At 41.7% G+C, this 57071-nt stretch carries 59 protein-coding genes and 4 pseudogenes (2 of these 63 only partly in view); 30 read left to right on the top strand and 33 right to left on the bottom strand.

Annotation, left to right across the window (positions count from 1 at the left end):
• Positions 1-1775, bottom strand: partial view of a TIGR03960 family B12-binding radical SAM protein gene (locus HUN01_RS14765; protein WP_181931910.1) — the 5' portion only. It extends 940 nt beyond the left edge of the window; 1775 of the gene's 2715 nt are visible here — the first part of the coding sequence; its start codon is at positions 1773-1775; the stop codon falls past the left edge of the window.
• A gap of 148 nt (positions 1776-1923) precedes the next feature.
• Positions 1924-2253 (bottom strand): STAS domain-containing protein, encoded by a 330-nt coding sequence (locus HUN01_RS14760; RefSeq protein WP_181931909.1) that lies wholly within the window; start codon positions 2251-2253, stop codon positions 1924-1926.
• 471 nt (positions 2254-2724) lie between these two features.
• Here HUN01_RS14760 and HUN01_RS14755 point away from each other — a divergent pair, with 471 nt between their 5' ends.
• Both HUN01_RS14755 and HUN01_RS35385 read left to right on the top strand, forming a co-directional pair.
• A complete protein-coding gene (locus HUN01_RS14755) occupies positions 2725-2925 on the top strand; it encodes a hypothetical protein (protein ID WP_181931908.1) in 201 nt (66 codons plus the stop codon).
• A gap of 216 nt (positions 2926-3141) precedes the next feature.
• A pseudogene (locus HUN01_RS35385) lies at positions 3142-3297 on the top strand (LL-diaminopimelate aminotransferase); the annotation flags it as partial.
• Between the two features lie 93 nt (positions 3298-3390).
• On the opposite strand, the gene HUN01_RS14750 reads toward HUN01_RS35385, so the two are convergent.
• Positions 3391-3756: a hypothetical protein gene (locus HUN01_RS14750; RefSeq protein WP_181932688.1), complete on the bottom strand. Its 366-nt coding sequence runs from the start codon at positions 3754-3756 to the stop codon at positions 3391-3393.
• Between the two features lie 300 nt (positions 3757-4056).
• Between HUN01_RS14750 and clpS the strand changes: the two genes are divergently transcribed.
• The 3 genes from clpS (at position 4057) to HUN01_RS14735 (ending at position 5845) form a co-directional block, all read left to right on the top strand.
• Positions 4057-4338 (top strand): ATP-dependent Clp protease adapter ClpS, encoded by a 282-nt coding sequence (gene clpS / locus HUN01_RS14745; protein ID WP_069070124.1) that lies wholly within the window; start codon positions 4057-4059, stop codon positions 4336-4338.
• Positions 4339-4409: 71 nt separating this feature from the next.
• Entirely contained in the window at positions 4410-5234 is an 825-nt protein-coding gene (locus HUN01_RS14740; RefSeq protein ID WP_181931907.1) for a CPBP family intramembrane glutamic endopeptidase, read from the top strand.
• A 140-nt stretch (positions 5235-5374) separates the two neighbouring features.
• Entirely contained in the window at positions 5375-5845 is a 471-nt protein-coding gene (locus HUN01_RS14735; RefSeq protein ID WP_181931906.1) for a hypothetical protein, read from the top strand.
• 32 nt (positions 5846-5877) lie between these two features.
• Here the strand turns inward: HUN01_RS14735 and HUN01_RS14730 are convergent, their stop codons facing one another.
• The 4 genes from HUN01_RS14730 to HUN01_RS14715 form a co-directional block, all read right to left on the bottom strand.
• Entirely contained in the window at positions 5878-6120 is a 243-nt protein-coding gene (locus tag HUN01_RS14730; RefSeq protein ID WP_181931905.1) for a hypothetical protein, read from the bottom strand.
• 57 nt (positions 6121-6177) lie between these two features.
• Positions 6178-6816: a pentapeptide repeat-containing protein gene (locus HUN01_RS14725; protein WP_181931904.1), complete on the bottom strand. Its 639-nt coding sequence runs from the start codon at positions 6814-6816 to the stop codon at positions 6178-6180.
• The gene (locus HUN01_RS14720; RefSeq protein ID WP_181931903.1) at positions 6813-8210 is read right to left on the bottom strand and encodes a DICT sensory domain-containing protein; all 1398 of its coding nucleotides are present in this window, start codon (positions 8208-8210) and stop codon (positions 6813-6815) included. The genes HUN01_RS14725 and HUN01_RS14720 overlap by 4 nt, the downstream gene beginning before the upstream one ends.
• Positions 8211-8299: 89 nt before the next feature.
• Positions 8300-9892, bottom strand: a complete 1593-nt coding sequence (locus tag HUN01_RS14715) for a photosystem II high light acclimation radical SAM protein (RefSeq protein WP_181931902.1) — start codon at positions 9890-9892, stop codon at positions 8300-8302.
• Between the two features lie 589 nt (positions 9893-10481).
• Here HUN01_RS14715 and HUN01_RS14710 point away from each other — a divergent pair.
• From HUN01_RS14710 to HUN01_RS14695, 4 genes are all read left to right on the top strand, one after another.
• Positions 10482-10877, top strand: coding sequence for a DUF1830 domain-containing protein (locus tag HUN01_RS14710; protein WP_181931901.1), 396 nt, complete (start codon positions 10482-10484; stop codon positions 10875-10877).
• A gap of 202 nt (positions 10878-11079) precedes the next feature.
• Positions 11080-11541: a DUF4079 domain-containing protein gene (locus tag HUN01_RS14705; RefSeq protein WP_181931900.1), complete on the top strand. Its 462-nt coding sequence runs from the start codon at positions 11080-11082 to the stop codon at positions 11539-11541.
• Between the two features lie 68 nt (positions 11542-11609).
• Positions 11610-12176: a hypothetical protein gene (locus tag HUN01_RS14700; RefSeq protein WP_181931899.1), complete on the top strand. Its 567-nt coding sequence runs from the start codon at positions 11610-11612 to the stop codon at positions 12174-12176.
• Positions 12177-12236: 60 nt separating this feature from the next.
• Positions 12237-13034 carry an ABC transporter ATP-binding protein gene (locus HUN01_RS14695; RefSeq protein ID WP_181931898.1) on the top strand — a complete coding sequence of 266 codons (798 nt, stop codon included), beginning with the start codon at positions 12237-12239 and terminating at the stop codon, positions 13032-13034.
• 79 nt (positions 13035-13113) lie between these two features.
• Here the strand turns inward: HUN01_RS14695 and HUN01_RS14690 are convergent, their stop codons facing one another.
• Complete coding sequence (locus tag HUN01_RS14690; protein WP_069070133.1) at positions 13114-13887, bottom strand: response regulator transcription factor; 774 nt, start codon at positions 13885-13887, stop codon at positions 13114-13116.
• 587 nt (positions 13888-14474) lie between these two features.
• Between HUN01_RS14690 and HUN01_RS14685 the strand changes: the two genes are divergently transcribed.
• Positions 14475-14723: a DUF6761 family protein gene (locus HUN01_RS14685; RefSeq protein ID WP_069070134.1), complete on the top strand. Its 249-nt coding sequence runs from the start codon at positions 14475-14477 to the stop codon at positions 14721-14723.
• 681 nt (positions 14724-15404) lie between these two features.
• Here HUN01_RS14685 and grxD read toward each other — a convergent pair.
• The 7 genes from grxD to HUN01_RS14650 form a co-directional block, all read right to left on the bottom strand.
• On the bottom strand, positions 15405-15728 hold the full coding sequence (grxD, locus tag HUN01_RS14680; protein WP_181931897.1) for a Grx4 family monothiol glutaredoxin: 324 nt from the start codon (positions 15726-15728) through the stop codon (positions 15405-15407).
• A 73-nt stretch (positions 15729-15801) separates the two neighbouring features.
• Positions 15802-16059, bottom strand: a complete 258-nt coding sequence (locus tag HUN01_RS14675) for a BolA family protein (RefSeq protein ID WP_162396946.1) — start codon at positions 16057-16059, stop codon at positions 15802-15804.
• A 220-nt stretch (positions 16060-16279) separates the two neighbouring features.
• Complete coding sequence (locus HUN01_RS14670) at positions 16280-16888, bottom strand: hypothetical protein (RefSeq protein WP_181931896.1); 609 nt, start codon at positions 16886-16888, stop codon at positions 16280-16282.
• Positions 16889-17383: 495 nt separating this feature from the next.
• Positions 17384-18139 carry a lysophospholipid acyltransferase family protein gene (locus HUN01_RS14665; protein WP_181931895.1) on the bottom strand — a complete coding sequence of 252 codons (756 nt, stop codon included), beginning with the start codon at positions 18137-18139 and terminating at the stop codon, positions 17384-17386.
• 113 nt (positions 18140-18252) lie between these two features.
• On the bottom strand, positions 18253-18738 hold the full coding sequence (gene tadA / locus HUN01_RS14660) for a tRNA adenosine(34) deaminase TadA (RefSeq protein ID WP_181931894.1): 486 nt from the start codon (positions 18736-18738) through the stop codon (positions 18253-18255).
• A gap of 181 nt (positions 18739-18919) precedes the next feature.
• Positions 18920-19234 carry a glutaredoxin 3 gene (gene grxC, locus HUN01_RS14655; RefSeq protein ID WP_181931893.1) on the bottom strand — a complete coding sequence of 105 codons (315 nt, stop codon included), beginning with the start codon at positions 19232-19234 and terminating at the stop codon, positions 18920-18922.
• A 48-nt stretch (positions 19235-19282) separates the two neighbouring features.
• Complete coding sequence (locus tag HUN01_RS14650; RefSeq protein WP_181931892.1) at positions 19283-19855, bottom strand: DUF981 family protein; 573 nt, start codon at positions 19853-19855, stop codon at positions 19283-19285.
• Between the two features lie 353 nt (positions 19856-20208).
• Here HUN01_RS14650 and glpX point away from each other — a divergent pair, with 353 nt between their 5' ends.
• The 4 genes and pseudogenes from glpX to HUN01_RS14630 all read left to right on the top strand — a co-directional run bounded on the left by glpX (position 20209) and on the right by HUN01_RS14630 (position 23990).
• Positions 20209-21246, top strand: a complete 1038-nt coding sequence (glpX, locus tag HUN01_RS14645) for a class II fructose-bisphosphatase (protein ID WP_069070142.1) — start codon at positions 20209-20211, stop codon at positions 21244-21246.
• A 232-nt stretch (positions 21247-21478) separates the two neighbouring features.
• The gene (locus tag HUN01_RS14640; RefSeq protein WP_181931891.1) at positions 21479-22765 is read left to right on the top strand and encodes a glutamyl-tRNA reductase; all 1287 of its coding nucleotides are present in this window, start codon (positions 21479-21481) and stop codon (positions 22763-22765) included.
• Between the two features lie 117 nt (positions 22766-22882).
• Positions 22883-23089: pseudogene (locus HUN01_RS14635) on the top strand (DUF2087 domain-containing protein); the annotation flags it as partial.
• A gap of 310 nt (positions 23090-23399) precedes the next feature.
• The gene (locus tag HUN01_RS14630) at positions 23400-23990 is read left to right on the top strand and encodes a Uma2 family endonuclease (RefSeq protein WP_181931890.1); all 591 of its coding nucleotides are present in this window, start codon (positions 23400-23402) and stop codon (positions 23988-23990) included.
• Positions 23991-24343: 353 nt separating this feature from the next.
• On the opposite strand, the gene HUN01_RS14625 is transcribed toward HUN01_RS14630, so the two are convergent.
• The 4 genes from HUN01_RS14625 to HUN01_RS14610 form a co-directional block, all read right to left on the bottom strand.
• Positions 24344-26329 carry a sensor histidine kinase gene (locus tag HUN01_RS14625; protein ID WP_181931889.1) on the bottom strand — a complete coding sequence of 662 codons (1986 nt, stop codon included), beginning with the start codon at positions 26327-26329 and terminating at the stop codon, positions 24344-24346.
• 60 nt (positions 26330-26389) lie between these two features.
• Positions 26390-27259: a substrate-binding domain-containing protein gene (locus HUN01_RS14620; protein WP_181931888.1), complete on the bottom strand. Its 870-nt coding sequence runs from the start codon at positions 27257-27259 to the stop codon at positions 26390-26392.
• A 309-nt stretch (positions 27260-27568) separates the two neighbouring features.
• On the bottom strand, positions 27569-28351 hold the full coding sequence (locus HUN01_RS14615; protein WP_181931887.1) for an ABC transporter ATP-binding protein: 783 nt from the start codon (positions 28349-28351) through the stop codon (positions 27569-27571).
• Positions 28341-29474 (bottom strand): branched-chain amino acid ABC transporter permease, encoded by a 1134-nt coding sequence (locus tag HUN01_RS14610; protein WP_181931886.1) that lies wholly within the window; start codon positions 29472-29474, stop codon positions 28341-28343. The genes HUN01_RS14615 and HUN01_RS14610 overlap by 11 nt, the downstream gene beginning before the upstream one ends.
• 326 nt (positions 29475-29800) lie before the next feature.
• Here HUN01_RS14610 and HUN01_RS14605 point away from each other — a divergent pair, with 326 nt between their 5' ends.
• From HUN01_RS14605 to HUN01_RS14595, 3 genes are all read left to right on the top strand, one after another.
• The gene (locus tag HUN01_RS14605; RefSeq protein ID WP_069073153.1) at positions 29801-29998 is read left to right on the top strand and encodes a hypothetical protein; all 198 of its coding nucleotides are present in this window, start codon (positions 29801-29803) and stop codon (positions 29996-29998) included.
• A 51-nt stretch (positions 29999-30049) separates the two neighbouring features.
• Positions 30050-30307, top strand: a complete 258-nt coding sequence (locus tag HUN01_RS14600) for a cytotoxic translational repressor of toxin-antitoxin stability system (RefSeq protein ID WP_069073154.1) — start codon at positions 30050-30052, stop codon at positions 30305-30307.
• Between the two features lie 113 nt (positions 30308-30420).
• Positions 30421-32007, top strand: coding sequence for a glucose-6-phosphate isomerase (locus HUN01_RS14595; protein WP_181931885.1), 1587 nt, complete (start codon positions 30421-30423; stop codon positions 32005-32007).
• Between the two features lie 256 nt (positions 32008-32263).
• On the opposite strand, the gene HUN01_RS14590 is transcribed toward HUN01_RS14595, so the two are convergent.
• Entirely contained in the window at positions 32264-32926 is a 663-nt protein-coding gene (locus HUN01_RS14590) for a Nif11-like leader peptide family natural product precursor (protein ID WP_181931884.1), read from the bottom strand.
• Positions 32927-33198: 272 nt separating this feature from the next.
• Here HUN01_RS14590 and HUN01_RS14585 point away from each other — a divergent pair, with 272 nt between their 5' ends.
• The 4 genes from HUN01_RS14585 to HUN01_RS14570 all read left to right on the top strand — a co-directional run bounded on the left by HUN01_RS14585 (position 33199) and on the right by HUN01_RS14570 (position 36887).
• Positions 33199-33516, top strand: coding sequence for a hypothetical protein (locus HUN01_RS14585; protein ID WP_181931883.1), 318 nt, complete (start codon positions 33199-33201; stop codon positions 33514-33516).
• Positions 33513-33875 (top strand): aspartyl protease, encoded by a 363-nt coding sequence (locus HUN01_RS14580; RefSeq protein ID WP_181931882.1) that lies wholly within the window; start codon positions 33513-33515, stop codon positions 33873-33875. Before HUN01_RS14585 ends, HUN01_RS14580 begins: the two co-directional genes overlap by 4 nt.
• A gap of 80 nt (positions 33876-33955) precedes the next feature.
• Positions 33956-34222, top strand: coding sequence for a ribbon-helix-helix domain-containing protein (locus tag HUN01_RS14575; RefSeq protein ID WP_181931881.1), 267 nt, complete (start codon positions 33956-33958; stop codon positions 34220-34222).
• Between the two features lie 148 nt (positions 34223-34370).
• On the top strand, positions 34371-36887 hold the full coding sequence (locus HUN01_RS14570; RefSeq protein WP_181931880.1) for a DEAD/DEAH box helicase family protein: 2517 nt from the start codon (positions 34371-34373) through the stop codon (positions 36885-36887).
• Positions 36888-37040: 153 nt separating this feature from the next.
• Here HUN01_RS14570 and HUN01_RS14565 read toward each other — a convergent pair.
• A pseudogene (locus HUN01_RS14565) lies at positions 37041-37451 on the bottom strand (hypothetical protein); the annotation flags it as partial.
• A gap of 339 nt (positions 37452-37790) precedes the next feature.
• On the opposite strand from HUN01_RS14565, the gene HUN01_RS14560 reads away from it, so the two are divergent.
• Both HUN01_RS14560 and HUN01_RS14555 read left to right on the top strand, forming a co-directional pair.
• Positions 37791-38282 carry a hypothetical protein gene (locus HUN01_RS14560; protein ID WP_181931879.1) on the top strand — a complete coding sequence of 164 codons (492 nt, stop codon included), beginning with the start codon at positions 37791-37793 and terminating at the stop codon, positions 38280-38282.
• Between the two features lie 93 nt (positions 38283-38375).
• Positions 38376-38705: a translation initiation factor gene (locus HUN01_RS14555; RefSeq protein ID WP_181931878.1), complete on the top strand. Its 330-nt coding sequence runs from the start codon at positions 38376-38378 to the stop codon at positions 38703-38705.
• A 433-nt stretch (positions 38706-39138) separates the two neighbouring features.
• Here the strand turns inward: HUN01_RS14555 and mdh are convergent, their stop codons facing one another.
• The 5 genes from mdh to HUN01_RS14530 form a co-directional block, all read right to left on the bottom strand.
• Positions 39139-40116, bottom strand: coding sequence for a malate dehydrogenase (mdh, locus tag HUN01_RS14550; protein ID WP_181931877.1), 978 nt, complete (start codon positions 40114-40116; stop codon positions 39139-39141).
• Positions 40117-40209: 93 nt separating this feature from the next.
• Complete coding sequence (ndhO, locus tag HUN01_RS14545) at positions 40210-40425, bottom strand: NAD(P)H-quinone oxidoreductase subunit O (RefSeq protein ID WP_069073167.1); 216 nt, start codon at positions 40423-40425, stop codon at positions 40210-40212.
• Between the two features lie 568 nt (positions 40426-40993).
• Positions 40994-41860, bottom strand: coding sequence for a DNA-formamidopyrimidine glycosylase (locus tag HUN01_RS14540; protein WP_181931876.1), 867 nt, complete (start codon positions 41858-41860; stop codon positions 40994-40996).
• 251 nt (positions 41861-42111) lie between these two features.
• Complete coding sequence (locus tag HUN01_RS14535; RefSeq protein ID WP_094349537.1) at positions 42112-42327, bottom strand: photosystem I reaction center subunit IV; 216 nt, start codon at positions 42325-42327, stop codon at positions 42112-42114.
• 308 nt (positions 42328-42635) lie between these two features.
• Positions 42636-43220 (bottom strand): PAP/fibrillin family protein, encoded by a 585-nt coding sequence (locus HUN01_RS14530; RefSeq protein WP_181931875.1) that lies wholly within the window; start codon positions 43218-43220, stop codon positions 42636-42638.
• A 244-nt stretch (positions 43221-43464) separates the two neighbouring features.
• Between HUN01_RS14530 and HUN01_RS14525 the strand changes: the two genes are divergently transcribed.
• Both HUN01_RS14525 and mraY read left to right on the top strand, forming a co-directional pair.
• A complete protein-coding gene (locus tag HUN01_RS14525) occupies positions 43465-43698 on the top strand; it encodes a DUF3134 domain-containing protein (RefSeq protein ID WP_181931874.1) in 234 nt (77 codons plus the stop codon).
• A gap of 80 nt (positions 43699-43778) precedes the next feature.
• Positions 43779-44870: a phospho-N-acetylmuramoyl-pentapeptide-transferase gene (gene mraY / locus HUN01_RS14520; protein WP_181931873.1), complete on the top strand. Its 1092-nt coding sequence runs from the start codon at positions 43779-43781 to the stop codon at positions 44868-44870.
• Positions 44871-45118: 248 nt separating this feature from the next.
• Here the strand turns inward: mraY and HUN01_RS14515 are convergent, their stop codons facing one another.
• From HUN01_RS14515 to dtd, 4 genes are all read right to left on the bottom strand, one after another.
• Positions 45119-46870, bottom strand: a complete 1752-nt coding sequence (locus tag HUN01_RS14515) for a sensor domain-containing diguanylate cyclase (RefSeq protein ID WP_181931872.1) — start codon at positions 46868-46870, stop codon at positions 45119-45121.
• A 125-nt stretch (positions 46871-46995) separates the two neighbouring features.
• The gene (locus HUN01_RS14510) at positions 46996-47520 is read right to left on the bottom strand and encodes a MogA/MoaB family molybdenum cofactor biosynthesis protein (protein ID WP_420832799.1); all 525 of its coding nucleotides are present in this window, start codon (positions 47518-47520) and stop codon (positions 46996-46998) included.
• Positions 47521-47609: 89 nt separating this feature from the next.
• Positions 47610-47951: a photosystem II reaction center protein Psb28 gene (psb28, locus tag HUN01_RS14505; RefSeq protein WP_181931871.1), complete on the bottom strand. Its 342-nt coding sequence runs from the start codon at positions 47949-47951 to the stop codon at positions 47610-47612.
• A gap of 103 nt (positions 47952-48054) precedes the next feature.
• On the bottom strand, positions 48055-48507 hold the full coding sequence (dtd, locus tag HUN01_RS14500) for a D-aminoacyl-tRNA deacylase (protein ID WP_181931870.1): 453 nt from the start codon (positions 48505-48507) through the stop codon (positions 48055-48057).
• A gap of 106 nt (positions 48508-48613) precedes the next feature.
• Between dtd and HUN01_RS14495 the strand changes: the two are divergent.
• A pseudogene (locus HUN01_RS14495) lies at positions 48614-49424 on the top strand (Rpn family recombination-promoting nuclease/putative transposase).
• 170 nt (positions 49425-49594) lie between these two features.
• Here HUN01_RS14495 and HUN01_RS14490 read toward each other — a convergent pair.
• Positions 49595-50701 carry a CobW family GTP-binding protein gene (locus HUN01_RS14490; protein WP_181931869.1) on the bottom strand — a complete coding sequence of 369 codons (1107 nt, stop codon included), beginning with the start codon at positions 50699-50701 and terminating at the stop codon, positions 49595-49597.
• Between the two features lie 137 nt (positions 50702-50838).
• Between HUN01_RS14490 and cysS the strand changes: the two genes are divergently transcribed.
• The 3 genes from cysS (at position 50839) to HUN01_RS14475 (ending at position 55316) form a co-directional block, all read left to right on the top strand.
• On the top strand, positions 50839-52311 hold the full coding sequence (gene cysS, locus HUN01_RS14485) for a cysteine--tRNA ligase (RefSeq protein ID WP_181931868.1): 1473 nt from the start codon (positions 50839-50841) through the stop codon (positions 52309-52311).
• Positions 52312-52399: 88 nt separating this feature from the next.
• Positions 52400-53839 carry a TldD/PmbA family protein gene (locus tag HUN01_RS14480; protein WP_181931867.1) on the top strand — a complete coding sequence of 480 codons (1440 nt, stop codon included), beginning with the start codon at positions 52400-52402 and terminating at the stop codon, positions 53837-53839.
• A gap of 130 nt (positions 53840-53969) precedes the next feature.
• Positions 53970-55316 carry a TldD/PmbA family protein gene (locus HUN01_RS14475; RefSeq protein WP_181931866.1) on the top strand — a complete coding sequence of 449 codons (1347 nt, stop codon included), beginning with the start codon at positions 53970-53972 and terminating at the stop codon, positions 55314-55316.
• A 107-nt stretch (positions 55317-55423) separates the two neighbouring features.
• On the opposite strand, the gene HUN01_RS14470 is transcribed toward HUN01_RS14475, so the two are convergent.
• Positions 55424-56092: a DivIVA domain-containing protein gene (locus HUN01_RS14470; protein ID WP_181931865.1), complete on the bottom strand. Its 669-nt coding sequence runs from the start codon at positions 56090-56092 to the stop codon at positions 55424-55426.
• Entirely contained in the window at positions 56002-56553 is a 552-nt protein-coding gene (gene coaD / locus HUN01_RS14465; protein ID WP_181931864.1) for a pantetheine-phosphate adenylyltransferase, read from the bottom strand. Before coaD ends, HUN01_RS14470 begins: the two co-directional genes overlap by 91 nt.
• Before the next feature lie 294 nt (positions 56554-56847).
• Here coaD and lgt point away from each other — a divergent pair, with 294 nt between their 5' ends.
• Positions 56848-57071, top strand: the 5' portion of a protein-coding gene (lgt, locus tag HUN01_RS14460) for a prolipoprotein diacylglyceryl transferase (protein WP_181931863.1). 652 nt of this gene lie beyond the right edge of the window; only the first 224 of its 876 coding nucleotides appear in the window; its start codon is at positions 56848-56850; its stop codon lies beyond the right edge, outside the window.

Here is a 57071-nt window from a genome sequence, read left to right as displayed (position 1 = left end):
CTAGGGAGTGAGGAGTTAGGAGTTAAGAATTGGTCATTTTCCGCATCTTTGGATCTTTTCTGCTCTTGGACATAAAACAAATTCCATTCGCCATTCTCTACTTGACGGTATTTCCAATCTAGATCGGCTTGGGCGATCGCAGACCCCCAAGCACTAAAAGCTTGATCTAAATTTTCATACCAGGAATCCATACCTGCTCCCAATTCCCAGGCACGGCGGACTACTTTGCTCAAATTGCGATCGCCTCGTCCCACAAAATCTTCCATTGCCGAAATGCGGACATCGGTAAAATTTACCTTCACTGCCTTGATTCGGCGGAATTCTTGCCGCAACAAGTTTTGTTTACGCTTAAATTCAGCGGTAGAAACTGAGTGCCACTGGAATGGTGTATGGGGCTTGGGCGTAAAGTTAGAAATTGTCAGGTTAAAGTTTAGGGGTTTTCTACCCTTACCTCGACATTCTCGCTGTAACCAGCTTACTGTTTCGGCAATGCCCACAACGTCAGCATCCGTCTCACCCGGCAAGCCAATCATAAAATACAACTTTATTTTATCCCAGCCTTGCTCCCAAGCGGTTTTTACTCCCCGCAACAATTCTTCATTCGTCAAACCCTTATTTACGATGTCTCGCATCCGCTGAGTACCAGCTTCTGGAGCAAAAGTTAGTCCACCTTGGCGCGTACCTCCAAGGATGTTGGCAATATTCTCATCAAATCTGTCTACCCGTTGGCTTGGTAGAGTCAGAGAAATGTTTTCATTTTTTAAGCGATTTTTGATTTCCATCCCCACTGCTGGTAGGGACAAATAATCAGAACAACTCAGAGATAGTAGAGAAAACTCGTTGTAACCAGTCGCCCGCATACCCTGTTCAATTGCTTCTACAACTTTATCGGGTTCTACATCCCGTGCTGGCCGAGTCAGCATTCCTGGTTGACAGAAGCGACAGCCACGAGTGCAACCACGTCGAATCTCAATGGTTAAACGGTCATGCACCGTTTCTACATAAGGAACTAAACCAATGGAATATGCTGGTATGGGAGTTGCCACCCTTCGCAGAATTCGCTTCGGCACATCTAGGCGATGAGGATGAACTGAACCATCTTCTGCCATGTCATAAAACTGAGGCACATATACGCCTGGTATCTGTGCCAAATCCAGTAACAGATGTTCTCGACTTAATCCTGCTTGTTTGCCTTCTTCCAATACCAAACCAATTTCTGGCAGTAGTTCCTCTCCATCTCCAAGGGCGATAAAGTCGAAAAAGTCAGCGTAAGGCTCAGGATTCGATGTCGCTGTTTGCCCACCAGCGAAAATCAACGGGAATTGGGATTGGAGATTCGTCAATTCTCCCCCTGCTTCCCCTGCTTTCTGGCGTTCTCGCCAAGTCAAGGGAATTCCAGCCAAATTTAACATTTCGAGGATATTAGTTGCACCCAGTTCGTAACTGAGGCTAAAGCCTAAAATGTCAAACTCTGTGAGCGATCGCTTTGACTCTACCGCAAACAATGGCGTATTAGTTTCGCGTAGTTTGTCTGCCAGGTCTTTTCCTGGGAGGTAGGCGCGATCGCACGATTGACGTGGTTGGGCGTTCAAAATGTTATAAAGGATGATGTGCCCTAAATTAGATGCACCGACTTCATACACTTCTGGGTATGTTAAAACCCAATGTATTGCTGCCGTATCCCAAGGTTTATGTACTGCTAACAGCTCGTTACCCAAGTAACGAGCTGGTTTTGAAATACCCGACGTTATTAATCTTTCAACTGCAACAACCACTGTGCTATCTTCTAGCTACCTTAATTACAGCTACTCGATCCCAACCTTAGCATTGAATTAGGTCTTCTAACAGAGTTTATCGTTGCAACTTACAACTCCTTTACATAAACTCCACTTATTGTCCGAACCTTTGTGATTTTACATAAAGTTATATTTGGGCCAACTCGGTTTCACCGTCTAATATTTCAAATACCCTATCGAGTTGCGTCAGTTCAAAAATAATTCTAATTGTTGGAGCAACAGCGCAAAGCTGGCAACTCCGTCCTAAAGTAAGAGCCAGCTTGTGTGTAGATAACAATGCCATCAACCCCGCACTGTCTAAGGATTCTACGGCTGCTAGGTCTACTACCAAGATGGAAATACCATTTTGTGCCAACGCTGTAGTCATATCTCGTTCAAATTCCAAGGCGTTTGCAGCATTCAAACACCCTTGGGGGCGAATAACTGCAATCTTGGGATAGTTAAGCACTGCTTGCATAGTTACATCCTGTTGAGAATTGTCGAAGCGTCAAGCTAAGGATTATTTGAACATAAACTCTATTTTGTTGCATCGACCATACGTCTTAGCTCTCTTTGCTGAATCTTTATTGCTTTAGTATGTCTGTTTAAAGATTGTTATAATTCCAGGCTAAAATGTGTTTATATATACTTTTTTTTTATCTCAGTTCAAAAACAATCAACTATAGACAGCCATAGAGCAGACAAATTATCAGTAACTATGCTGAGAAACCTTGCCTAGTCTATAACTAGAGCTAATTTAGCCAAGTCTTAACGGTAGGTTAAATCTCCCACTTTAGCGTTGCTAATGGTATACCGGAAAGTCATAGCAAATTATCTATCTAACTAGTTAAATTGTGATATATATCACTAGTAAGTTAGTATTTGATCACTCTTTATACTGAGACTGATCTGGGATGATTAGTATCATATTACAGTTGGGTTATTACTTATGAGAACTCAGTACGCTATTCGTAAATTGGTAGAAAAAGCTCTTGACATTAAAAAACTAACTCCTGAGATAGAAAATGAAATAAACTCAGAACTGACGGAACTTGGTTACATTTCTGATGTTGATTACGAAGCTTTAGAATTATTAATGGCAGAGATGGATGCTGGACGAGTCCAGTTGGTTCCTAGCCTAGGATATTAAAATAATTCGTAATTTAAGTTTAGACATGGGGGATAACAAGGGCAATATCACTGCTTGTATTTATCTATGAGGTTGATTATTTAAATATCTAAATATGGCGTAAACTGTGCTAACGACCCTCTACATTGTGCATTCGTAGTAAATCGCCATGCAGTTGGCTAAACACCTAGAAAAAATTCCTCCCTACCTGTTTGCTGAAATTGTCCACAAGCGGAATTACTACTTGACAAATGTGGCATTCTTGTAATTAGATTTATTGGTTACAGTCCATCAGGAGAAGGCTTTTTCCGAATTGCTTTAATTATTAGCGATGAGCGGTTAGAAGAAGGGATTCAACGAATGAAAGATGCTGGTATTCGCTACGGTTTATGAGGAGCGAGGGGAAAGACGAGGGAGCAGGGGGAGAGAAATACTTTTAACTCCTAAATCTCAATACCCAATGACCAATGACCGATGCCTAATTCTCTAATCCCTAATGCCCAATCCCTCTTGGTATGCTTGCCAAAGTTGGTGAATAAACTGATTGAGTTGCTGCTTGGCTACTGAGTCAGGTTCAGTTTTTGGTTCTTTTGCTAAAAGTTGGCTCAAGAAGGTAATTACTTCTGTATCTAAAGCTGGTCGAAATAAATTGGCAGGCCAAAGCAAGTCAGATGCATCTCGCAAATCGGTAATTAGCGGCGATTCTTGAGTCCAAGTAACCATTAATAAAGGACGCACCCAGCATAAATGGCGAGAAACCACAAATTGAATAACTTCTGCATACAGATTTCTGTCGCCATACTCTAAAGACACAATTTGTCCCGGTTGAAGAAAATCTAGGCTCATGTCCATCATTATGCAGTTTGGGCAGGGGCAAGGATTATTTTGCAACTTCCTTAATCTTAAAAGTGAAAATGCGCTACGTTTAAGGAAAGCTTCTGTAAGATTAGGGTAGCACTCTTATGGCAGCCATGTCTTAGACATCTGCCTCACAAGTAGCTACGCAAAACTAATACGACCAATCCCTGGCAGCAAAGGGTTTTCCTAGCATAGTATCTGAGCAGAAATACTATAGAATAGGTGAAACACTGTTAAGCGATCGCAAAACAGAGACTTTGTTGTAGTGAAGTAACGAGAAAAGAGCAAAGAGCCGTGTCAGTTGAAACCATTCAAAAGCCTTCCACAACCCGCAAGCTCGCGCCTCGGTATCGCGTTTTGCTCCATAACGACGACTACAACTCGATGGAGCATGTTGTGCAGTCACTAATAGCCACTGTGCCAAGCCTTACCCAACCCCAAGCTGTTAGCATCATGATGGAAGCCCATACTAACGGGCTAGCTTTAGTTATTACTTGCGCCCTGGAACACGCTGAGTTTTATTGCGAAACATTGAAAAGTCACGGTTTAAGTAGCACGATTGAACCTGATGAATAGTCATTGGTCATTGGTCATTGGTCATTAGTCGAAGTTTAGAGTATTGGCTGGTGTTTAGTGACTTACTTGGTATGAACAAAAACCTTATCCGTTTAGCCGAACGCCCTGCCCCTATTAGGCTGGGTTTTTTTATTTTGACTTTATTGCTGCTATGGTTGCCATTGGCTGCACCAATATACTTACTAGTGCATGATTCAAATTTAGAAAGTATATTGACATTGGTATTGTTATATGCAATATTTATTTTTCTCCTGAGATTATGGGGTAAATATGTCTACCAACAGCCCCAAATTCTGCGGCATTATGGCTTAGAATTCACGCAGCAAAACGGTGTGGATTTACTGCGTGGTTTGGCTCTGGGGATAATTAATATTCTGATACTTTTTGGGGTACAAAGTTTATTGGGTTGGTTGGTGTGGCAACAACCGAAAGTTTTCTTGCTGAAAGTTGTTTTAGAGGGTTTACTTGTTGGCTTAGGTGTTGGATTTGCTGAGGAATTGTTATTCCGAGGCTGGTTGCTAGATGAATTACAACGAGATTACAGTCTGCGTGTGGCACTGTGGACAGATGCAACTGCGTTTGCTACATTGCACTTTATTAAACCCTTGGAGGCAATTATTCATACACTGCCGCAATTTCCAGCTTTAGTACTGCTGGGGTTAACGCAAGTATGGGGAAAGCGTTGGCGGAGGGGACGCTTGGGTTTTCCAATTGGTTTGCATGGTGGTTTAGTTTGGGGTTACTACATTATTAATGTAGGTAAATTAGTGAAATATTCTGGTCAAGTTCCTGATTGGGTAACTGGTGTGAATAATAACCCCCTGCAAGGAGTGATGGGGGTGTTGTTAATGAGTGTACTAGCTTTGTGGATACGAGGGCGAACAGTGAAAAGTTAAAAATGGGTAATGAACTTGTAGAAAAATAAAATATCGGCTAAAAAGAAACTACATTAATATTCCATTTGGGCAAAGTGTCAGACTTTAGCCAAAAGTTTTTTAGAGATTAAACATCCAATAAATATTTAGGGTTAAAAATAATGGATTGTAGTCGTCTGGAATATATCAAAAATGTCAATGATGATAAAGATTGGGCGTATGAAAGCTATCCTGTTGGAGCTTACTTTCAGTTAAACTTTAAAAACTTTAAAGAGAGTGAGGGTGTACATACTCACGCCTTTAACTTACCAAAAGGATCTCTTATCATCCTTTCTCAAAAACCGGATGGGTACGACGAGCGATACTTGACGCACGTAGTTGAACTGGTTAATGAGGGAAGTGAAGATAAACCTCAATGGGAAATAGGTACATGGGGTATTTTCCGATGGGTTAAGGTTCATTGGATTGCTGATTTCAATAATCCCAGCCGTATTCCTCTTGATAAGAAGGAAATGAGAGCCAACTGGAGTTGGTATGACACTAAAGCTAAATTGTTGTCTAGTGAAGGCTTGATGAATCAGTGGGGCAGTATCGATGCATTAAGAGCGCACTTAGGAGAAGTTTTTAATTAAACGATCGCCATAATTCACCTTGCGCGATCGCGCTACGCCACATTTTTGACTGAGATAATTCCTTCACCACACCACTGAAACAGTAGCCATCTGTCAGAATCTTTATCTAGTGCTGGCTTGAGACGGAAATTAAAAACATCTTGCCATACCTCTACTCCATACTGGGATACAAAATTTGCTTCCAGTTCTTTGAACTGTTGCCATTGCCGATTTGCGATCGCGCTCAACATGGGAATGATTGCGGTAATTGAGACTTGTGCGACGACAGGTGTCATTATGGGTAGTCCTCGAAAATACAAATAATCGGCATAGGTGGTTTTTTGGTGCAATGTTTACGCAAGCGTTTCTACTACTGTCCCCACCAAACACGCTTTATTCAAATTAACGCCGCTCAAATTTGTACCTTCTAACTCTGCACAAAGTAAATTCGCTCCCGTCAAATTCGCCCCCGCCAAATTCGCCCCCCGTAAATCAGCTTCTTCCAGGTTTGCTTCACTCAACAAAGCACCTTGCAAATCGGCGCGACTCAAATCTGCACCTTTAAGATTTGCCCCAGTCAGGTTTGCACCGCGCAAGTCAGCACCGCGCAAGTCTACGCCTTGCAAGTTCACATTCATTAAATTAGCACCACTCAAGAAAGCACCCACCAATGACACATCACTGAGTCTTGCTCCCATCAAGTTAGCGCCACGCAAATTGCTACCCCGCAAGTCAGCGCCCGTTAAATCTGCCTGCATCAGGTTTGCTCCCATCAAATTCGCCCGTAAGTCAGTTTCTTGGAGGTTGGCTCCCATCAAATTTGCCCCCTCCAAATGTCCACCTTCGAGCTTAGAACCAGCGAAATTAGTGCCGACAAGGGTAGCGCCAGCAAGATTAACCCGGCTTAAATCTAGTCGGGAGAGTTCCTCATCTTCTAAATTTGCCCCTGGAAGTTGTTTGAGTTGTCCTAATTTAATGGCTTCAATATTCATGTAAAGTAACTACCAATCTGCTCACTTATCTTGCTGTGGCTATCCCATTGGGAATCGAGTATCCAGATGCCGGCGCTGAATTTGGGTGTCATGATGGGTAAGTCGAGTCCCTGTTGTAAACCCATAACTAATAAAGTTAGGGTATCTACAAGTTTAGGGTCAAAGCGGTTAGATTGTTGCTGTTTGCACTCATCTAATGCTTGAGTAAATATCTGTTCCCGGCTTTGATTTGAGGATTTTCGCTCATTGACTCGCCACTGAAAGTCTGCTAATAATGCCAAAATCCTCGACTCTAAGGGAATTTCATCTCCAGCTAAACCTGCTGGTTCCCCTGTACCATTCCACCACTCGCTTTGGTGAGTAATAATTTGGGCAACTGCTCGCAGCCGTGGCATAGTTCGCAATACTTGCGCCCCCGGTACTAAGGGACAAGTTAAAGGACAACTGGGTGCATCTTCTTGGTAGCGTGTGGATATACCACCTGTGAGAACGCTTTCTGCTTTCTGTAATGGATCTATGCGATGTAACAAAGCCGCTAGCCGCAATCTCTTAATTTGCCATGCGGGAAGATCCAAAAGCTGGGCGATCGCTTCAGCAAGTACTACTACTTCCGCAGCTGCCATTGGATTGTTGATATCTGCCATATCCATCAGTTGCGCCATTCGCAAAAAGGCTTGGATTTCGTTAGAAACCAAGTTGCGATCTAGGGTTTGTTTCTGAAGCGCTGTCGGGATGGATAAATTATCTTGTCCTGTTTGGAGGTAATCTACAACACGAGAGACAACTGCACCTAAATTTTCCGATCTGGCCATTGACGGTACAATTTGTTGTTTATCAGCTGTGAGTTTTTCCGCCAATTCTGGGTTGTATTTTTTAATGTGAGCGATCGCTATTTCTGCTGTCTCTTGCACTAACTCTGGCTCAAATGTCCACAAGCCATAAAATTTGCGCTCTAAGTCTGATGTCGGCACTCCAACACTACCATAATCAGCCTCTGATAATTCTTGACAAATTACCATTGCTGTGTATTTAGGCGATAAAATAATTAAGTGCCACTCTTGTGCCACTGGATCGCCTGCATCTAATCCTACTAAGTCTACATTGGGTAGCTGGCTGGTAGGATGTTCAGCAAAGCCAGATTCAGCGGCAGCCATGATGGCAATTTGGCAACTACATTGGGCGATGTCTGCATATCGTTCAGCTTCTTGTAGATACCATTTACCTTGTTGGAAGGCTGCGATGACTAAGGGTGTGCCGTCATCGGTTAAGATATGGTCTTCTAAAGCATGGCACAGGGCAACTAAGGTATTTTTGTAGTAAACACCGAATCGAATTGGCCTGGTGGTGTGGCGATGGGCTGCTTCCATCTGTTGTAGGATTGAACCTTCTAACATGGGATTTGGTAAAAAAATAACCGCAGAGGCACTGAGGAAGATAGAGGGAGAAATTCAGAATTCTGAATTTCTCCACATTTTAGTGTTTTCTAGGATACACTCGCTAACTGTTTTTCTTTCGTCTCTAATGGTGCTGTCAGTGCTGCTTCTAAGTCAGCACAACCCAGCTTTTCTTCTAAGATTTTCATGACTTCGCGCCCGAAGTCGTTGGGGTTTTGTTGCCAAGCTTGCAAGCAGACTTCGCCGAAGAATGAACCAAGGGGTTCGGGATTCCAAAGAAGTTTTTTGGCTGTCCAGGGCATCAAGCTCATTGGATCGTACCCTGGTTTGAGGATACCTTCTTTGAAAGCGTACTCTTCTAAATGGGTATGGGGTTGTAGTCCAATAAAGAAGATGGCTGGTTCAACTTTATCAGCACCAAAAATCCGTTCTAGTTCGCGGTGGTAAGCGATGGTTTGACGGATGGTTTCGGGACGTTCGTCAATGACGTTAAAGGAGTAGTTAACGGAAACTACATCGTTGAAACCAGCAGCTTTTAAATCACGACAGTTTTGCAAGACGTTTCGCAGGTTGTACCCCATCCGCATTTTCCGCACCAGTTCTTGAGAACCACTGGTAATCCCGATTTCAAAGTAGTTCATCCCGGTTTTCGCCATCAGTTCACACAATTCGGGTGTCAAATTGTCAGCTCTGATATATGCTGCCCAGTGGATATCTGTCATACCAGAATCAACGATTTTTTGCAAGAGTTCTACAGCATCGGGGATAAATTTTTTCGCGGGGATGAATTGGGCATCGGTAAACCAGAAATTGCGAATGCCGCGATCGTATAATTGGCGCATCTCAGCAACTACTTCATCTGCTGGGTTGATGCGTACTTGTTTGCCTTCAACAACCGTATAGACGCAATAACAACAGTTGTGAGGACAACCACGCTTAGTTTGTACACCTATATAAAAGTCTTGCTCTTGCAGGTAATAGTTAAATTCCGGCCAGATGCCTTCTATATAGTCGTAGTTACAAGCTGTTTTTTCTATTGGGGTGGGTTGTTCGTGAATTAGCCGTTTTCGTGGTTGAGTTTCTCCGGCAACGTAACAGCGTTCATCTCGAAAATCTCTGCCACTTAAAAGTTTTTCCAGCAGGGTTTCGCCTTCACCTACAGAAATAATTGTCCCTTGGGGTAAGCTTTTACCCAATTGTTCGTAAAATACGCTGACTGCACCACCACCGACAACTACACGAGCATCAGAATTATATTTTTGGGCGCGTTTTAAACCGCGTTTGATTAAGCTCTGGTTTTGCCACAACTCTACATAGTAAGCAATGAAGATTCGCAAACCGCCCAATCCGCCGCGTAGCTTCAATAGAGGATTCTTGGCGTAGTAAAATTCAAAAGCGTTTTGCAGCGGGTTGCCACCACGTCCACCAACTGGGGCATAAATTTGAATATCCCGCCAAGAAAATACTAGTAGTGTCGGTTTAAATTCATCAATACAGCGATCCAGAGCAGAACTGTAATCTAAAGGTGGTACTGTTCCCAAATCAAAGATGCGCTGTTCAATATTAGGAAACTGCTTGTGGACATGATCGCTCAGGTAGACAACCCCAATAGGAAAGATGGGGTTACAAGGAAGGCGAACGTAAAGAATTCGATTTTCCATCATCTGTGTTTTAACTTCCATCTTGCCAATCTGTGGAGAAAGCGAGAGAAACATCCAGTCTTAAAGTGTGTGCTTGTTTTATTTGGTTTTATTTATCACAATCGTGCTTGACATTTCAGCCGATTATTGGTATCCCCGAAGCTGCCGTTAGCAACTGCGAAAAACGCTAAAATTTCTATGCATAAAACATACATAGAATCTATAGAGAGCTTTATGAAGACATTTTTTCATATAGCTTTACCATAACATCGAGTTTATTCATTAAGCGATGATCCCAGCCGATTAATCCTGGGATAAATGAAACAGCAAAACTCACTTCCTCGCTATGCTAAAAGCAAGGGGATCGTTGTTATGTCAATTCCCTAACAATCTGCTTTAAGAGAATTGAAGCTTTTATACCAGGATAAAATATCAAAAACTTTTATTTATAGTGTATAATTCCGAAAAAGGTGTGAATAATTACAAAATTTTCACAACTGAAAATATATCTTTAGACAGAAATAATCTACAAATACTCAGTTGGTATTCGCAGTTACAACAACTGGGGATCAGTGGGTGCTAGGCTTGGCTAGTGTAATGTAAAATTGTGGCGTAAAGCTCCTCAGCAGTTATGGCTCAAATATTAGATCCTCTACCACCTGAGCAATCGGGAAAAATTCTCTGCTGCTACATTAATGCCACGAGCAAAATACAGGTAGCTCGCATCTGCAATATTCCCAACTGGTATTTTGAAAGGGTTGTTTTCCCTGGACAACGTTTAGTTTTTGAAGCTCCGCGAAAAGGTCAAGTGGAGATTCATACAGGGATGATGGCAAGTGCAATTTTATCCGATAAGATTCCGTGCGATCGCCTGATGCTCGAAGAACCCAGTACTAATGAGTTTGATACAGACTCATCAGATGAAAAAGACCCTTTTAATACCAGACTAATGGTGCAGCAAATTAATACAAAAATCGGAGATACTACCAAACCCTTGCAAATTCTTGGTTTAGCATCGGTTGATTAAAAAAAAACAATTTTATCTAAATTTAAGGGTTGCTAATTCAGCAGCCCTTTTTGTTTATTATTTATTGGGCATTGGGCATTGGGCATTGGGCATTGGGCATTGGGCATTGGGCATTGGGCATTGGGCATTGGGCATTGGGCATTGGGCATTGTTTATTCTCCTTGTCTCTCTTGTCTCCCCCATCTCATCTACAATCATTCTTATGAATCTGCCTTCATTTCTTTGGTTGTGGAAAATAGCCGCCTGGTCAATGGGGTTGTCCCTGCTAGCATATCTAATGTTAGCAATCACCGGCGTTTGGATGTTTCGGGCGAGAACTTCGCAGCAATTCCCTTTTATTACCCCATTTATGGGCGGAAATAAAGGGGTGCGATCGCTCCACTATACAATGGGAATCAGCATGGTAAGTTTAGTGCTACTACTGCTAGCGATCGGTATTGTTGGCACTTTAGGCCACTTTGGTTCTTTAGGTCACTCGTCACACCTAATCGCTGGATTGATAGTGGTAGCACTAGTTTTACTGTCTGCTTTCAGTGCCACGCAAATTAGTGTCAGACGACCTTGGGCTAGACCCTTACACATCGGCGTAAATATTATTCTGTTTGTAGGATTTGCCTGGGTATCCCTTACTGGTTGGATTGTAGTACAAAAGTATTTACCGTGAACTACCACACATCAACTACCAAGGACATAGACCTACCCTACAATGAAGAAAAGCATTGTAATTGAGCCGTGACAGCAAACTCAGCCAATATCTCAGCTTCTATTTTTCGTCTGTCTCCTTTGATTCGGATAACGTTGCTGAGTCTATACATAGCACTCACAGTCCCATTACCTTTTTTATCGCAGGTAACAGCTGCACCCATACCTCCAGAATTATTGTGGATAGGGATTGGCATAGGTTTAGTTGCCTTGTACGCGGTATTAACTGAACAAGTAATGGTAGATGACGAGGGAATTCAGGTTACTTACCCCGCCTGGGTGCCGAGCTTTTTTCGTAAAGGCTGGTCTTTACCTTGGTCACAAGTCAAAGAGTTAAAACCCCGCAGCACCGGGCAAGGAGGGCTAGTTTATTACTTCCTCAGCCAGGATGGGAAAGCTTATTTACTACCGATGCGTGTAGCTGGATTTACCCGTTTGGTGCAAATTGTCCAAGCAAAGACGAGCATTGACACCACAGATGTTCGCCCTTTAGCGCAGCCCTGGATGTACCTGATTTTACTGGGATGCACACTGCTGCTACTATTAGTCGATGGCTGGGCGATCGCTACAGCCTTAACTAGTACACAATTAACTTAAAATTGGGCATGGGGCATTGGTTATTTCTCCCCACTCCCTACTCCCTACTCCCCATTCCCGTTGAATACAGCAAAAGCCATACTCAGGCTAGAGCAAGTTAATCTGTTTACAAAGCTGAAAACCCAACTTCCTGGCAATCAGCAAGGATACCCCATATTGCAAGATATTTCCTTGGAGGTATTCCAGAGCGATGGCTCCGCCAACGCCTGCGGCGAACGCATTGCTATTGTAGGATCAGTAGGTGCTGGTAAAACTTCCTTATTACGCCTCATCAACCGCCTAATTGAACCCACGAGTGGTAAGCTCTATCTAGAAAATCAAGAATATCGCCAAATTCCCGTCATCCAGCTACGGCAAATGCTTGTACTTGTATTGCAAGAATCAAAGCTGTTGGGGATGACAGTTGGGCAAGCCTTGGCTTATCCTTTAGTTTTGCGTGGTTTGCCCAAACAGACAATTCAGCAACGAGTTAATCATTGGACAGACCAACTGCATATTCCCAATGAATGGTTAGGGCGAACAGAGGTGCAACTTTCTGCGGGACAACGACAACTAGTAGCGATCGCTCGTGCCTTAGTCATCCAGCCTAAAATATTATTATTAGACGAGCCAACCTCTTCCCTAGATGCTGGTACGGCTACTCATCTAATGCAAATCTTAACCCAGCTGAGTCAAACTCATCAAACCACAATTCTGATGGTAAATCACCAACTGGAACTGGCCCAGATGTTTTGCACTCGGTTATTACACCTGCAACAAGGTCATTTATTCGCAAATCAAAGAGTCTCAGAGATAGACTGGGTTGAATTACGAAAAAGCTTGATTCAAGCAGAGGCTCAAGACGATTTTGGATTTTAAATTTTGGATGAGTCAATTGTCATTGGGCATGGGGCATTGGGCATGAGTTATTTTCCTCATATCCCACTCCCCATTTCCATCACACTTGACTACTACTAAGTGTTGAACGTTGATTACTAAATCTCTCTCTAGCTAACTTTGTTGTTTGTGACTGTGAAATATTAGTATTCAAAATTTCCATGTTAAAACGGTATCCAACATTGCGGATAGTTTGAATCAAATTGGGTTGCCGAGGATCAAGTTCAACCTTTTTCCGCAGCGACAAAACGTGAGTATCAATGGTACGAGGGTTATCGATAGCATCAGGCCAAGCACGACGCAGCAATTCCGACCTACTTAGAGGTACTCCACCAGCTTGTGCCAAAACGTACAGCAAACTGAATTCCTGGGGCGTTAAGTCAATGAACTCCCCTTGGAACCGGACACGGCGCTGAACTAAATCGATTTGCAAAGTGCCATAATCCAAGTAAGCTGGTGCAGTAGGTGTGCGCTTTCGGCGAATCAGTGCCTCTACCCGTGCCAAAAACTCTTGCATCCCAAAAGGTTTGCTCAGGTAATCATCTGCACCCGCCTTTAAACCTGCAACGATATCAGCTTCACTATTACGGGCAGATAGCATTAAGATTAGAGGCTGCTGCTGACGATGCAACCAACGACAAAACTCAATGCCATCACCATCAGGCAGGTCTGCATCTAAAACTACCAGTGTTGGTTGATGGCTTAAAAATACTTCCCTTGCTTGATAAATGCTGGCAGCTTGATGCACACGGTATTCCAGTTGTTGTAAGTGCCAACCCAACAACGACCTCAGATGGGGATTCCCCTCAATGATTTCTATACAAACCGAACCCACGGCGGCAAGACCCCTTAGCGTCTGATGACTTTCAAAGTAACAAGCCCATCTCTAAGGTTTTGTAGCCTTTGTTACTTCAATTACTATTAGCTTTACATTTCCTCATAAAAAGAGTGGCAATATCTTTAATTTATGCCTTGCTAAAAGGCGATTAGAAATATTGTTAAATTTTTATTAAATTTATCGAAAGTTTTGTTAGACTTATCAAAAGTTCTTTTAGCTTAATATTCTGTTTTCAGATGGGTGTAATGTGGAAAATATTTATAACCCAACCAGCTAACCATTAGTACAACAGCTTTTTAACCTGATGATGAAAGTAGATTTTTTCCGCAAAAATCTAGCGCCCCCTATCCAGGAATATAACACCAATACAATTGGGCTGTTGACCATGAAAATCCTAAAAATAACTTAGCTGGTCACTAGAATCGATGTTTTCTGGAATAGGATAAAAGTAGCTTGTAGCTGCTAGGAGGGTACTGCCCAAAGTAGATGTGTTGACTTTGAGTTGATGCCAAAGTGAAATTACACTTCACATTTGAGCGTGAATCATTTACAATTCTCATTCCAAAGAGATTAATACAGCAGTTATGCTCCAAGACACACAAACCATCCGCTATTACCAAAGACTCACCGACGCCTTCGCCGAGTTATGGAATCGCGGTTATCGCACGGATGACATGCGGATGTATTTGGATGGATATCTAGCCGCATTGCGACATAGCAACGTCATTGAACCTTATCTGATTCATCGCCTAGAAGAGGAAGCCAGCCGCTACTTGTACGATGGGTCAAATTTTGCAGTGCCGCAACCACAGCCACAACCCGATTACTACTAAGTACCATTTACTTGGTTATTGATAGTAACCCTTAATTACCGCAGATAATTATAGCATATTATCTGTATTGGTCAACGGGTTGCCGTGGTGTGAAATTTGGAGAAATTATTGTATTGATAAAACGCATCCCCTCAGCCCTATATTGGTCTTGCCAATGCGACTGAGGGGATTGTTGACCTAACCTGAAATTAATTCAAAGACAGGTTAGCCGCTTTTCTCCAAGACGCTGTTCGCGTTCGAGGAATTAAAAATTACAATCCTTATAAATAAATTTAAGGGACTTCCAAATAACAAAATATCCAATTATTTATTGTAGGGTGGGCGTCTCGTCATTGGTGTCAACTTAAGCCCAAACCCCTTTAAAACATCATTTCCAGTTAGAAGCTGGAAATACTATTCATTGCAGTTCTGCCGCAAATCTTGAGGCTGTAGCCCCATTAGGTATTCCCAGTAAGAGACTGGGAAACAAGACAACCTCCAAAAGCCTGTTCTAAATTGGCTTTTACGTCAAATTGAGGGGCTTGTATACTGCCAAGTATTTTTATCAGAAACCTATTAGAAAACCTTGAAAGGGGAGAGAGATATATATTTCCCCTTTCAAGGACATAAAAAACGGTACACTGCCTTGATTGCAAAGCACAGATTCAACAACATAGCCTCTGGTTTGTTATAAACCGGAGATTACGAGGCTAGAGCTACTTCTACCTTTTGTTGCAATTCACCTTTTTGGTACAGTTCAATCAAGATATCAGAACCGCCAAGGAATTCACCATTGATATACACTTGGGGAATTGTCGGCCAGCTAGAGTATTCTTTAATACCTTGACGGATTTCAGGGTCTGATAGAACGTCAATCGTCTCAAAGGGAACTCCCAAGGTATTGAGAATCTGCACAACGTTGTTGGAGAAACCACATTGGGGCATTAACTTGTTTCCCTTCATGAAAACTAAAATCTTGTTCTCTTGTAGCAAGCTATCAATTTTGTCTTTGAGTTCTGGTGTCATGGTATTTATGTTTCCTATGTTGGATTCAATAGTGAGGAGTGAGGAGTCAAAATTCATAACTCCTAACTCTTATTTACGAAGCTGCTGTTGCTTGCCAAGCTTCGGGAGTGTATGTTTTCACCGCCAAGGCATGAATCGCTTCAGTTGACATAGCTTGACCCAACGCACCATAAACTAACTGGTGCTGTTGCACTAGTCCCTTACCTGCAAAGTGCGATGAAACTACTGTCACCTGATAGTGGTCACCGCCACCAGTCAAGTCTTGCACCTGAACCTGGGCGTCTGGCAGTTCCGCCTTGATCATTGCCTCAACCTGCTGCGGACTAATCATCGCAATTCCTGAAAAAACTTACTTTTCTATTATTAACAGATATGGAGCAAATGCCTGTGCCAACTTCAGTTTTTGGCAAGGCTGTAGATAAACGCGCCTCTGAGGTGTATTTTTGAGAATGCTCAGGTTTTGGCTATGGTAGATAGCTCTATCCTAGCACTGGGGCATTCCCAGGCGACTGGTTGGAGAGATAGGGAAAAAGAGGCAACAAAAATTTAATTTATTTTTTTGGCGATGAGGAAGATGAAGTACCGCCTTCTCTGGGATAGGGAGAATCAACAAAACCCAATTCAAACAACTGTTTATAGGCTTTCTTGCCTAAATCCCGCGTCGGATTTTGACTCTTAATTATTTGAACTAACAACGGTACAGCTAATTCTGGCTGATTTTGGGCGCGATGTACCAATGCTAGCTGAAAGGTAGCTTCATCTCGCTTTTGGGCTGTTAGTAGAGCTTTTTGACGCTGAGAATCAGAAACTCTATTGTCAATTCCCGAAAAGCTAGAATTTAACTCTTGATAAAAATTAGATAGCTGATTATAAACCTGACGTGCTTCTTGCAGTTTCTTAGCAGCTAAGGGGTAGTTTTGAGCAGAAACGGCTTGTTCTGCATCTTTTACTAAGCGATCGCCACCTTCAATGCTCAAAAGGCTGTTACTTTGGGTTATGGGGCGGAGGTTATTGGGATCGTTGGGGTCAATGGGTTGTGGTTGGCTGGTAGTGCCTGGTGACTGTGATACCTGAGCATTCACAGGTGATAGCAGACTAAGGACTGCTATGACTGATAAAACAGTACGTTGCATCAAGGTAACAGCGGCAGCAGTGTTCATGGGATCAATTAGTGCGACAACTATATAAACAAGTTATGGAAACTTCGGGTATCTTAACTCTGTTTTGGTCTTGGACAAAGCAAAGTTACATCCTAAGTATCTCTGATTTAGGACTGAAAATCGGTTTAATAGAGTTCCCATTACCCCTGTATAGTAACTAACTTAAATAGTTGTGATCAGCGATACCCACAGTAGACTGAGTTAACGCGTTAATTTCTCTATAGATTATCAATCAATTCAATAGTTTGCAGATAACTCTTAGCTATTTGCTCAAAAAAATGCCAATTTGGCTGAATATCGCGTAGATAGAGGGTAATCTATATATGTATACATCCTCAAAGGTTACAAAATATCACTAATCTTTTGTGACTTATTCAGGATGGATATAGCAGTTAACAATTAGTGTCAAACCTTGAAAACGTGCAGTTTCTTAATCATGCACGGTTAATAGTCAATGCTTAAGGCCAGTCTTGGAACTCTTGACGTTTAACTAGATCAAGAATTAGTAATTTCTGCAAATGCGTGATTAGTAACTTTTGTTTCTTGATGGCTTAATTGTTGCAGTGCCTTTGCTAAATCAGATGTGATGCTTTTGGCATCTTGTTTTATACAGCCACTCATGTAATCCGTCACTCTGATTGGGGAGCCAATGTCAATACTTACATCTGTACCCCAACTTGGATAGGGTTGGCTGTAATTAATGCCTATGGGTATAATTTTCACTCCCAGCCCGGAATAACTAGATTCAGCACTCAAAGCAAGACGAGCAATTCCCGGCTTTAACTGGTGAACTTGGCCATCGCGAAAAATATTACCTTCTGGAAAGATTACCAGGGTTTTGTGCTGCTGAAGTAGCTCCACTCCATGTCGCAGCGTGCGGATTGACGGATGCTTAGAATTTACAGGAAACCCCCCTAAACGTTGAACAAACCAGCCTTGCAAACCTTGGCATTCGTCAATAGTTACCATAAACCGCAAGTCTTGCTTTCTCAGACAAGCGGTAGCGTAGGGTACAAGCAATGCATCCCAACGCGCCCGATGGGTAGGCGCAAGGATCACAGGCCCAGTTGTGGGGATATTTTTTTGTCCGGTTATTCTAATTTGTCCAAAGAATAATGGTAATAGGCAGTGACGCCCTAATAAATATGCCAGAGGACTTAACCAAGGAGAAACCCTTGAAGTAGTATGAGCTACTTGAGGATTTGCTGGTGGGTGCTGGCAGGTATCGGATGAAGAGTAAAATTCCATCATGACGGATGCAGCTGATTGACGGGTAAAAATTTAACGGAAAGCCTGATTAGTTACACCGTAGATTCTCTTGCGTGACTTGTGTCGTACTAGATGGACAGTTTTACCTCTGTCCGTTAGTTTACCCTACGCCGCTTAGTGGCAAACCAAGTCTGTAATTGCTCGCGACAAGCTGACTCTAGAATGCCTCCGATTACTTGGAGACGGTGATTAGAAGCAGTACTGTCGGGTATGTTAATAACTGTACGAATTGCGCCAGTTTTTGTATCGTCTACTCCATATACAAGTAATCCTAGACGCGCTTGAATGATCGCACCTGCACACATCGGGCAAGGTTCAAGAGTTACATAGAGGGTGCATTCATTAAGATGCCAATTTTGTAAAGTTGTTGCAGCTCTCTTGAGAGCGAGAATTTCCGCATGGGCGGTAGGGTCTTTGTCGCGTTCTTTTCTGTTTTCTCCTTGTGCCAGCAATTTGCCTGTTGAATCAATGATAACAGCACCTACAGGGACTTCACCTGCATCACCTGCTGTTTTTGCTAATTCTAGGGCATAACTCATCCATTTTTGATGTATAAGATATTCTGTGTATTTAGTTAGCATATTCTTATCAAAAATTTTGATCTTTTTTGCCCTACAGTTTACTGGCACTTTATCAAGCTAGTAATGAAAAGTTTGTAATAAGCACTAAAGTCCTTACTACGAACTTGCTTACCGAGAAATTTAGAATCCAAAATTGCCCAACATAGCATCGCCAAGGAAATTGTTGGGGTTGATTTGATTTCTAAATAGCGGCTTGGGCTAAAAGGGGATCGAGTTGACTTTGTGTGTCTAGCTGATAGAGGTCATCACAGCCGCCAATGTGCTGGTTATTAATAAAAATTTGTGGTACGGTACGGCGACCATTAGAGCGTTCTGCCATTTTAGCTCTGGCTGCTTCGTCGCCGTCGATTTTATATTCAGTAAAATTTACACCTTTCCACCACAGCAGAATTTTGGCACGAATGCAGTAAGGACAAGTTTGCCAGGTGTAAAGTTCGACGTTGGCTTTGACTCGCTCTGGATGGCGATTTAAGAGGGGATTAAGAAAGTCCAGCATATTTTTATTAAGCAAGGTTTAAACTATGTCTCTAGCCTAGATCATTGCTTATCGCATCGGCGCTGGAACCCACTTTTGGAAACTCTCTAAATGATTCCAGTAAGCCAAATATCCAGTCAATGCCCAAATTAAAGCGGCAACTATCAGCACTGCTACGCCAATTAGCCGCCAAGTTCGGTTGGTTTTCCAATAGAGAGTTGGCGCTGCAAAAACACCACCTAAGCCAGTGAAAATAAAGCCGATTCCCGATAAAAGCGGTTGGCGTGTCAAATTCAAGTTGATGATGCGGATACCGACTACGATCGCAGCTACGCCAGCAAAAAAGCCGTAAACTGCTATTGTCAATAAATCCCAATTTTGAGCAAGGGCGATCGCAGCCGCAACAAACAAGATTCCAAATAGAACACTTGTCTCACCGAAGGCAATGTTAAAGCTGCCAGTAACAGGCCAGGTAAAACTCATGTGTAAACCAGTTGTGAGTGCGATCGCTCCTGTAATCCCGAACCCGGGAATCCACTGCCTTTGATTAGAGCTATCTATACCACGATATACATAGTCAGCCAGTAGAAATAACCCAGCTACCATATTGATTAACATTAGAGTGATGTAGTCGATAAACACGATTAACCTCTTAGTTTGACAAGATATTTACTTTGTGCATTGTTTTTCAGTTTTTAGTGAATTTACTAGCTTTCTTCTTTGTTATTTTATACCTAAACATAGACCTGAATAAAAGCAACATTATGGATATTCACTGCTAAATATTTGTACCAGTTCTTAACTGAGTAACTTTTAAACAGGTTTTATACTGGAGTTGTAGGAGTGAAAAATTAGGATGTCTTAACTGGCACTTTTCTAACGAGTTAGCAGTAAAACTTAACTTTCTTCCACGTGTATCCGCCCTTTGGTAGACTTGAAAACTGAAATAGGCAGATAAAACGACGCAAATTCAAGCAGCTGAGAGGGCAAACTCTGTGGAAAATACACTTGGTTTAGAGATTATTGAAGTAGTAGAGCAAGCCGCGATCGCATCTGCAAAGTGGATGGGCAAAGGCGAAAAAAACATCGCTGACCAGGTAGCTGTGGAAGCTATGCGGGAGCGGATGAATAAAATCCACATGCGTGGTCGCATTGTAATTGGGGAAGGCGAACGTGACGACGCGCCTATGCTATACATCGGGGAAGAAGTTGGTATCTGTACCCAACCAAATGCCGAAAGTGTCTGTAACCCTGATGAATTAATTGAAATTGATATCGCCGTTGACCCTTGCGAAGGTACCAACTTGGTAGCTTATGGACAACCTGGTTCGATGGCTGTCTTGGCAATTTCTGAAAAGGGTGGATTATTTGCTGCTCCTGACTTCTACATGAAGAAGTTAGCAGCACCCCCCGCAGCTAAGGGCAAGGTAGACATCAACAAGTCAGCAACAGAAAACCTCAAGATTCTCTCTGAGTGTCTAGATCGGAGTATTGAAGAACTTGTGGTCGTAGTCATGAAGCGCGAACGCCACAACGATTTAATTAAGGAAATCCGTGAGGCTGGAGCGAGAGTCGCCCTAATTTCAGACGGTGATGTGGGTGCAGCTATAAGCTGCGGTTTTGCCGGAACCAACATCCACGCTCTGATGGGTATTGGTGCGGCTCCTGAAGGCGTAATCTCAGCAGCAGCAATGCGTGCTTTGGGTGGACACTTCCAAGGTCAACTGATCTACGATCCAGCTGTAGTAAAAACAGGTCTGATTGGAGAAAGCAGAGAAGCCAACATCGATCGCTTAAAGTCTATGAATATCAATGACCCCGATAAGGTCTATGATGCTCATGAACTGGCATCTGGTGAAACTATTCTGTTCGCGGCTAGCGGCATTACCAGTGGTAATCTCATGCAAGGTGTACGTTTCTTCAAAGACGGGGCAAGAACTCAAAGCTTGGTAATTTCTAACCAGTCTAAAACTGCTCGATTTGTTGATACAATTCACTTGTTTGGTGAACCAAAAGTTCTCCAACTGAACTAATTTTTAGGGAATGGGGAATGGTAAAAGTAAGGGTAAAGCATTTGGAAAGAAATGTTTCTATAAAACGGAAAAATCATCACCGAAATGCTTTACCTTTACAGTAGTTAGTAGTTAGTAGTTAGTGATTAATGGTTGGTTGGAAAACTATCAACCAATAAACAAAAATTCCCCATTCCCTATTCTTACTTGATGCCAGATTGCCAACTACCAACTAGTAACTACAATTTAGCAAATGAATATAGCAGTGGTGGGGTTAAGCCATAAAACAGCCCCAGTAGAAGTCCGGGAAAAACTGAGCATTCCAGAACCACAAATTGAAAGTGCGATCGCTCAACTGGCCAGCTATCCCCATATTGACGAAGTTGCAATTCTTAGCACTTGTAACCGCCTAGAAATTTACATTGTCACCAGTGAAGCAGACCAAGGTATCCGGGAAGTAACGCAGTTTCTTGCAGAATACAGTAAATTACCCGTACTTTCTCTGCGACAACACTTATTTATGTTGCTACATGATGATGCAGTAATGCATGTCATGCGGGTAGCAGGTGGTTTAGATAGTCTGGTACTTGGAGAAGGTCAAATTCTGGCTCAGGTGAAGACTACTCACAAACTGGGACAGCAATATAGTGGTATAAAAACCATTTTGAATCGATTATTTAAACAAGCGTTGACAGCTGGTAAGCGGGTTCGTACTGAAACTAGTATTGGTACTGGCGCTGTCTCTATCAGTTCGGCTGCTGTGGAGTTAGCGCAGATTAAAGTAGCAAATTTAGCAGCTTGTCGAGTGGTAATTCTGGGTGCTGGTAAAATGTCGCGGCTGCTGGTGCAACACCTAATTTCTAAAGGTGCTGTGGAAATTAGTATTGTAAATCGCTCTCGCGATCGCGCCGAAGAATTAGCCAAGCAGTTCCCTCAACAACCGATCAATATTCATCCACTATCAGAAATGATGGCAGTAATTGCCGATAGTGATTTAGTGTTTACAAGTACTTCTGCTACAGAGCCAATACTTGACCGTGCCAAATTGGAAATGGTTTTAGAAGTTCAGCGCTCTCTAATGTTATTTGATATTTCTGTACCGCGTAATGTTCATGCGGATGTAAATGAATTGGAAAATGTGCAGGCGTTTAATGTGGATGATTTGAAGGCAGTAGTAGCGCAAAACTACGAAAGCCGTCGGAAGATTGCACAAGAAGCCGAGCGACTTTTAGAAGAAGAAGTAGAAGCCTTTGATATTTGGTGGCGCAGTTTAGAAACTGTTACCACTATTAGCTGTCTGCGAAATAAAGTCGAAACCATCCGCGAACAAGAGTTAGAAAAAGCTTTGTCGAGATTGGGTTCGGAATTCGCTGAAAAACATCAAGAAGTAATCGAAGCATTAACACGGGGAATTGTCAATAAAATTTTACATGACCCGATGGTGCAATTGCGATCGCAGCAAGACGTGGAAGCCAGACGGCGCTGTATGCAAACTCTGCAAATGCTGTTTAACTTAGATGCAGGGGAGCAGTTTAGTTAAATTAAACAACAAGTAAGATCCCCGACTTCTTAAAGAAGTCGGGGATCTTAGCTTTTTAATTAGATATACTTCTAATTAGACATCTATCTAATTAGAAGTTAGTTATGCAACCACCTCCTCAAAGAAATTCCTGCTAGTCGGAAAAAGCGTCTAGTTATTCTTAAGTGGTTAGCAAACCAGTTTGATGTAGGGGTCAACTACCCTGAAAGTTTGGTAAATGATATTCTCAAACGCTACCATCTTGACTGCGCCACACTGCGACGGGAGTTGATTGCTTGCCAGTTAATGCAGCGAGAAAATGGGATTTATTGGCGTACAACTTGAAGAAGAATTCAGAAGTCAGAATGGGCTAAACGCCCCGCTACCGCTAACAGGAGTCAGAATAAATCAGTCGCGGGTCTGAATCCCCGACTGATAGCGTAGCGTTAGCGAGTCCGCGAGCGTCTTGAAAACCACCAAATCTACGATTTTGTGGGGGTCTTAAACCCGGTTATTCAGACGCTTGCAAACTCACTAACGCTGCGCTATCCGCCAGTCATACAGAAAACATTGCTGAATTCTGACTCCTGACTCCTGAATTCTGTTCGATAAATATAAAAGATTAGCAAATCCCACAATCATAGGTTGTATTTTTATGCAGTTAGAAACCAAAAAATTCTATTACACACCTGAAGAGTATTTAGAACTTGAAGAAAAGGCAAAATATAAAAGCGAATACCGTGATGGAGAAATTGTACCGATGACGGGTGGCACTACAAATCATAATAAAATTGCTTTGAATTTAGCCGCATCCTTAAAAATTGCTTTAAGGCGTAAAAATTATGATGTTTATATTGGTGATGTACGTTTATGGATACCCCGTTATCGGCAGCACACATATCCTGACGTGATGGTGATTGAAGGACAACCTATTTATACGGGAACTAGCACAACAACAGTTATGAACCCGATGTTAATTGCTGAAGTTTTATCTAAATCGACTAAAAATTATGACCAAGGCGATAAGTTTCTTTATTATCGCTCTATTCCCGAATTCAAGGAATATATTTTAATTGACCAATATCAGTATCACGTGATGCAGTATGTAAAAACTGCGGAAAGTCAATGGTCATTCACTGAACTTGAGCATGAATCTGCAACTTTATCAGTGCAAACGGTTGATTTTCAAATTGAATTGTGCGACCTTTATGAACAAGTCAATTTTGCAGAAAATAACGAAGATTAAAATAATTCGTAATTCGTAATTTGTAATTTGTAATTTGTAATTTGTAATTAAGAGGATGTTTTAAAAGTGGTTGGCTGTAATTTTAGGCACTTGTCGATCCCCCCAACCCCCCTTAAAAAGGGGGGCAAAATCTCTAAAAGTCCCCCTTTTTAAGGGGGATTTAGGGGGATACAAAACGTTTTGCTACCTACCAGAGGACTTTTAAAACATCCTCTAAGTTTTGCATTATCGAGTCCGTGAGCGTCTGGAGATTTTAATCCCACCTCAAAACTTGTCGCTTGTTATAAGCCAGTACTTAGAACCCTCAAAAATGTTAAAAAAAGAAATTTTATAGAACTATTGTGCAAAATCACCTATCGAATCGGGATTGTAATTACAAACTCTGCACCCTGTCCCGGTAATGAAATGAACTTTAATGAGCCACCATGTTTTTCAGCAATAATTTGGTAGCTAATTGATAATCCCAAGCCAGTACCTTTGCCAATAGATTTAGTGGTGAAAAAGGGGTCAAATAGATGAGACTGGATTGCTTCTGGAATCCCTGTGCCATTATCAGCAATCTGAATAACGACATTTTCATTCACCTGGGCTGAAGAAATACGAATTATCGGTTCTGGACAAAGCCCGTTTTGAAAAGCCTCTTCTAAAGCATCAATAGCATTTGCCAAGATGTTCATAAATACTTGATTCAATTGTCCTGCAAAACACTGAATTTTAGGGATATCAGCATACTCTTTAATCACTGTGATTTGAGGGCGGTTGCTTTGGGATTTAATCCGGTGTTGTAAAATTAATAGAGTGCTGTCAATCCCTTCATGGATATCAGCAGTTTTAAACTCGGCTTCATCCAAACGAGAAAATATTCGTAAACTGAGGACAATTTCCCGGATGCGACTGGCTCCAATCTTCATGGAAGTCAATATTTTAGGCAAATCTTCTGTTAAATATTCAATATCAGCTTCTTCTTTAGCTTTTTGAATTTCTTTTTCTGGGTAGGGATAATGTTTTTGATAAAGTTGAAGTAACCACAACAACTGTTGTGTGTAATCATCAGTATGCTTAAGATTACCGTAGATAAAATTAACTGGATTGTTAATTTCATGAGCAATACCAGCAACTAATTGCCCCAAGGAAGACATTTTTTCATTCTGGATTAATTGAGACTGGGTATGCCTAAGTTCTTGTAAAGTTTCCTTGAGAGCAATATTTTTTTGTCGTAGTACTTGGGTTCGTTCTTCTATTTTTTCTTCTAGTGTTTGGCTATAAAATTCTAATTTTTGTTTCGCCTGATATTGTTCTGCTAATAGTCGCTTTACTTGTTGAATTAACTGGTTAAAAGCAATAGCTAAGATTCCCACCTCGTCTTGAGTGGTTACAGGAGCTTGCAGATCAAAATTAGATTCTTGAGTAACTCTTTGTGCCACTTGTGTAACAGCTTGCAGATGACGAGTAATAGTTTGTGCAATTAAAAACCCAATAACTGCCACAATACTGCTTCCCGACAAAAACAACAATCCTAAATGCGTCCATAACTTCCATTGTGAAACCTCTAGAAGCGAGGTAGGATACAACACTGTGGTTGTTAAAGACTGACTTACTCCTCTAAATATGATGCTTTTAGCTAAATAGTTTTTGTGATCAATAGTGATTTGTCTAGCAGGTAAATTAGGATGAGTAAATTCCCAAGTTCCATCTTTGGCTACCAGCAAGGTTGTTGCAACTACACGATTTTGTCTGTGGACAATCAGTTGTTTTGAGGAACCCTCAGCAATTTTTTGTATTAGAGTATCGTCTATTAAGTTACCAATGATGATTCCTCCCAAAAGTCCTGCTGATGATTTGATTTCATTTGTCACCACTTCGAGAACTTGTTGTTTGCTTTCTACATCTACTAAATCGACTAAATGCGCTCCTCTACTAGCAGTGTTGGTAACTACTTCGTCTAAGAAATTGGCTTGACTTAAGGAGTTATTTCGTAAATCTGCGAGGACATTACCCTGAGTATCAATTACCTTAATCCAATCCAATTTCAATATAGATTTCAGTGGTAGCAATACTTGTAAAAGCAAACTTTGATCGCGCTGTTCCACAGCTTGATTTAGCATATCTCGATTAGCAATTAGTTCGATTTGAGTTTCTAGAGTTTGCTGTTCATACTGAAAATCCTGATGAACTCGTTCAGCAAAACTTTCGATTTCTTGGCGAAAATTCTGCTGCAAACTATCGGTAAACCAATTTCCTAGCACTACTAAGCCCAGCATGAATACGCTCAGGCAAACTGCAAGCATCGGTAGAACAATTTTTTGGCTGAGTTTCAGCCCCCTGAAAAATCTCTGCATGGCACATTTAACAATAATTACTAATTCGTAATTCGTGATTACGAATTACGAATTGTTTATTTATCTAGCAGGAACAAAGCCATTATTTTGTAGTACTTTTTCACCTTCTTTGCTCAATATAAAATCGATAAACTTCTGAGCAGGTGCGGAAGGTACTTTGTCCGAAAGAATACCTAGATGACGCACCATTTGGTATTTACCATTGGCGAAGTTTTCCGATTTGGGAGCAACACCATTGAGACTGAGATGATTGACAGGTGATTTGTTGATGAGAGAATAAGCCAAAGAAAAAGTGCCGACAGAATTAGGAGTACTTTGTAAGGTTTCGATCAATTCTCCCTCTTTGCTCAAAATCACGGCTTTATTTGTAGTCTTATCTTCTCCCAAATAATGTTTTCGTAATAATTTTTTCGCTGATTCATCTTCGGGTCTATCCAATAATACAATTTTTGCGTCAGCACCACCTAATTCTTGCCAATTTGTAATGTCACCTTTGTAAATTGCTTTTAATTGCTTAGTAGATAAGTTGTTAACACCTTTAACACTGTTGTGGGTGGCGACAAGTAACAAATCTTGTGCAATTTCACGATATTGAATTTTACCGTTATCTTCTTCTGGTTTGAGTTTGTGACTGCTACCAGCGATATCAATAATATCGTTTTTTAGGGCTGCGATCGCTCCTTCAGATTGACTATTGGAGATAAACTCAACTTTGACAGCTTTATTTTGTGATTCATAAGCTTGTGCTAACAGTTTTAAAACTGTTACCGTTGAACTAGAACCGCCAATTTTGATAATTGTTTGAGCTTGAGAATCAGCTTGACTCGTAACTAGACTAGAATCTTTCGGTTCCGTCGTTTTAGCTGAGTTACAACCACACATCTCAAGTAAGATGATGCCGATGATCATTAACTTAGCAATCTTCTTCATAAGTAAATCTCCAAATATCCAAAACCCGATATTGGGTCTAAGCTTTCATAGCTTAATATTCCCGAATAATCATAAAATTTAACTGTAATAAACAAAATACCCCAATACGGTTCGGTTAAGGCAAGAGACGCGATAAATCGCCGTCTCTACAAAGGACTGATTCTTGTAAAGACGGCGATTTATCGCGTCTTTGCGATTAGCGGCATGTCATCAAAAAACCTTATCCAAACCATATTGCTAAATACCCAACTTCTCAAAGAAGTTGGGTATCTATAGTTTTAATTAGTAAAGAAATTTTTAGCTCATAAACTATTTTCCCAAATAAGCTTCTAAAACTTTGGGGTTGCTTTGAATCTCTGCTGGTGTACCATCAGCCAAATTCTGTCCTTCGGCAAGTACCCAAACGCGATCGCACAAGGACATAACGACATCCATATTGTGTTCAATAATCAGAAAGGTCATCCCATCTTGGCGATTCCAAGTGATAATGCGATCGCAAATATCATCAATCAGCTTCGGATTTACCCCAGCTGCGGGTTCATCTAACAAAATTAACTTGGGATTAGTCATCAGCGCCCGTCCCATTTCTAGCAGTTTCCGTTGTCCACCAGACAAGCAACCAGCATAATCGTACGCTTTTTTTTCCAAGCCCACTGATTCTAATAAAAACATTGCCCGTTCTTGCAGTTGCTTTTCTTCCTTAGCGACAATATGCGGTTGCAACTGCACTTGCCAAAAATTTTCACCTGTTTGTTTTTGCGCCGCCAGCAGCATATTTTCTAACACCGACAACCGCGAGAGAGTCCGTGCAACCTGAAAAGTGCGGATTACTCCCTGCTGGGCGATTTGATATGGTTGCAAGTTTTGAATCGGTTCACCATCAAAAATTACTCGTCCCTTATCTGGGCGAATGAAGTTTGAGAGTAAGTTAAACAAAGTGGTTTTACCAGCACCATTGGGGCCAATCAAGCCCGTAATACTGCCTTTAGCAACTTCGATTCTCGCCTCGTTAACTGCTTTGACACCACCAAAGCTTTTAGAAAGTCCAGTGGCTACCAAAAGGGGAAGTGGCGATGACTGGTTATTTACCAAGGGTGAGTTCCTCCTTTTTCCCTAAGATACCTTGAGGACGCCAAATCATCAGTACCATCAAAATTAGTCCGATTACCATGATCCGAAATGCGCCCAAACGTGCTTCATCAAGGGTAACGATTCTGGGTAAGACTTCCCGCGTTAGGGCATCGTAAGCAAAGAAAATTACCGCACCTAAGATTGTGCCAACGTTATTGCCAGAACCACCTAAAATCACCATGATCCAAGTGTCAAAGGTGATCTGTGGTTGAAAATTATCAGGGTAAATGGCGCTGAGTTGCCAAGCAAAGAAAGCACCAGCGATACCTGCGATCGCACCCCCTAACATTAATGATTGTAATTTATACCAAAAGACATTTTTTCCCAGTGCTTTGGGAATTTCCTCATCTTCGCGGATAGCTTTGAGAATTCTACCCCAAGGCGATCGCACCAAAATTTCTAAGCGCCAGTATACAAATGCTAAAACCAACAGCAACACCAGCATTAAACCCGCTTTTGGGTTGTAATTATACAGTCCAATCACCCCAGAAACATAAATCGCTGCTGCCAAAGCTGCTAACACAATTCCCACAACCAAGCGGGATATAAATTCTTGTTTGCTAGTTGTCTTTTTACCTAAATCAGTAGTCCGAGATATTTGGGTGGTACGAATCCATCGCCATAACGTAAAAAAAGTTACAGCAGCTAGCAGCGTTAACAACCCAATCATCACTAATCTGACAAACAAACTCGGCTCTGTGGATAGGGGTATGGGATAACTTTGCACACCAAACGCCCCAGAAATCCAGGTGTCACCCACAGGTAATTCCTGATTATTTACCACTAAACGAATTAATTCGCCCGTACCAATGGTGACAATTCCTAGATAATCTTCCCGTAAGCGGAGAGTTGCAAAACCAATTATCAAACCCAACAAGGCTGCGACAATTGCCCCAGCCAGTGCCGATATAAGTAGGGGTACGCCCTTTAAGCTTAATAATACCGTTGTATATGCTCCCAGGGTCATGAAAGCAATATGACCAAAGTTAATTAGCCCTGTAAAACCCCACTGTAAATTGAGTCCTAGACCGAATAGAGCGAAAAGTGCTGTAGAAATTGCTAAGAAAATGAGATAGTCAACCATATTAAATTATTTGGGAATTTGGAACTGGGAATTGGGCATTGAGTATGGTTATTTTCCTTATTTCCTTTTGTCTCCTCCTGTTGCCCTGAAGTCCACAAAAAACCTAACCCCCTAACCCCCTTCCCGACGCGGGAAGGGGGAAAAATCAAAGTCTCTCTCCTTTTAGGAGAGAGATTTAGAGAGAGGTTTTCCAGATACGGTGAAAAGTCAGCCCTGCCCCTACTCCCCACTCACTGGGCGAATAAATTTTAGCGTAGCTTGAGCGTAGCTAATTTTATGGGAATACTATTTATTGTTGGTGTTTGCTGGTAGGGAATAGTTGACGTATGAATTTGCTGCGACTGAGAATGCATCACTTAATCGAGCAGTTAGCCGATGACGATTTGCAAGACATTTGGGATGTTCTCGAAGCTTTACATTGTGACTTTTATATGCTTAAAGCGATACAACAGGTTAAGCGATCGCAGCAACCGTGGGATATCTTAACCCATGAAGAAGCGGTAAGACTGTTGATGTTTTTCTGATTCAGCAGCACTCTTTTGGTGTCCCTCAAGTTTTGGTTAAGGTAACGCCTAGTGAGTCTGGAAATGCGCTATGCACGGTCTTTTTTACTAGACCTGAAAAATTTAGAACCTGCCGCCTACGAGCGGGTACATGATTTTGTGTTTATTGAGTTAGCCCAAAAGTGGCAACTGACTGATTTAAAAGAACTGCGACAGCTTGATGGTGAAGGCATTTTTCACCGCTTCACCCTAGACAATTACCTGATTGGTATAGAAATTAGGGGTGAAATTGTGAAATTTCTGCGTGTCATCCCTATGCCAGATGTCTGAAGTAAAGAGTCAAGCGAACACTTAAAACTGTAAACTGTATAAGGCTAGGCAGGGATCGCTATAACCTTACATTAAACTGGTTTTTGAGAAAACACTTTATTTGAGATTTCCCTATGGATGCTAGGGCACTTTGGCAACGATACCAAAACTGGTTATATTTCCACGAGGGATTAGGACTGTACTTAGACATAAGTCGAATGCGGTTCGATGATGCCTTCGTGGATTCGTTGCGGCCGAAGTTTGACAAGGCGTTTGCGGATATGGCTCAACTGGAGAAGGGTGCGATCGCAAATCCCGACGAGAACCGCATGGTTGGACATTACTGGCTGCGAAATCCTGATTTAGCGCCAACTCCAGAACTTACACAAGAAATTGTCCAAACCCTAGAACACATCGAAGCCTTTGCGGAAAAAGTCCAAACAGGTGCTATTCATCCTCCCAGAGCAAGCCGCTTCACGGATATTATCTCCATTGGCATTGGTGGTTCCGCCCTCGGGCCCCAATTCGTCGCAGAAGCTCTCGCTCCTGATTTCCCGCCCCTGAAACTTCACTTTATCGATAACAACGATCCAGCAGGTATCGATCGCGTTATCAATCATCTCCGAAATACCCTCGCCAGCACTTTGGTATTGGTGATCTCCAAATCTGGGGGAACACCGGAACCTCGCAACGGCATGATTGAAGTTAAAAAAGCTTATGCCGGACACAATTTGGATTTTGCTCAATATGCGGTAGCAATTACCAGCGTTGATAGCAACCTCGATAAACTGGCTAAAAACGAAGGTTGGCTGGCCAGATTTCCCATGTATGACTGGGTAGGAGGACGCACCTCAGAAATGTCTGCTGTGGGGCTAGTACCAGCCGCATTACAGGGCATTGATGTTCGCGCCATGCTAGATGGTGCAAAAGAAATGGATGATGCTACCCGCGTCCCAGATGTGAAAAATAACCCAGCAGCCTTGCTTGCTTTGTCTTGGTACTTTGCAGGTAATGGAAAGGGCGAAAAAGATATGGTTGTCCTACCGTACAAGGACAGCTTATTTTTATTCAGTCGCTATTTGCAACAGCTGGTGATGGAATCCTTGGGCAAGGAAAAAGACTTAGACGGTAATGTTGTCCATCAAGGCATCGCCGTTTATGGCAACAAAGGCTCAACAGATCAACACGCTTACGTCCAGCAGTTGCGTGAGGGTGTAGCGAATTTCTTTGCTACCTTCGTTGAAGTGTTGGAAGATCGTCAGGGCCCATCCACTGAAATAGATCCGGGAGTGACATCAGGCGATTATCTTTCCGGTTTTCTCCAAGGAACCCGACAAGCGCTTTATGAAAATCACCGCGATTCCATTACAGTCACCATTCCCCAAGTTAACCCCCGAACTGTAGGGGCATTAATTGCTTTGTATGAACGCGCTGTTGGTTTATACGCTAGCTTAGTTAACGTTAACGCCTACCATCAGCCAGGGGTAGAAGCTGGCAAAAAAGCAGCCGCTTCCATTCTCGATTTGCAAACACGAGTGGTAGCAGTCTTACAAAAAGAAAAAAATCCCATTTCTCTTGAGGAACTTGCCGAAAAGGCAGGCGCATCAGAACAAGTTGAGGAAATTTACAAAATTTTGCGTCATATCCATGCCAATCAGCGAGGTGTGGTTTTGCAAGGTGATCTTCAGAAACCCGGCAGTTTAACCGTTTCTGCTAGCTGATAGCTCTAGTCTAGATATCACATTTTCTCCATAATTGTTGTATCAGCAACAATTTTTTATGGTGAAGCATCCTAGATAGAAGTTCTCTCTTCCGTCTAGGATGCTTCACTGTATAATTTGTAATTCGTAATTTGTAATTAATACCAATTCAATTAATGATTGCAACAAATCCTTGGGTAAAGACGCAATGAATCGCGTCTCTACAAATGGCCTATTTGTCGCATTCTTTTTTCAAATTTGTATAAGTTTTATAGCTCTACGAATTACTACTTACTAAGATGCGTTGATTAAAATAGCTCTTGGGTAGGAAACAGCGATCGAGTAAAAAAGGATTGTTAGTATCTCCAGATAATAAATTATCTGGTTTCTCTCGATGACAAAATGGTGGCACAATTCCCCAGTCTTCTGCCAGCCAAATCCAGTATCCGATTTCAATTCTGCCGTAGCTTGATACTGTGAGAATCTCTCCAACGCTGTTGTTAATAGATACTAATTCTGGCGATGATTTAATTTCAATTAACAACCAAGCTAACTCTTCCACAGAAAAGTAATAGCCATTTTCGGCAGCGATGTTGACAAACTGCTGCGGATCTTTCGCTATGAGCAATTCTTCTTTGAGAGATGGCGTTTTTTGTGCAAAATCAAAAAGATCCCAAATCTGTCTTCTGGTAATTAGAAACCAAGCAAGTTCTTCTGCGGTCAAATTGTAACCATTTTCTGTTGCTAACTTGAGAAAAGGCTCAAGGCTATCGGTTTCTGCTAGTTGACTTTTCAATTGGAAAGTTTGCTCTACTAAAAACAAAAAATCAATAATCTTTTGCCATGTAACTTTGTCAAAATTTTTGTTAACTTTTATTTTTTCTTTCCAATAAATGTATTTATCTTCTTTAAGAAAGAAATTCCAAATTTGATAATACATGGGTAATCTCACCTAAGTTTTAAACTTGGTACAGGTTGGTTATTAATGAACACCAGTGTAGTAAGTATAATGTGTTTCTTCGACAGTACAAAATCTTCTAACCTATGTAAATGAAGTTACACAGTGGCTAAGTATGAATTTTCTGTAAAGTTTATCACTATAAATAAAATATACTGAGGGAAATAGTGATACCTGCGGTGGGTTGTGCGATCGCTCTTTATTGCTTCCTATAAAATAAAGTTAAGGCAGCATCAATAAGTAGGATTAATACTATGACTGAATCACCTGCAAAACAACCTGCACGTCGGGGTAGAATTTTTCCAGAACTAACTTTATCACCAGAAGAACTTGCTAGACGCAAAGCTGAAGATGAAGTATTTTATCGGCGTTGTCGGGTAATTTTTGAGCGTGTGCGTCCAGATTTAATTCAGGAACACTATGGCTGGTATATTGCAGTAGAGCCAAATAGTGGTGATTACTTGATTGATGCAGATAAAATGCAAGCTCATAAAAAAGCGCTTGAAAAATACCCAAATAGTAGACATTGTGTATTCTGCCTAAATGAGACGGGAACAACTGGCACAATATGATTGAGGGTAACTTTCGGGATAATGGGCAACTATTTTTTGAAATTGATTTGATTACATCTGATGGATTAGATTTGCCTGTAGATGCTATGTTGGATACTGGTTTTACAGGCTTTCTTGCTATTAACAAACAAGATTTAGAGGGTCTAGACTGGTTTTATATCGGTGAGGAATCTCTACGAACTGCTAAAGGAGAATCAAGATTTGATATTTATCTAGGCAAGGTGATATTAAACGAACAAGAGTATGAAATTAATGTTTATGTGGGCAATGAAATTACGGAAGTATTGTTAGGTTCAGAGTGGCTAAAAATTCTGTCGTTGGTAGTAAATTATCAGGCTGGTATATTAACTTTAGGATAACTGCGATCGCTCTTAAAATAACTTACTTTAATTTTTGTTATAACAAGGTTAAAGCTCTCAACAAACTGAAGATATAAATTATGAATATCCAAATTAAACCTGAACTAGAGCAAATTATCCAAGCCCAAATTGCTACAGGTAGATACTCAAATCCTGAAGAAGTTATTAGTAAAGCGTTGAAGTTGCTATTAGAGTGGGAAAAAGGTTATCAGCAGTGGGTTGAAGAAACGCGCGAAAAAGTTGAGGTTGCTATTGATCAACTGGATAGAGGGGAAGGTATTGATGGGGAAGTTGTAGTTGAACAATTGCGAGAAAAACTGCGTAAAGCGAGAGAATTGCAAGGATGAAGCAACATATTAGAAATACACTGCACAGCCTCGAAAAAATAATAGACATACTTTTAGTCTCAGCTTACAGCCTACACGGACTTTAATTAGTTAAACTATTATACATATACAAGTCAAGTATAAAGTTTACCTGGAGGCTTGAGCTTCAATGGCAGATTTTAAGAAATTACGTGAATCTAAAACTCAACCAACTGCTATAGATCCAATAGCAATTTTCCGACGTTTGCCGCCAATACCTGGTTTCAACGATATTTATACTAGCCAAGCAGAAGTCTTAAGCGATTGGTTCAATCGTAGAAATGAACGTGATCTAGTAATTAAGCTACACACAGGTGGTGGCAAAACCTTAGTTGCTTTACTTATTGCTCAGTCAATCTTAAATGAACATCGTGAACCAGTAATCTACTTATCACCAACAGTTCAACTTGTGGAACAGACTTTGGCAAAGGCTAAAGAGTACAACATTCCAGCAGTTGCATACGGCAAAAATTTTTCTGAGGATTTTCTTTCTGGTAAGAGTGTTCTTATTTGTACCTATCAAGCACTATTTAATGGTAACAGTCGATTTGGTGTTCGTGGCATAAAACAAGCTTTGACAGCAGCAGCTATCATACTTGATGATGCCCATGTTGCTTTTTCTGCGATGCGGGATATTTTTACATTACGTGTTGAAAGAAGTAGCAGTAACGAGGATTACGCTTCTCTTACAAATATATTCCGCAGTGATTTTGAAAAGCTTGAAAAGTTGGGAACATTTGACGATATTGTAAGTGGTAAACCAGCTAGTGGCATTTTAGAAGTTCCTTATTGGAGTTGGAAAGCTAGGTCTGAACAGATAAGAGAATTTCTGCGTTATAAAGCCGATGATTATAAATTTGTATGGCCATTTCTTCGTGATAATTTTAGTTATTGTCACTGCCTGATTAGTCAAAATGCTTTCGTAATCACACCAATTTTTCCATTGGTTGATATGATTACAACCTTTGCAGATTGTCCCCGACGTATCTTTCTTTCAGCAACAATCAGTGATGATACAGCTATTGTAAGAACATTTGATGCTAACCCTGATTCTATATCTAAGCCGATTACATCCAACTCTTTAGCTGGTGTGAGTGAGCGAATGATTCTTGCTCCAGAACTTATGCCCTTTCCTGCTGATGATGTCCTCAAGATTCTCAAAGAATTGGTTAAAGAAATAGCTAAAAAACACATGGGTACAGTAATTCTTGTACCATCAGAAGTGACTGCAAAACAGTGGCAGAATGTTGCCACCTATTCAGATTCAACAGAGAAGGTAGCCGTTCACGTCAAACAACTTCAAGAAGGCGAATCTTATGGGCCTTTTATTTTTGCCAATCGTTATGACGGAATTGATCTTCCTGGTTCAGCCTGTAGGCTATTAATTTTATCAGGATTACCTCGTGGAAGTAGTGAGTACGACCAATATCGGGCAAATACATTTGCTGAAGGATTTGAACTCGCTAGCACATTAGCACAACGTATTGAACAGGGTATGGGAAGGGGTGCGCGAGGTTATGGCGACTATTGTGTGGTGATAGTTACTGGTCAAGACTTAACTGCGTGGATTGGGCGTTCAGCTAGTCTAAAATTCTTGAATAAAAGTACTCGCGCACAGTTTGAAATGGGAGTAGAAATTAGTAAAAGTATTGCTGACAAACAAAACTTGCATGACACAATTATGCAATGTCTGAATCGTGAAAAAGACTGGATTGAGTACCATGCAGAGACATTAGCTGAACTCACTGAATCAATACAAGAAGATAAAAGTTTTCTAACTCAGGCATCTATAGAACGCAAGGTATTTAAACTTATGCGTGATGGATATTTTGAAAAGGCTATTGATAAGTTAGAAAAGTATTGGCAGGATTCAGCAGAAATTGACCAAAAAAGTAGAGGATGGTTAAAACAATTGGCTGCTCGCGCTGCATATTTCTGGGAAAAAACTGATCTATCTCAACAATTTCAACAACAAGCGTATGCAGACAACTACAATCTGTTACGACCTCAAGTTATTCCACCTTATGTGCCACTAACTAATCCAGGTAAGCAAGCTGAAGCAATTGTCAATCTAATTGCTAACTACAAACTCAACCGACGAGGTTATATGTCATGGTTTCAGCAAGTAGTCTCTCAGTTAGTTCCAGAAACTTCTTCCAATAGATTTGAGGAAGCTTTAGAACATTTGGGAATAATGCTTGGATTTCGTGCAGAAAGACCAGAAAAAATTTATACTAAAGGGCCAGATGTTCTGTGGTTGCTTGACGATAATCTCGCTTTAGTTATTGAAGCTAAGAGTAAAAAATACGAGAATAATCCTTTAAATAAGGATAATTATGGTCAACTATTGACCTCAGTAGAATGGTTTAAGAAAGAGTATCCCAATTACTCATGTGTACCCGTCTCTGTCCATCGGAACAGTAACACAACAAAATCTATCGTAATTAACGATTCTAGGGCTTTAACTCTAAATAAATTAAATCAACTGATTACTGATTTAGGTCTTATCCTTAAAGAACTTTGTGAATCTAAAGTTACCGAAGATCAGCTTGTTATTCGATGTGAACAATTTTTGGCTAATTCTAAGCTAAAACCAGAGTTACTAATAGATGAGTATCTTGTACAATTTTCAGCAACAGAAACTTAACACTTTAATAGTTAAGCTAACCGAAAAAAGGTTAGCTTATCCACTTTCTTAAGAATTGTGATTATTAACAATTTAATTCATAATATACCAGCTAAAATTTCCCATGTTCAGTCAATAATTTCTTGTATAGATAGTCTTAAAGTGCTTTGCTTACAACGCCACAGATTTAAACTCGTCGTAAGATGCGATCGCACTTTTAACCCCATTATCTGGTACATCTGCACTAGTTACTGCAACATCAATCTGACTAATCCACCGCAACAACGCATTCGCCGCCCAAGTACCGACAATCGTCCCTTCAAACTTAAACTCGCCACTTCTCAAACCCTCACCCAATACCTCTAAACCCTTGGGAGATGTCAGAGAATATCCCTTTTTGGAGATTGCGATCGCACCCTGATTCTGTAACTCTTCAAATAAACCCTGATAATCTGCGACCTTCTGACTTTTAGATACAATTCGCTTAGTGAGTTGACCCTTCTTAACTTCCTGCTGCGTTCCTCCCAAATCCCACAAAGCCAAAAGGAGACGAGTGCTAGTTTGGGCTGTATTTTTTGATGTCATATTGAGTGTATTTTTTGACAAAGATCATCATAGTAGCTGTATCTTTGTAAATTATTTATTCAGAAAAAATAACCGAGAAATTGCTGAAGATTTCAGCGTTTCAGCCAAATAGATTCAGAAAAAATCAATAAGATATTTCCTTGGGATGAATGCTGTTTCTCTCAAAGGCAGGATGGAATACTTGAGAAAATCGATCATCATTACAAATGAAACGCTCTAGCTGTGCAGTTGTAAATTAAGTGGTATATGTTTTTTCAATTCGAGGCGAAATAACAGGAATTCCAACTTTGTTTTTGCAACAGCAAAGCTTTTAGAAAACACAGGTGATGACAAAATCCGATGAACACAATATTTAAAGAACGTAAAATAGTTTCGCGTCTATTTGCAGTGCTGCTTTCGGCATTACTAATGGTACCCTTGCTGAGTAGCTGCGGAGGCGGTTCGCAAAAGGCTTCAGTTCCACCACCTGTTGATGACACCATTGGTAGAACAGTAAGCGATCGCACCACAAACCAACCCGAAGTTAAGAAGGGAATGGGTACAGGACAAAAAGTGGCAATCTTGGCGGGAGCTGCCGCACTTTACTATATGTACAACCAACATAAAAATGCTCCCCAAGAAGGCGCAGAGGGTAAGTACTATCTTTCCAAGAACGGGCGTGTATACTACCGCGATGCTGAACATCGCGCTCACTGGGTAACTCCACCAGCAGAAGGAATTCGAGTACCCGAATCTGAGGCACAAAAGTATCAGCAATTCCAAGGCTATAACCGGAGTTCCACAGGTCGCGATCTAGCTGGCATAACTTCATCCGCAGCACCGGCACTCTAGATAGCGAAGCGTGTGTAAATCTAAAGCGGGTTTCCCGGAGGATAACGCCGATCGCGCACGTGGGAGACACGAAACTAAATCAGGAGAAGGATTATGGTAAATTACTTTTTGCGAAAGGCGAAAGATTTCCTCTTGGGGTCGAACAGCGATCAAGCTGAAAATACCGAATTCCGCGATCGCAATGTTCGTCCAGCCAGCGAAGATCCATACGGTGATCCCGCAGATCCGGCATCTTACGGCAAAGTTCGCCCAGCCAGTGAAGACCCTTATGGCGACCCCGCAGATCCAGCATCTTACGGCAAAGTTCGCCCAGCCAGTGAAGACCCTTACGGCGATCCCGCAGACACAGGGGAGTTTGGTGACGTTCGCCCAGCCAGCGAAGACCCCTATGGCGACCCCGCAGATCAGGATTCCCGCCGTTAACTTAACGCCAAACCTAACCCCCCAAACCCTTCCCTACTAGGAAATGGGGAAAATTCCAAGCCTCTCACCTAGAAAAAGAGAGGTTTTCCCAATTTGATTTGTAATACCAATTTGAAAAAAGAATGCGACAAATAAACCATTTGTAGAGACGCGATTCATCGCGTCTTTACCCAAGGATGTGTTGCAATCATTAATTTAACGTGAGTTCGACAAGTCTTATTTGACCTCTCCCCCAACCCCTCTCCGACACGGAGAGGGGAGCAAAAAGCTGAATTTTTCGTTGCTCCTCCCTTTCCGTTTCGGAGAGGGAGGCTGGGAGGGAGAGGTTCATCGAACCCACGTTAATTTAATTGGTATAAGGCAGCAGGATGTGAACCTACTGCCTTTTGTTTTTGCAGTTATTTCGACAAATTACGAATTACGAATTATTTAATCAGCCATTGTTAGCCAAAATTTCCTGCGATCGCTGAATATTTTGACGCACAGATTGAGCCGAAGTATACAAAGCCTTTCTTTCTTCATCACTGAGTGTCAATTCTAAAACACTCTCAATTCCACCACATCCCAATCGACAGGGAACACCAATCACAACATCTTCTAAACCGTATTCACCTTGCAGATATGTTGCCACGGGTAACAACCGCGACTGATTTAGCAAAATCGATTCTACCATCACACTAGTAGCTGATGCCGGAGCAAAAAAAGCGCCTCCCGTCTGCATCAATTCCACAATTTCTGCGCCACCGTTGCGAGTTCTTTCTACCAAGCGTTCAATTGTGGGTGCATCCAGCAATTCAGTGATGGGAATGCCATTAACGGTAGCGTAACGAGACAAGGGAACCATTAAATCGCCGTGGCTACCCAATACCATCGCTTTGACATCGGCGGGTAAAACGCCCAATTCTAGGGCAATGAAAGTTTCAAAACGGGCGGAATCTAATACACCAGCCATACCCATAATGCGATCGCGTGGTAAACCAGTTGCTTGCCAAGCTAAATAAGTCATCACATCCAACGGATTGGTGACGACAATAAAAATAGCATTGGGAGAATGAGCGATCGCATTTTTTGCCGCTTCCACCACAATCTTGGCATTGGTTTTCAGCAAATCATCCCGACTCATCCCCGGTTTGCGGGGAAGTCCAGCGGTAATTACCACAATTTGAGAACCAGCTGTATCAGCATAATTATTTGTGCCGATAATCTGGCGATTATGTATTTCAATTCCCCTGGCTTCCATCAAATCCAGCGCCAAACCTTGGGGCATTCCCGCAATAATATCTAGTAAAACTACATCTGCCAGATTTTTCTCCGCAACGCGTTGGGCTAAAGTACTGCCAACCCTACCCGCACCCACGATGGTGACACGGGGTAAATTACAGACAATCGGGGAGTTAGGAGAAGAAGACATAAATGATAAATGTAAGATGCGATTTTATCAACAAGAATCCAGGAGTCAGAATAAATGCTTAATTCTGAATTCTGACTCCTGAATTCTTTTTTATTATTTAAACTCTTCTAGTTGATCCACACGTAACCAAACGTTTGGTGTTGGCACTTTCCCGAACTTAATTAGGGCGTAATCACCTTTGACATCTACAATTTCGCCCTTGGTTTCAAACAAATAAGAAGGAAAGCGACTATCACTGGCTTTTGCTTCCAGACTGTTTTCCAGTTTCTCGCGGATAGCGCGAACCATATCTCCCTTTTTGACTGCCATGAGTTCCTCTCTCAAATTTGTAACTGGTTTTCTCTATCTGCATTTTAAGAGAGTTCCAAGTTAGAAGTAAAAACTCCTAACTTCTAAGTAGGTAGGTTAAATTAACCAAAAAAATGCTGTAGTGGCGTGTCAAGGCTAAATGTTGCAAAAACAATTGTAGGTTGGGTGGAGGCTTTGCGTAACCCAACATCTTGATATATGTTGGGTTGCGCTCCGCTCCACCCAACCTACGTCTAATGCATTATTTTAGAGCAGTTTTCATGTATTTGAACCACATATGTCGTAGGGAACATTGCTCATTGGTGTCAACTTAACGTGAAACTGCACGTCCACCAGGAATTGAAATTCCTGGCTCATAGCCGAAGTTATCTAAAGATAACTAAAATATCCCCAAAAATCTTGAGTCTACTTCAGTAGACTTTAGCTATTAGGCGGGAACTTCAGTTTCCGACGGTTACTCAAGCCAAGCGAGAAGCCATTTTTAGCTTAAGTTGACACCAATGAGCATTGTTCCCTACCGCGTGGTCTATTTACCTGAAAATAGTTGTAAGCTTGACACGCTACGACACTAACTCCTAACTCCCCGTAGGGTTTGACACTGGGGGCAAAAATGACTAGATCGCCCCGCTAACCTAATTCGTTGAATTGCTGTACCACAAACTCGACATGGTTCTCCAGCGCGGTTATAAACCCAGGCAACACCACCATAGTTGCCATTAGTACCTTTAACGCTTAAAAAATTACTAAAAGTTGTACCACCAGCCTCAATGCTGGTTTCCAACACTTGAATAATGGCTGTTCGTAAACGCTCAATTTGCTTTAGCTGCAAATCTATACACAAAGTTTCAGGTAAAATTCCACTCTTAAATAATGCTTCATCAGCATAAATATTACCTAATCCCGCCACCACAGATTGATCCAGGAGGGCAGTTTTAATTGGACGGCGACGGTTTTGCAGTTTGAGAGCTAAATATTCAACAGTAAATTCGGGTGAAAATGGATCTGCTGCCAGCTTTGCTAAACCAGTCATAATACTTTCTACAGCAACACCAGGCGGAACCCACCACATTTTCCCGAAGGTACGCTGATCAACAAAGCGCAATTCCTGCTGATCCCCAAAGAATAATCTAACCCGCGTGTGCTTATGTAATGGTTCATCTCGATGCAGCCATAGGAGTTGACCGGTCATTCGCAGATGAACCCCTAGCCAACCGGTTGATGAAGGGGAAGATGAGGAGAGTTCGGCGAGGAGATACTTGCCGCGACGATGCCAAGTAGCGATCGCATTCTTTTTAATTCCATCAACAAATTCACCAACAGAAAACGGGTAGGCGATGGTGCGATCGAGCAACACATCTCCACCCGTGATTTCTTGGTTGAGGGTCAATTGATTTAGACCTCTTCGGACTGTTTCAACTTCAGGCAGTTCAGGCATTCAAGCTGATTAAGCAGGCAATTTTGATGTATTTGAGGGATCAAGGAAGATAAAGATAGGGTAGTAACTTACATAGCCGTAGATGGCTCGTATTACTACCCAAGAGAAACCGTAAATACCCGCAGGGCGGCTCTCATAGATTAGGGTAGGCTAGGATGAAGAATGAATGAACTGAAAGTTTCAGATTTCATACTTCAGACTTAAGACTACCCTTCATCATCGCATCAAACAAGCCCCTTATAGCTTTGCTGCTATTTTTTCGGTGCTTTAGCCTTTGGTGCTTCAACCTCGACTAATTCATCCTGGGCAAAGTTGTTGGTATTGATACCAGAGTAATTGACCTTTTCAAAGCGGACAATTACAGGGTATTTGATGCCGCTTTGGTCAATGGAAGCCACAGTTCCAAGATCCTGAAACCAGTAGGATTCAGGGCGGAGAATACGTACTTTAGAACCACGTTGAACCATGATTATTTTCCCTTTTAGTTATCAATCGCCAATCTAGAGGGCTAATTGATTTCACTCTACAACCTGAAGGTCGTTGCTAGAGTCTTTGTTAAGTTATTTGTCTGAATTGGGTATTGGGAATTGGGCATTGGGCATGGGGCATGGGGCATAGGGCATTGAATATTAGTTATTATTTCTCCCTTATCTTCCTCATCTCCCTACTCCCTACTCCCCACTCGCTACCCAAAGTTTAAAAAGGTATTAGAACCTACTTGACAAGGTACACGTTATAGCTTACCTTCATTCGCAAATAGTATTTTGGTACATACTTATGTTTTACTCAATATGAATACACTACCCTCGTTACCTCTGCCGATCCGCAGATCGTTATCTATATAAGTGATATCTAACCAGCCTTGCTGTCTATCACTCTTGATTACAAAATCAATTCCGGGAAATTTTCTACCTTCTTCAATTTGTTGGATAAAAGTTACCGGAGAATTGTATTCTATTAAACGTTGTAAGCCGATAATAGACCGCTCGAATTTCACTTGGACACGCCGATCTGAAACTGGCTCAAATTTAGCAGCAACGCTGACTAATCCTTCCAAATAAGGTAAGCCATAAATCTCAGCTATGTTGTAAACACTGGTACTCTCTACCCGGATACACTGATAGACTTGACCTAGTTTGCACAAAGGTAGACGATCTAAGTTTAAAAGAGCCTTGCTAGTGGTGTATAGTAATCGCCAATTGCCATCTAGCAAATTACTAGCTTCCACCGGACGGGGTGTAGGATTAAAGTCTTCTAAGTTGGCGATCGCTGCTAAGATAGCCTGTTTCTGTTCTCCGGTCGCCAGTAGACCGCGATTTGTACCAGCGATCGCATCGATAAGAGCCGCTTTTCCCATCATCGCCTGTCACCTCTAAAATCACTCACTTTCCATCAGCATAAACAAGATATTAAGGACATATATGTAGAGCCATAAAAATTACTAAGAACCGCTTGACTAAGCCTTATGCTTATTAAATAAAAAAATTTCTATCTGAGTGCGGATTTATCAACTAAAGGGTTGAAAAGATAACTAAATTAATCCGTGTCAAGTGATAGACTCTAAATGTCAACTTACGTAAACCTTTTCTTTTCCTCACTCGATTATGTTGAACTCTCCATTACGTGAAGTAGCTCGTAACCAACGAGCCGATGTCATCCCCCTAAAGCCAGAGTCTTCTTTGTTGGACTGGTTGCAAACCAATGGCCGGATTATCGCGCGTGACGTTCACGAACCGGATTTTCGAGATAACGAAGAGGGAATAGACTCTCTAATGGGTGTGGAAGATGGAATTGGCTACGACCTCGATGATGATGATATAGGAATCGCTGAGGATTAGCCTTTTTGGGTTAGGGACTTGGTAGTATCCCTAGTTCCTGGTATTCAATTTTATTAAGTGTGGAGTGAAGGGAAACTTCTGTGGACGCTAAATTATCTCCTGAGCAAGGATTAAATATTTCTGGAATCGCTCTAGCCTCTTTATTAGCCGTCGGGCTAGGTACAACAGCATTTTTCTTGGATTCAATGGCCAATCGGCTACCCTGGCAAAGTATGTCACTAACTCTGCCACTACTTTTGTGTGCTATGGGTTCAGGTGTGGTTGGCTTTTGGGTAATACCTTTACTCCAAGCACTCAAAACTGGACAAATAATCCGCGAAGATGGGCCCCAAGCTCATCTCAAAAAGGCAGGCACTCCCACAATGGGAGGTATATTTTTTATACCTGTATCTGTGCTACTTGCTTGTATATTGTCTAACTTTTCTAAAGAGGTGCTTGCAGTTTCGGCTTTGACAATCAGCTACGGATTGATTGGCTGGCTCGACGATTGGCAAATTCTGCGCCGTAAATCAAATAAAGGTATATCTCCCCGGACAAAACTAGCTTTGCAGGTGAGTTTTGCAGCAGTGTTTTGTCTATGGCTGATGTTTAATCAACCTTCTAATATTACAAATATTGCTTTGCCTTGGGTGAGCTTCACACTACCTTTAGGATTCCTATTTTGGCCAATAGCCGGTTTTGTACTAGTTGCAGAAAGTAATGCGACTAATTTAACAGATGGTATTGATGGCTTGGCAGCAGGAACAGTTGCGATCGCACTTTTGGCATTAGGTGCTATAGTCGCGCCTACAGCACCAGGATTGATGGTTTTCTGTGCTGCGTTAAGTGGTGGCTGCTTAGGTTTCTTAGCCCATAATCGGAACCCAGCCCGCGTTTTTATGGGAGATACTGGTTCTTTAGCACTGGGAGGAGCTTTAGCTGCTGTAGCATTATTAACAAATACCTTAGTAGCTCTGTTCATTCTCAGTGGTATCTTCTTCGTAGAAACCCTTTCGGTGATGGCACAGGTAAGTTATTACAAAGCCACGAAGGGCCCCGATGGCAAAGGCAAACGCCTCTTCAAAATGGCACCTTTACACCATCATTTGGAACTTACAGGTTGGTCAGAATTACAAGTGGTTGGAGTATTTTATATAATCGCCGCTATTCTGGCTAGCATCTGTTTAGCGTAGGCGCAGCGCAGCCCGCCGTAGGCATCGCTCCATTCTGAATGTTTTAAAAACTACTTGAATATAAAATGACAACTCCTACATCTTCACGGAGTTGTTTTTTTATACGGGAAATTTATAAGTTTCTTATTTTTATGCTGTACTGACACTTAATGCAGACTGAAGAGTTGCTTATTTCACCGCTTGCGGTATTTATTATAAATTCTGAATTCTGAATTCTGAATTCTGAATTCTGAATTCTGTATTCTTCTTCAATTAAAGGTATTTACATACTCTCTAACTCGATTCTTCCCTGTTCGCTTTGCCTCAAGCATCGCTTGATTCGCCCGATTCAACAAATCCTTAACCGTAATCCCTGGTTCTGATACAGCTATTCCAAAAGAAGCAGTGATGCTTTGGAGGATCTGATCGCCGTCTTTCAATTGCATTTGTTCAATATCTAGCCTTAATTGTTCTACTCGCTTCCTGAGCGCTTCCAGTGTCATATTAGGCATCACAATCACAAATTCTTCACCACCCCATCTGCAAGGAATATCAAAAGAGCGAATAGATTTTAACAGCAGTTTTGCTAATCCCTGGAGAAGGATGTTGGCAGTTACGTGCCCATAGCGAGAGTTGTAAGATTTGAAGTTATCAATATCAAGGAAAATAACACTAAGAGGTTGTCCCGACCGTTCAGCTTCCGCTAGCCTTTGTTCTGTTATGCTTTGCATATAGCTTTGATTGAATAGTTGGGTCATTCCATCCCGCAAGCTATCATGAGTTAGACGTTGTTTTATCGATAAATTATTCAGTGCAATGCCTAATGTTCTAGCAATAATCTCAGTAGTTTGTTGATCTTCTGGACTAATTTCTTCAAGCGCATCAATGTGTAAGATCCCAACTACTTCGCCTTGTGCAAACAATGGAACACACAAATGTGTGCCCCTAACAGGTTGTATTAAATGACTGCATATTAGCCCTAAATTCCGAGGCGATAAAATGTTTAATTTTCCTCTCCGCAATGCCCAACAATCAGATAGTGAAAATATTTCTTTACTGGTTATTTTACCTCCCCAAAAACTATTCATCTGAACATAATTCTTGGAATTAGCAATTCTATAGATAGAACCACTCATATTAGGAAAGAGCTTAGAACAAGTTAAAGCGACCACTTGATACACTTCATCTTCAGACTCGCAGGAATAAAGCATATCCGTCATATCTGAGAGATATATAAGTTCTCGTTTTTTTGTCTCTAATTCCAGTGTTTTTTCTTCTAGCTGCTGATTTAGGTCAGTGAGCGATCGCTGTGCTTCTATGGATTCTGTAATATCGATACTGATCCCACCAATGCGGTAAGCGCCCGTTGCGTAATCGGTAAACGGGAATTTAAACGATAGCCAGTAGCACGGCTGATCGTTATCAGATATCTTTACCTCTTCAATCAGCTTCAAGGGGCGTAGAGTCTTCAAAACGACTTGATCGTTTTCCATTACCCGCCGTCCCTCTTCTGGATCTGGCAAGAATTCACTATCCGTTTTCCCCAACCATTCTTGTGGATCTACCGAAAATCTAGACTGTATTTCCTGGTTGTAGTAAAGCACTCTAGATTGCTCATCTTTGATATAGGCTCCAAAGGGGCCATGATCTAAAAATAGCTGTTGCATCTGCTGGCTGCGTTGAAGTTCGCGGGTATCTTCTTGAGATTTGGCGATCGCCTTGACAATTTGATAAGCGGTTGGCATCAGGTAGAGTAAGGCAGACAAGGAAACAAACGCCATTAGATCAAGTACACCTAAGTGCAACAGCGACACTGCTGAATGCGGCTCAAAGATCGCCAGAAGGTGATGAAATCCGCAAAATAGTATGAATCCACCTGATAATAAAAAAGCTAGCCAAAACTGCGAAGGGATAGTTGCCTTAGTTTTGGCAAAGAAAACCCCTATTACTATGGGGATACCAAAGTATGAAAATGCAGTGATGCTGTGAGCAATTATGCAATTCCAGTAAATAGGCTCCATTACTAACCTGATATTAAAATTTCATCCGTCTCACTATAATTCTGGGTAGTCTCAGGATGTAAGTGGAGAAAGGATGATTTCAGTGCCTTGTGGCTGAGTTTTATGGTAGCCCTCTGAAAGGCTGCTCATTTCACATTCTTACAAACCTGACTTACCAAGTGAGTGATTTCGGGCAAAATCAGTTTTTCCATCGCCAGTCGCACAGCATTGCTAGAACCCGGAAGCGAGAAGATTAATTTATCTTGATAAACACCAGCGATCGCGCGAGAAGCGATCGCCCGCGAACCAATTTCTTGATAACTTAAAAAGCGAAATAACTCACCAAATCCCGGCAAAGTTTTCTCCAGCAACTTCTCAATGGCATCGTAGGTGGTATCTCTTGGTGCAATACCTGTGCCACCATTGAAAATTACAGCATCCAAATTTGCACTTTTACCCAGATTTTCTATCTGCCCTTGAATTTCTGTTGGTTCATCTTTGATAATCGTGTAAGCTCCTACAGCATGGTTAGCACCAAGAAGTAACTGCTGAATTAGCTGGCCACTTTTATCTGTTTCCAAAGTGCGTGTATCGCTGACAGTAACCACAGCACAAGTTACCGTAATCCCAGGCGAGTCTGGGTGGGGTTGTGGCATTATTATGTCACTCATGAATTTTCACTAATGGATAATTGGGCATGGTAAATGGCGCATTATTGAGCATGACAATTACCGATGCCCCATGCCCGATGCCCTATGTCCTATGCCTCATTTTTGCTCAGTCCCAGATCATTCTCTTCAGCATACCGCTCCATGAAGCGCATAAAGCGATCCCATTCTTGGGCAGATTTCATGACGTAAAGTGCTTCTAATTCTTCCGGTTTCCCGTTAACAAATTTAGCCTTAACTTCACGGGTAATTATTTCGCCTTCTTCGTCAATCAAGTACATCCCGGTAATATCTTCGGTGCTACCTTGATCTAAAATTTTCGGATTCGTAAAAATAAACGTCGCTGTACCACTGTCTCCAGTGCGCGATCGCGTTAAGCGCACATCTGGAGTTACCTCTTCGTCAAGACCTCTAGAAAACTGGATTTTTGCCATGATGAATGAATTTAAACTTTGGTAATGGTTAATTTAATATTCTCTCATCAATTAGAACACGACGGTCTAGAGGCTACTGTTATTCATTTTTTAGTATATATACTTAAATTGCTTCTTTTTCAAGTAACAAAGTTACGGGGCCATCGTTTTCAATTGTAACTTGCATCATTGCACCAAATTTACCTGTTTCCACCTGTAATCCGCTAGCCCTTAACTTGGTAACAAAACGATTATACAAATCTTCTGCTGACTGAGGAGCGGCTGAACGGTCAAAAGAAGGACGGCGACCTTTGCGACAGTCACCGTAAAGGGTAAACTGACTAACTACTAACAAATCGCCGCCAATTTCTTGTACAGATTTTTGCCAGCGATCGTCTCCTTCTGCATCAGGAAACAGCCGCAATTCTAAGCACTTACGCACCATCCAGTCAATTTCAACATCAGTGTCGGTATTAGCAATACCTACAAGCAAATTTAGCCCCCGCCCAACTTTACCGACAATTTCACCATTAACTGTAACTTGAGATGATTTAACTCGTTGGATAACAACACGCATTTTAATCTAAAGGTTCATCAACGTTTCAATTTTAGAGCGATTACATTCTTAAACTGCAACCTAAATATATAAACAATGAGCGCCTACCACCTGATAAAATCCCTTAATGTTCGATAACGTTTGTAAGTTCCTTGCTGAAACTTTCTCCAGTGACTTTGCCACTTGGCTGTTAGGAAAATCTATCACCCTAACTGAATTAAGTCCTTCTGAACTTTCTTTTGAACCAATCCGCGCCGATGCGCTGATATTGCTTCAGTCCGATGAAGTTGTGCTGCATTTGGAATTTCAAACCCAGTCCAATGCTGATATTCCCTTTCGGATGATTGATTATCGGTTGCGCGTGTATCGCCGCTTTAAAAATAAGCGAATGCGTCAAGTAGTGATTTATCTTCAACAGACAAATTCAGAACTTGTGCAACAAACCACATTCACTTTAGAAGAAACTTCTCATAGATTCGAGGTAATTCGTCTGTGGGAGCAACCAACAAGTATATTTTTGGAGCATCCAGGATTATTACCATTTGCAGTGTTAAGTCAGACAAATAACCGCACTGCTACGTTACAACAAGTTGCTCAGGAAATTTCAGAAATTACCGATCAACGTATCCAGAACAATATTGCAGCCTCAGCGTTCATTCTGGCTGGGCTAGTATTAGAGAAAGAGATAATTCAACAATTGCTGCGGAGAGAACTTATGCAGGAGTCAGTAACTTATCAAGCTATCCTTGCTGAAGGTTTAGCAGAAGGTCGCGCTAAAGGTATTGCTGAAGGTCGTGCTGAAGGAGTAAGGCGTGTAGCGATGAATTTATTTGCTTCAAGAGGGAATCTCAGTGGAAATCGTTGCGAAAGTTACGGGGTTAACCGTAGAGCAAGTACAGCAGTTGGTAAATGAAGAAGCTGGTAATGCAGGGGAGTGAAGACGCGATGTCTACGACGGGCTGCGCCTACGCTATTTTCTCATTTCCATTGCTCAAAATTGATGGCGGAGCCATTAAGAATGCATTCCCAGGCGGAACCTGGGAACGAGCATACGAGTATTAAACTTTAAGTCTTGTACAGACGCAATTAATCGCGTCTTTCTTAACTTTTATTTGCCAAAACCTTTACCGCGAGAGGTTGAAGGTAGACAAATGCAGTTTTCGAGTTGACTAATTAAAGCCTCACGATCTAAATTTTGACCAATCAGCACTAATTGGTTTTTCAATTTACCTTTCCATTCATCATCATCTAAGGTGAAGCGTTTACCGCAAAGGTGGAAAATATGACGCTTCGGACTTTCGTCAAACCACATAATTCCCTTCGCTCGGAAGATATTTGAGGATAGCTGGTTATCTAAGAAATACTGAAATTTCCTAATAGAAAAAGGCTTGTCACTTTGGAAAGATATGGAAGTAAAACCATCATTTTCTAAATGGTCAGAATGATGGTGATGATCGTGATGGTCATGGTCATGGTCATGGTCGTGATGATCGTGACCGCATGTTGAGTGATCGTGATCATCATGATCGTGATGGTCGTGTTCATCCACCACTGTGTCAAAATATTTATCTGACTCAAACAGACCAACACTCAAAATTAAAGGAAGTGGCACTTGCGATCGCGTAGCACGAATAATTCTTGCCCCTTCCTTAACTTCGTTGATTTTTCTTTCTAACTCATTCAAAGTGGCTTCATCAACTAAATCAGTCTTGTTCAGCACAATGACATCACCATAGGCAATCTGGCTGTATGCTGCCTCAGAGTTAAATAAATCTAGGCTGTAATTCGCCGCGTCTACTACGGTAATAATCGAATCCAAGCGGGTTAAATCCCGCAATTCTGTGCCCAAGAATGTTAACGCTACTGGTAGCGGATCTGCCAATCCAGTTGTTTCCACTACTAGATAATCTAGATTTTCTTGGCGTTCTAAAACTTTGTAAACTGCATCTACTAAATCATTATTAATAGTGCAGCAGATACAACCATTACTTAGCTCCACCATGTTCTCACCAGTGGAAACAATTAGCTCGTTGTCGATGCCAATTTCACCAAATTCATTCACTAGAACAGCGGTTTTTAAACCCTGTTGGTTGTTGAGGATATGATTAAGTAAAGTCGTCTTGCCACTACCGAGGAAACCCGTAATGATTGTTACTGGCATTCCTTGTTTGGGCGTATCCATTGCGGAAGAGTCGGGTGTAACTGCTGATTGCATAGCGCTGTTATCAAATAGTCAAAAAATAGTAATGTAGCGCAGATAGTCCAGAAAACACTAGCATAGGGATGCTGGACTGTCATCCCAGCTGCCTTACCCTATTATTACGTATCTCCTTATTTCAGCATTACTCTGTTATGACCCTAACCCTTTACAATACCCTCACCCGTCGTCAAGAACCGTTTGAAACAGTCGAACCAGGCAAGGTTAAGATGTATTACTGCGGCGTGACGGTATACGACTACTGCCATTTGGGTCATGCGAGAGCTTGCATTGTTTGGGACGTAGTACGCCGATACCTCCAGTTTATCGGTTATGAAGTCCGATATATCCAAAATTTTACTGATATTGATGACAAGATTCTGAATCGATCGCGGCAAGAACATTCATCAATGGAAGCTGTAGCCGATCGCTTTATCAAAGCATATTTTGAGGACATGGCGCGATTGGGAATCAAAGAAGCTGATGAGTATCCCCGTGCTACCCATACGATGAATGGTATTCAGCGATTAATTCATGAGTTGGAAAATAAGGGTTTTGCTTACCCTGCTGATGGCGATGTGTATTATGCAGTGCGCCAGTTTGCTGAGTATGGCAAGCTTTCTGGACGCAAGTTAGAAGATATGCAAGCGGGGAAAAGCGATCGCGTCAACATCGAAGATCCAGAATATCAGAAAAAGAAAGACCCCTTCGATTTTGCTTTGTGGAAAGCAGCAAGACCAGGAGAACCAGCTTGGGAATCACCTTGGGGTGCAGGTCGTCCGGGGTGGCATATAGAATGCTCGGCAATGGTGCGCGATCGCTTGGGTGATACCATAGACATTCATGCTGGTGGTGCTGACTTAATTTTTCCCCACCACGAAAACGAAATTGCCCAATCTGAGGCTGTAACAGGAAAACCCTTAGCGCGTTACTGGTTACATAACGGCATGGTGAAAGTAGATGGTGAAAAAATGTCCAAATCTTTGGGCAACTTTACCACTATTCGAGACTTGCTGGATCGAGGAGTTGACCCGATGGCGGTGCGGTTATTCGTGCTAACTGCTCAATATCGCACACCCATAGATTTTACCGACGAAGCGATCGCCGCAGCAACCAACGGTTGGCACACCATTAAAGAAGGTTTACTCTTCGGCTACCAATACGGCAAAAAACTAGGTTGGGATTTAGGGACTGGGAATATCCCAATACCCAGTACCCAATACCCAGTACCCAATCCCTATATTGAACGCTTCCAAGAATTTGTGAATAACGACTTTAATTTTCCTGGTGGGTTAACAGTGCTGTTTGAATTAGCCAAAGAACTGCGCCGTGAGGGGCATATTCTTGTGCATGAAGGGAAAACCGAAACTTCCCCTGAGGAGTTACAGCGTCAATGGCAAACTATCGTCACATTAGCTGGAGTTTTGGGTTTAGAAGCTGAGATAGAAGCCGAAACTGACAAGAGTAATGGTTTAAGCGATGTGGAAATTGAAGCGAAAATTCAGCAAAGGCAAGAAGCACGTAAAGCCAAAAATTTTGCCGAAAGCGATCGCATTCGTGACGAACTTCAAGCAGAAGGTATTACGCTAATTGATAGCCGTGATGGCACGCGCTGGCATCGGAATTAGAAGTGACTGGGGACTGGGGACTAGGAATTAAATTCTTCTCTATGCCCCATGCCCCATGCCCAATGCCCATTACCCAATTCCTTAAATTATGTGGTCTGAACTTAGAAAAACGATCGCTAGTTTCGATATTCCTGCTGATTGGATTGGTATTAGAGCCGTAAAGGAAACTTCTACTACCCGTTTAGTCCGCGACGCCTTACCCCAAGTAAACGGCAAATCCTTCACTGTCGGAGCCATGCTGGAAGTTTTGGTAAATGGCTGTCTGGGTTATGCAGCAACTAACTCTCTGGAACTGTCTTCCCTCCAAGCTGCTGCCCAAACTGCCTATAACCAGGCACTAGCAGCCAGTGAATGGTGGATACATCCCTTCCGTGAAAGTGAGCGTCCTAAAGTTGTTGGTGAATATAAATCTCCATTTATTGAATCATTGGATTCTCTGAGTCCTGGAGAAATCAACGATTTACTGGTTCGTATTTGCCAAACGTTGAAAGTTGACGACAAGATTGTGCAAACCATAGCCAGTGCTAGCACAACCGAAAAAGAATCTTGGTTTGTCAGCAGCAATGGCTCAGAAGTCTATCAAAAAATACTATCTATCGGCACTCATTATGGAGTAACTGCTCAAGATGGAGCAATTGTACAGCAGCGTAGTAACAACGGCTCGCAAGCAAACTGTTACCAAGGTGGACTAGAACTTTTACAACAAGAAAACTTATGGCATCGGGTACGGCAAATTGGCGAACAAGCAGTAGAACTTTTAACAGCAGAAGAATGCCCAACCACCCGCACCAATTTAGTTTTAGCGCCAGACCAAATGATGCTGCAAATCCATGAAAGTGTCGGGCATCCCATAGAAATTGACCGAATTTTGGGAGATGAGCGTAACTATGCTGGGGGCAGCTTTGTTAATAAAAATGATTTTGGCAACCTAGTATATGGTTCGCCACTGATGAATATTACTTTTGATCCTACTGTCCCAGGTGAATTTGCCAGCTATGGCTTTGATGATACGGGTGCTGTAGCAACAAAGGAATATTTGGTTAAAGAAGGTGTACTCCAACGTGGGTTAGGCAGTCTAGAGAGCCAAGTCAGGGCAGGTGTCGCAGGAGTTGCTTGTGCCCGTGCTTCCTCATGGAATCGGCCAGCAATTGATCGCATGGCTAACTTGAATTTAGAGCCTTTAAACGGCACTTTTGAAGACATTATTGCCGGGATCGAACACGGCGTTTATATGGAATCTAACCGCTCTTGGTCAATTGACGATCGCCGCTACAAATTTCAATTTGGTTGCGAGTACGCCAAATTAATTGAAAACGGCAAACTCACTAAAACCCTTCGTAATCCTAACTATCGCGCCACAACACCAGAGTTTTGGCATAGTTTAATTAAAGTCGGAGATGCCACAAACTGGCAAATGTATGGTACTCCTTATTGTGGTAAAGGAGAACCAAATCAGGCTATTTCGGTAGGACACGGTTCACCTGTTTGTGTATTTGCTAATGTCGAAGTTTTTGGTGGAGGAGTTTAGATAATTCGTAATTCGTAATTCGTAATTCGTAATGACGCTCTGTACGAGACGCTGCGCGAACGAATACTCGCTCACGTAATTCGTAATTGCGTCATCCCATCTACCTATTCCCTTTTAATATTTAATATCTATGAAAATTGAGGAATTATCTGCATTAGAAGTCAGCTTTAATCGACTGATTGAAAGTCTGTTGATCAAAAAAGCAGAAAATGAACAATTCACTGTGAGACTTAGCAGTGAAATAAGTCAATTTACTCGTTTTAATCATGCTAAAGTCCGACAAACTGGTTGTGTTGCTGATGGTTGGATAGAACTGACTTTGATGAAAGATCAGCGCAATAGTGTTCGGCAGTTTCCCTTTACTGGAAATTGGGAGGTAGATTGGCAGTTAGCATATACTGCTTTACAAGAACTACGTGACGAACTTATTCTATTACCAATCGATCCATATCTAGTTTTACCATCAGGAAATAATACCAGTAGAGAAATACATTCTGGGAATTTATTGGCGGCAGAAGCAGTAGTGCCAACTGTGCTAGAACTAGTTGCTGGATTAGATTTTACAGGTATATATGCAGGGGGAGTAGTAATTAAAGCTTATGGTGATTCTAGTGGTCAAAAACACTGGTTTGCTACTGATTCTTTTACATTAGATTATTCTCTATTTTCCCCATCTGAACAAGCCGTTAAGGGCACATTTGCAGGGAGTGATTGGGATGAATCTGCTTATATAGCCAAAATTAGCGAAGGCAAAAAGCAACTCGAATTGCTTGCTCGTCCAGTTAAAGAATTGCCACGGGGACAATATAAAACTTATTTTGCACCTGCTGCTGTTGCAGATTTATTACTAATGCTTTCTTGGGGAGCAGTAAGCGAAGCTGATATCCAACAAGGAAATAGTGCTTTAGCAGCTTTATCGCGTCAAGAAAAACAACTGTCTCCAAAATTTAGTTTGAAAGAAAACTTTCAACGCGGATTAGTACCACGATTTAATGAATTGGGAGAAATAGCCGCACCGGAGTTACCTGTAATAGAAAAAGGACATTTGGTAAATACTTTGGTGAATTCTCGAACTGCTAAAGAATATCAAAAAATTGCCAATGGTGCTAATGGTTCAGAGACTTTACGAGCGCCAGAAGTGAGTCCGGGAAATTTAGAATTTGAACAGATTCTTCCGAGTTTAGATACAGGATTATATGTATCAAATTTGCATTACTTGAATTGGAGCGATCGCCACACTGGTAGAATTACAGGTATGACTCGTTATGCTTGTTTTTGGGTAGAAAATGGAGAAATTATCGCACCAATTGAAAACTTACGTTTTGATGAAAGTCTCTATCGCTTCTGGGGAGAAAATTTAATAGATTTGACTACTTTTCAAGAATTTATTCCCGAAGTAGGAACTTACGAAAGTCGCCAACTTGGAGGTAGTTTAGTTCCTGGTATGCTGGTGAAAGATTTTACTTACACCCTATAATCCAATACGGTTCGGTTAAGGCAAGAGACGCGATAAATCGCCGTCTCTACAAAGGACTGATTCTTGTAAAGACGGCAATAATTTTTCCCCATCTCTCGTTAAAACCTCTATCTTTTTTTACCAGGAGGTGAATTGCGCTGGGTGAGGTTATCAATTTGTAATTGTTGCCTTCCGTTGGTGATAATTCGCAACATCTCTTTGAGATCCTGCTCAATATTTCCCAAAATGCCATCGGCATAAGCATCAGCACCATCTTCAATTTCTTGAGCGTGAGCGATCGCAGTTTGTCGCATTTGCTCTAACTCTTGTTGACAAGCATACCGCTTGCGGTCAATCTCGGCGAGGGTTTCTTGCATTATTCCCTCACACTCTTGTTGCACCTGTCGCCGCAGTTGTTCAGCTTCCTGTTCTGCGTGTTGAATAATATCGCTTTCAGCTAAAATTTGCGCTCTTTTTGCTTGTGCGGCCTCAACAACCTGCTGTCCATACTCTTCCGCCTCTAGCAGAATTTCATCCTTTTGTTCTAGAATCGCTGCTGCTTCTTGAAAAAGTGATGGTAAAGCAAGCCGGATGTAATCAAGCTGATCTAGCAGCTTTTCTTCATCTATGAGTGTGCGTCCCGTCAGCGGAATCCTGAGACTAGAGAGAACCATTTCCTCTAGGCGGTTGAGTTCCTGCTGAATATCTATGCTTCCCTCTCCACCGAGATGCTCTTGAGGGGGGGGATTGCTTCCGTTGAGATTGGGGTCAACATTGGAGATTTGTGATTGTAGCATTGGTATATATCTAGGGCAATGTGTGGAGGAACGAGATGATCGATAGAGCCACCAAACCTTGCAATCTCTTTTACCACACTACTACTTAAAAAACTATACTCATTTGAGGTTGCAAGAAAAACTGTTTCTATTTGGGTAGAAAGAGTTTTATTGGTGTGAGCCATTTGCAGTTCCACTTCAAAATCTGACACAGCCCGTAAACCCCGGAGCAAAACTTGTGCTTGTCGCATTTGAGCATAGTTGACGGTAAGACCATCAAAGCTGTCTACTTCTACATTCGGTAGATGTTGTGTAGAATGACGGATCTGCTCTAGCCGTTGCTCCACGCTAAAAAGTGGCATTTTGTTGGGGTTCCGCAGTACAGCGACAATCACCCGCTCAAACAGGCGACTACCGCGCTGAATGAGGTCTAGGTGTCCCAAAGTGATGGGGTCGAAGCTACCAGGATAAATAGCTATCACAATTTTAAATATATCAAAGTTGTTTAAGTGATTATATCGAAACCGTTTTGTGTAACTTAATCAAATCTACCATCTTGCGCTCTGAGTAAGGATACGAAACTCAATTGTTTTATGACACAAGTTATGCTCAACTAGGCGTTAGGAACTAGACTCCTAAATATGAATACTGAATTTTTACCTACGTCCCTACAATGTTGTGGAGGATTGAAGTGTAGTTCTAGTATTCAAAACCCAAAAAACTCCGTACTTAGCAAAGTGCGCGGGTAGTTAACAAACTTTTCTAGGTAATTTTTCATGGTACTGGATCTTTCCATCTTACCTTTGGCGTTTCAATTTACTTCTCCAGGGCCGATTTTGCTGAAAATAGGGCCACTAACTATCCGTTGGTATGGCTTATTGATTGCTACAGCAGTGTTAATTGGCGTCATCCTTTCCCAGAATTTGGCAAAGCGCCGCAATGTTAATCCTGAGTTGTTAGGTGATTTGTTCTTTTGGTTATTAATTGGGGCAATTCCTGG

It is taken from the genome of Nostoc edaphicum CCNP1411 (assembly GCF_014023275.1).
GTDB classification, from domain to species: Bacteria; Cyanobacteriota; Cyanobacteriia; order Cyanobacteriales; family Nostocaceae; genus Nostoc; species Nostoc edaphicum_A.
Note: the sequence above shows the minus strand (reverse complement) of the source record. Positions and strands in the feature narration are given on the sequence as shown.

What these genes read in the sequence shown, in the direction of transcription:
- HUN01_RS14760 (WP_181931909.1), bottom strand. Translation starts at nt 2,253, where the DNA reads ATGCAAGCAGTGCTTAACTATCCCAAGATTGCAGTTATTCGCCCCCAA.
- HUN01_RS14755 (WP_181931908.1), top strand. Translation starts at nt 2,725, where the DNA reads ATGAGAACTCAGTACGCTATTCGTAAATTGGTAGAAAAAGCTCTTGAC.
- HUN01_RS14750 (WP_181932688.1), bottom strand. Translation starts at nt 3,756, where the DNA reads ATGGACATGAGCCTAGATTTTCTTCAACCGGGACAAATTGTGTCTTTA.
- HUN01_RS14740 (WP_181931907.1), top strand. Translation starts at nt 4,410, where the DNA reads ATGAACAAAAACCTTATCCGTTTAGCCGAACGCCCTGCCCCTATTAGG.
- HUN01_RS14735 (WP_181931906.1), top strand. Translation starts at nt 5,375, where the DNA reads ATGGATTGTAGTCGTCTGGAATATATCAAAAATGTCAATGATGATAAA.
- HUN01_RS14730 (WP_181931905.1), bottom strand. Translation starts at nt 6,120, where the DNA reads ATGACACCTGTCGTCGCACAAGTCTCAATTACCGCAATCATTCCCATG.
- HUN01_RS14725 (WP_181931904.1), bottom strand. Translation starts at nt 6,816, where the DNA reads ATGAATATTGAAGCCATTAAATTAGGACAACTCAAACAACTTCCAGGG.
- HUN01_RS14720 (WP_181931903.1), bottom strand. Translation starts at nt 8,210, where the DNA reads ATGTTAGAAGGTTCAATCCTACAACAGATGGAAGCAGCCCATCGCCAC.
- HUN01_RS14715 (WP_181931902.1), bottom strand. Translation starts at nt 9,892, where the DNA reads ATGGAAGTTAAAACACAGATGATGGAAAATCGAATTCTTTACGTTCGC.
- HUN01_RS14710 (WP_181931901.1), top strand. Translation starts at nt 10,482, where the DNA reads ATGGCTCAAATATTAGATCCTCTACCACCTGAGCAATCGGGAAAAATT.
- HUN01_RS14705 (WP_181931900.1), top strand. Translation starts at nt 11,080, where the DNA reads ATGAATCTGCCTTCATTTCTTTGGTTGTGGAAAATAGCCGCCTGGTCA.
- HUN01_RS14685 (WP_069070134.1), top strand. Translation starts at nt 14,475, where the DNA reads ATGCTCCAAGACACACAAACCATCCGCTATTACCAAAGACTCACCGAC.
- grxD (WP_181931897.1), bottom strand. Translation starts at nt 15,728, where the DNA reads ATGACACCAGAACTCAAAGACAAAATTGATAGCTTGCTACAAGAGAAC.
- HUN01_RS14675 (WP_162396946.1), bottom strand. Translation starts at nt 16,059, where the DNA reads ATGATTAGTCCGCAGCAGGTTGAGGCAATGATCAAGGCGGAACTGCCA.
- HUN01_RS14670 (WP_181931896.1), bottom strand. Translation starts at nt 16,888, where the DNA reads ATGAACACTGCTGCCGCTGTTACCTTGATGCAACGTACTGTTTTATCA.
- HUN01_RS14665 (WP_181931895.1), bottom strand. Translation starts at nt 18,139, where the DNA reads ATGATGGAATTTTACTCTTCATCCGATACCTGCCAGCACCCACCAGCA.
- tadA (WP_181931894.1), bottom strand. Translation starts at nt 18,738, where the DNA reads ATGCTAACTAAATACACAGAATATCTTATACATCAAAAATGGATGAGT.
- grxC (WP_181931893.1), bottom strand. Translation starts at nt 19,234, where the DNA reads ATGCTGGACTTTCTTAATCCCCTCTTAAATCGCCATCCAGAGCGAGTC.
- HUN01_RS14640 (WP_181931891.1), top strand. Translation starts at nt 21,479, where the DNA reads ATGAATATAGCAGTGGTGGGGTTAAGCCATAAAACAGCCCCAGTAGAA.
- HUN01_RS14630 (WP_181931890.1), top strand. Translation starts at nt 23,400, where the DNA reads ATGCAGTTAGAAACCAAAAAATTCTATTACACACCTGAAGAGTATTTA.
- HUN01_RS14625 (WP_181931889.1), bottom strand. Translation starts at nt 26,329, where the DNA reads ATGCAGAGATTTTTCAGGGGGCTGAAACTCAGCCAAAAAATTGTTCTA.
- HUN01_RS14620 (WP_181931888.1), bottom strand. Translation starts at nt 27,259, where the DNA reads ATGAAGAAGATTGCTAAGTTAATGATCATCGGCATCATCTTACTTGAG.
- HUN01_RS14610 (WP_181931886.1), bottom strand. Translation starts at nt 29,474, where the DNA reads ATGGTTGACTATCTCATTTTCTTAGCAATTTCTACAGCACTTTTCGCT.
- HUN01_RS14605 (WP_069073153.1), top strand. Translation starts at nt 29,801, where the DNA reads ATGAATTTGCTGCGACTGAGAATGCATCACTTAATCGAGCAGTTAGCC.
- HUN01_RS14595 (WP_181931885.1), top strand. Translation starts at nt 30,421, where the DNA reads ATGGATGCTAGGGCACTTTGGCAACGATACCAAAACTGGTTATATTTC.
- HUN01_RS14590 (WP_181931884.1), bottom strand. Translation starts at nt 32,926, where the DNA reads ATGTATTATCAAATTTGGAATTTCTTTCTTAAAGAAGATAAATACATT.
- HUN01_RS14585 (WP_181931883.1), top strand. Translation starts at nt 33,199, where the DNA reads ATGACTGAATCACCTGCAAAACAACCTGCACGTCGGGGTAGAATTTTT.
- HUN01_RS14580 (WP_181931882.1), top strand. Translation starts at nt 33,513, where the DNA reads ATGATTGAGGGTAACTTTCGGGATAATGGGCAACTATTTTTTGAAATT.
- HUN01_RS14575 (WP_181931881.1), top strand. Translation starts at nt 33,956, where the DNA reads ATGAATATCCAAATTAAACCTGAACTAGAGCAAATTATCCAAGCCCAA.
- HUN01_RS14570 (WP_181931880.1), top strand. Translation starts at nt 34,371, where the DNA reads ATGGCAGATTTTAAGAAATTACGTGAATCTAAAACTCAACCAACTGCT.
- HUN01_RS14560 (WP_181931879.1), top strand. Translation starts at nt 37,791, where the DNA reads ATGAACACAATATTTAAAGAACGTAAAATAGTTTCGCGTCTATTTGCA.
- HUN01_RS14555 (WP_181931878.1), top strand. Translation starts at nt 38,376, where the DNA reads ATGGTAAATTACTTTTTGCGAAAGGCGAAAGATTTCCTCTTGGGGTCG.
- mdh (WP_181931877.1), bottom strand. Translation starts at nt 40,116, where the DNA reads ATGTCTTCTTCTCCTAACTCCCCGATTGTCTGTAATTTACCCCGTGTC.
- ndhO (WP_069073167.1), bottom strand. Translation starts at nt 40,425, where the DNA reads ATGGCAGTCAAAAAGGGAGATATGGTTCGCGCTATCCGCGAGAAACTG.
- HUN01_RS14540 (WP_181931876.1), bottom strand. Translation starts at nt 41,860, where the DNA reads ATGCCTGAACTGCCTGAAGTTGAAACAGTCCGAAGAGGTCTAAATCAA.
- HUN01_RS14535 (WP_094349537.1), bottom strand. Translation starts at nt 42,327, where the DNA reads ATGGTTCAACGTGGTTCTAAAGTACGTATTCTCCGCCCTGAATCCTAC.
- HUN01_RS14530 (WP_181931875.1), bottom strand. Translation starts at nt 43,220, where the DNA reads ATGATGGGAAAAGCGGCTCTTATCGATGCGATCGCTGGTACAAATCGC.
- HUN01_RS14525 (WP_181931874.1), top strand. Translation starts at nt 43,465, where the DNA reads ATGTTGAACTCTCCATTACGTGAAGTAGCTCGTAACCAACGAGCCGAT.
- HUN01_RS14515 (WP_181931872.1), bottom strand. Translation starts at nt 46,870, where the DNA reads ATGGAGCCTATTTACTGGAATTGCATAATTGCTCACAGCATCACTGCA.
- HUN01_RS14510 (WP_420832799.1), bottom strand. Translation starts at nt 47,520, where the DNA reads ATGAGTGACATAATAATGCCACAACCCCACCCAGACTCGCCTGGGATT.
- psb28 (WP_181931871.1), bottom strand. Translation starts at nt 47,951, where the DNA reads ATGGCAAAAATCCAGTTTTCTAGAGGTCTTGACGAAGAGGTAACTCCA.
- dtd (WP_181931870.1), bottom strand. Translation starts at nt 48,507, where the DNA reads ATGCGTGTTGTTATCCAACGAGTTAAATCATCTCAAGTTACAGTTAAT.
- HUN01_RS14490 (WP_181931869.1), bottom strand. Translation starts at nt 50,701, where the DNA reads ATGCAATCAGCAGTTACACCCGACTCTTCCGCAATGGATACGCCCAAA.
- cysS (WP_181931868.1), top strand. Translation starts at nt 50,839, where the DNA reads ATGACCCTAACCCTTTACAATACCCTCACCCGTCGTCAAGAACCGTTT.
- HUN01_RS14480 (WP_181931867.1), top strand. Translation starts at nt 52,400, where the DNA reads ATGTGGTCTGAACTTAGAAAAACGATCGCTAGTTTCGATATTCCTGCT.
- HUN01_RS14475 (WP_181931866.1), top strand. Translation starts at nt 53,970, where the DNA reads ATGAAAATTGAGGAATTATCTGCATTAGAAGTCAGCTTTAATCGACTG.
- HUN01_RS14470 (WP_181931865.1), bottom strand. Translation starts at nt 56,092, where the DNA reads ATGCTACAATCACAAATCTCCAATGTTGACCCCAATCTCAACGGAAGC.